The following is a 57,671-nucleotide window of genomic DNA, read 5'->3' on the forward strand; positions in this document are numbered from 1 at the left end:
AAAAGCGCTTAACGCGTTTGCGCAAGAAAGTGCATGAAATGCTAGACGAGAAAACCGCATCGTTACCGACTGCGCTTCCCGTCAGCGTCGATAATATGCTTTACGGCCCCATGACCACGATCATCTTGTATCACTGGCTGCGCCACGGCAGCAACAGCGCGCCCTTGCGTCGCAGCCTACAGCTTATTGACGATATTATTTGGTATATACAACCCCATTCAGACTGGTCTGAACTGCGTCGCGCTAAAGCGATGAGTAAAGACATCGAAACAGAGCTTAGCGATGGCTTACAGCGCATCAACTACAGCTACCAAGCCTCACAAGCATTAATCGACGAGCTCCATCAGCTGCGCTTAATTGCATCCGGCCGCAGCGTCAGCATTAACAAGCCCGACGCCATGCGCTAAGCCTCGTTGCGCACAGTAAATGTGCAGTGGCGGGTGTCGATAGCAATAAAAAGCAGATATAATTTCCCGCCCGCATGTTTGGCCATCACGGCCTAACGCGACCCAATTTCTACACGTTCAATCGCTTCGTATGGCGATCACGCATTAAGGTGATGACTTTGCAACTCGATCAAGCAACTACCGAACAACTGCGCGACTGGGAATCTACGCTTACCCAGGAATACCAACAGTTTAAAGCCTCTGGTTTAAATCTTGACCTAACCCGAGGCAAGCCCAGCGCAGAACAGCTTTCACTCTCTGACGCCATCAATGAGATTCTGGGCGGCGATCTAAGCAATGAAAGCAACACAGATTTGCGCAACTATGGCGGCCTCGATGGTATTCCAGAGTGCAAACGTCTATTTGCCAATGTGCTAGGCGTCAGCGCCGAAGAAATGCTCATCGGCGGCAACAGCAGCTTAACCTTGATGTATATGGCCGCCCAGTTTGGTCTGCACCAAGGCTTTGGCGAGCTTGGCGCTAGTTGGAACAGTGAAGGAAGCACAGTCAAATTTATCGCTCCGGTTCCCGGCTACGATCGTCATTTCAGTGTCTGTGAGCATTTGGGTATCGAGCTAGTGACAGTGGCGTTAAACGACGACGGTCCAGATATGGACGCCGTTGAGCAGCTACTAAAAAGCGACCCATCAATCAAAGGTATCTGGTGCGTACCGCGCTTTAGTAACCCAACGGGTGCGGTGTATTCAGACGCCGTGGTTGACCGCATCGCGCAGCTTGGCAACATCGCCGGGGGTAATTTCCGTGTTTTCTGGGACAATGCCTACGCGGTTCACAGCCTCAGTGACGACGCCCCAGAATTGGCCAATTTAATGACCAGCTGCCGCAAATACGGCACTGAAAACAGCGCCTATTTATTCGGCTCAACCTCAAAAATTACCTATGCCGGCGCTGGCGTCGCGTTTGCGGGAATGTCGAAAGCTAACTTAAAAGCATTCACCCACCACTTGGGCATGTCGCAAATTGGCCCAGACAAAATTAATCAGCTGCGTCACGTTCGCCTCTTAAAAGATGCCGACGGTATCAAAGAGCATATGCAGCAGCACGCCAAGGTTCTCAAACCGCGCTTTGATATTGTGCTTAAACACCTGCGTGACGGACTGGGCAATACCGGTATGGCGAGCTGGACCGAGCCACAAGGCGGCTATTTTGTGTCCTTTGATACCCTGCCCGGCCTCGCCAAAGAAGTGGTGAAATTGGCCGCTGAAGCCGGTGTAAAACTCACCCCAGCGGGCGCGACCTTTCCCTACGGCAAAGACCCCGCCAACAGCAATATCCGTATTGCCCCCAGCGTGCCGAGCCTGGATGAAATCGACCGCGCGATGGCGGTATTTGTCACCTGTGTGAAATTGGCTTCTGTAAAACAGCGACTAAGTTAATCGCTTAGTTGCCAATCGAAAAAAAGGGTGCCAATTGGCACCCTTTTTTATACACGGTTGCGCCAATTGGCGCAGTATGCGGCTTACTCGGGATCTGGCGTACGGGTAATCGGCCGGCCTGGCACACTGGGAAAATGACGCACATTGCTACTGCCGTCAGAGTCCACGATTTTACCGGTGCCCTCTTTCTCTACTTCATCAATCCGCACGATTGAATGCATCGGAATATAGCTGCGCGTCACACCACTGAATTCATTTTTCAGTTTTTCTTCACCCGGATTCACCACAATCTGGCTTTGCTCACCAAACACAATCTCTTCAATTTCTATAAAGCCGTACATATCGCTTTGATAAATAGCGCGCGCATAAAGCTCGTAAACCTTGCTGTTGTTGTGAAAAATGACTTTATAAATAGGGGCTTGGGCCATAGTCTTTCCATTGTCTCTGGGTACAGCTGTGGGGCACAGATAAAGATTAAAACACACCGTAAAACCGGGCCGCGGATCATAGCATAAATTTGCCAAATCCACCGCACTTCTGGGTTTTAGGCGACATTTTCGCTATAATGCCTGCCCAATTTTATTAGCAGCCTGTTTGCGCCTTATGCCTGAAGAACTTATGTCAAATGATGTCGCCCAAACCAACACCTCGGTGACAGAGACAGCCCTCGCCGCTGACAAGCCTAAGAAGCTGTTTATTAAAACCCATGGCTGCCAGATGAACGAATACGATTCTGCGCGCATCCAAGATCTGCTGGGTGCAAGTCACGGCTATGAACGCACCGACGACCCAAACGAAGCCGACGTGCTGCTGCTAAACACCTGCTCAATCCGCGAAAAAGCGCAGGAAAAAGTCTTTCATCAGCTCGGCCGCTGGAAAAAACTTAAAGATAAAAACCCGAATCTCAAAATTGGGGTCGGCGGTTGCGTTGCCAGTCAAGAAGGCAGCGATATTGGTAAGCGCGCGCCCTTCGTCGACTTAATCTTTGGACCGCAAACCCTGCACCGCGTGCCCGGCATGCTCGACGCCAAAAAAGTAGATGGCCCAATCATCGTCGATGTCACGTTTCCAGAAATCGAAAAATTCGATTCACTACCTGAGCCCAGCGTTGACGGCCCCAGTGCCTTCGTTTCCATTATGGAAGGCTGCTCTAAATACTGCACATTCTGCGTCGTGCCCTATACCCGCGGAGAGGAGGTTAGCCGACCCTTCGACGACGTCATTACCGAAGTCGCTCAACTCGCTGCCAAGGGTGTGCGTGAAGTGAATTTGCTCGGTCAAAACGTCAATGCTTATCGCGGTGAAAATCACGAGGGCGAGATCGTCGATTTTGCAGAGCTTATTCACTTTGTCGCGCAAGTCGACGGCATAGACCGAATTCGCTACACCACCTCGCACCCAGTTGAGTTTAGCGAGGCACTGATCCAAGCCTACGCCACCGTTCCTGAATTAGTAGACCACTTACACTTGCCGGTGCAAAACGGCAGCGACAGAATATTAGCGGCCATGAAGCGCGGCCACACCGCCGATGAATACCGTGCAAAAATTGCCAAGCTAAAAACCATACGCCCCAATATTAGTCTGTCGTCTGACTTTATCATCGGCTTCCCCGGCGAAACTGATGACGACTTCAATGACACCATGCAATTGATACGGGACATCGGCTTTGATCATTCCTTTAGCTTCATATACAGCGCTCGCCCCGGCACGCCGGCAGCACAGCTGCCAGACGAGACACCGGAAGAAGTTAAAAAAGAACGACTAGCTACCCTGCAGCACCATATTCTACAAAATGCTGCGCAAATCAGCCGCCAAATGGTCGGCAGCCAACAACGCATTTTGGTAACGGGCGTGTCCCGCAAAGATCCGGGCGAATTGCAGGGCCGTACTGAGAACAATAGGGTGGTCAATTTCCCCTGTTTAGATCAGACGGTAATAGGGCAATTTGCTGACGTTACTATTTTAGAGGCCTACGCCAATTCACTGCGCGGCGAATTGATCGCTTAAGCGATGGTTTGCTAAATAGCTTTCTACACTTTTTATTTGCGTCGCCACGGCGACAATCGGTGAACCATTGACTGCACAAGATATTCAACGCGTATTAACTCTTGAACCGAACGACAGCCGCCTGCTGGCAAACTTGTGCGGCCACCTGGACGCCAACCTCAAGTTAATAGAGCAACGCCTGCAAGTGCGTATTGCAGCGCGCGGGAATACCTTTCAAATAAACGGCCAAGCCAATGCGGTAGATGACGCCGTGCAGCTGCTTAAGCACCTTTACAATGAAAGCCAGAATGGCAGTGCACTGAATACCGAAACCGTGCACCTACACCTGCAAGAAGCCGGTATTGAGCAGCTCAGCAGCCCCACCGGCAGTGACGAGTTGCCGGTGCTTATTCAAACCAAAAAAGCCAGTATTAAACCCCGCGGCAAAAATCAGCAACTCTATGTGAAAGCCATCCAGAGCTGCGATATAAACTTCGGCATCGGCCCCGCCGGTACAGGCAAAACCTATTTAGCAGTAGCCTGCGCCGTCGAAGCCTTAATCGCCAATGAAGTGCAGCGCATTCTACTCGTTAGGCCCGCAGTGGAAGCGGGTGAAAAACTGGGATTCCTACCTGGCGATCTCGCCCAAAAAATCGACCCCTATTTGCGGCCACTATACGATGCCCTGTACGAAATGCTCGGCATAGAGACGGTAACAAAGCTGATTGAACGCAATATTATTGAGATTGCACCGCTGGCCTATATGCGCGGCCGGACCCTAAATGACTCCTATATCATTTTAGACGAGGCGCAAAACACCACCCGCGAACAAATGAAAATGTTTCTAACCCGCATTGGTTTTGGCTCAACCGCGGTCATTACCGGCGACGCAACTCAGATTGACCTACCCCGCGGCACACCGTCGGGACTCGTGCACGTAATGAACGTGCTGGGTGATATTGAAGGCATCAGCATGACCCATTTCGCCGCCAAAGACGTGGTGCGCCACCCGCTAGTACAGCGCATTGTAGAAGCCTATGCCGCCTTTGAAGCTGAATTCGGCGCGCCTCGATGAATCGCACAATAGATTTGGAGCTCGATCTACAAATCGCCTGCGAAGCCGCCAACCTGCCCAGCGAAGCCCAGTTTATACTGTGGGCAACAACCGCGCTGGCGGGGCTGCGGGACGAGGCTGAGTTGAGCATTCGCCTGATCGACGAAGTGGAAAGTGCCGACTTAAATGCCCAATACCGTCAGAAATCCGGCCCAACTAATGTATTATCGTTCCCAGCAGATCTACCTCCAGAACTTGAGTTACCCTTGCTTGGCGACCTCGCCATATGCAAAGAAGTAGTAGAACGCGAGGCCGGCGAGCAACACAAAGCCTGCCATGACCACTGGGCGCATATGGTAATTCACGGTACACTCCACCTGCTCGGCTTCGACCACATTGATGATGACGAAGCAGAAGAGATGGAAGCGCTGGAGATTGCGCTGCTAAAAACACTGGATATCAGTAACCCCTATACCCCTATTTCGTGAGGACAGCACCCAAAACCATGAGCGAAGATCGATCTAGCAACGATCCAAGTGATAAATCTTGGATCGAGAAAATTGCCCATGCTTTTTCATCTGAACCCAAAACACGGGAAGATCTGTTTGAACTGCTTGCTGTCGCCAAACAGAACGAAGTTATCGATGACGATGCAATAAGTATTGTTGAAGGCGCGATGCATATCAGTGATATGCAGGCCCGAGAAATTATGGTTCCGCGACCACAAATGGTGGTACTGAAGGCAGACCAGCCCCTCAGCGAACTCCTCCCCATCATTATTGACACCGGCCACTCCAGATATCCCGTTATCGGTGACACCCTCGATAATGTCTTGGGTATTTTGTTATCCAAGGATTTGTTGCCGCTGTTGTGGAAGTTTGAGAACAGCGCCGATATCGATATTCGCGACATTCTGCGCCCAGCCACCCTCGTACCAGAAAGCAAACGACTAAATGTCTTGCTGCGGGATTTCCGCGAAAAACGCCATCACATGGCTGTGGTAATTGACGAATACGGCGGCGCCGCCGGCCTCATCACCATCGAGGACATTCTCGAGCAAATCGTGGGTGAAATTGAAGACGAGTACGACGAAGACGACGACCTGCCAATCCGCAAAATTGCCGACAACGACTTTGTAGTGCAGGCGCTCACACCCATTGACGACTTCAACGATTATTTCAATGCGCGTCTTAGCGACGAAGAATTCGACACCATCGGCGGCCTGCTCCTCAAAGCCTTTGGCCACCTTCCCAGCCGCAATGAAATAACTCGCTTGGAAGAATTCGAATTCAAAGTGGTGAATGCCGATAATCGCCAGATTCATTTGTTGCGAATGCGCAAGCTCGAAGAAAGCTAGAGTCTGATCGCCCTAATCGGATTATCACTGCTGCGCGGGAGAGAAATCTCCCGCGCCTTGAACTTACCCCTCAATAAAGGTCTACAATGAGCTTACACATCGCTCATTTTTACCAGCGTAGAGGCCAGTATGTCCGACGATCAGACTTTAGACACCCTCAATAGAATCGCCAGCGGCGTCGTTGAATACAGCGCACTGCTTTTTTTGATCCTGCTAGGGCTCGGCGCTATCTATTTAGTCTACATCTACATCAGCGACATCACCCAAACCCAGCACGCCATTCGCCGCAACTACCCTGTTATCGGGCGTTTCCGCTATATTTTTGAACACCTTGGCGAATTCTTTAGGCAATACTTTTTCGCCATGGATCGCGAAGAGCTGCCGTTTAACCGCTCCCAGCGTTCTTGGGTCTATCGCGCTGCAAAAAATATCGACACCACCATCGCCTTTGGTTCAACGCGACCACTAAACCAGAGCAATGAAGTGTTATTTATGAATTGCCTGTTTCCCACCTTAAGCCAAGACGCCGCCCCCACCCACGCGGTGACCATCGGTGAGGGCTTCGCTAAACATCCCTACACCAGTTCAGCTATTTTCAATATCTCTGGCATGAGCTTTGGGGCGATATCCAAACCCGCCATCCGCGCCTTAAGCGCAGGTGCAAAAGAAGCCGGTATTTGGCTCAACACGGGGGAAGGTGGTCTATCGCCCTATCACCTCGAAGCGGGTTGCGACATCGTGTTTCAAATCGGCACCGCCAAATACGGGGTGCGCGACGCCGAGGGGCATCTCAGCGACGAAAAACTCAAGGCCATCGCAGCTCACCCCCAGGTGCGAATGATTGAAATAAAACTTAGCCAGGGTGCAAAACCCGGCAAAGGCGGCATCTTACCCGGCGGCAAAGTTACCGAAGAAGTCGCCAAAATTCGCGGCATCGAAATTGGCAAAGACTCCATCAGCCCCAACGGTCACACCGATATCCACAACATCGATGAACTGTTGGACATGGTGCTAAGAATTCGCAATGTCACCGGCAAACCCGTGGGCTTTAAAGCGGTGATCGGTTTTTCGGAGTGGCTAGACGAACTCGGCGAAACCATCCACAAGCGCGGCCTAGAATATGCGCCCGATTTTATTACCATCGACAGCGCCGACGGTGGCACCGGCGCAGCGCCGCAAAGCTTAATGGACTACGTGGGCTTGCCCATTCGCCGCAGCCTGCCCTTGGTGGTCGACAAATTAAATGAATATAATTTGCGCAAGCGCATTAAAGTCATCGCCTCCGGCAAAATGATCAACCCCGCCGAAGCGGCGTGGGCACTCTGTGTTGGCGCAGACTTCATCGTAAGTGCTCGCGGCTTTATGTTTGCGCTCGGCTGCATACAAGCGCTGCAATGCAATAAAAACACCTGTCCCACCGGCATTACCACCCACGACCCAGAACTGCAGCGCGGCTTGGTGCCAGAAAACAAAGCCACCCGCGTTAAGAATTACGCGCTAAACCTAATGCATGAAGTCGGTGTTATAGCCCACTCCTGCGGCGTAAAAGAAGCCCGCGCCTTAACCCGCAGACACGTTTACTTAATCGACAATAACGGCAGCCCAGAACCCTTGACCGACCGCTACCCAGAAAAAACACCAAAACCGGAATACTTAATTGCCAGCACCGCAGACAATGGCGTCGACATAGAGAGCCATACCCGCTCCGCCATTCCTATCACGGCGAACAAAGACGCCCGCCCACGCTAATTCACATCTTCCCCTAGCCCCCAACCGAGGCCGTCGCTACACTAGGCCTCCGTTTTTACATGAATGGCCGGAACAACCCCCTGTGAAAATTAGTCACTACGCTTTTGTTGCAGTCGCCGGCGCCAGCCTTACCCTCTCACTCGCCCCCTTTGATTGGTGGTGGACAGCCATCATCGCCATGGCCGCCCTCGCTGCCAGCTTGAACAGCGCAACAGCTAAACAAGGATTTATGCTCGGCTGGACCTTTGGCAGTGCCAGCTTTGCCACTGGCGTGTCCTGGGTTTACGTCGCCATGCACGATTTTGGTGGCACGTCCGTCGCGCTAGCCATACCTATGACGGCACTATTCTGCATAGGTTTGGGCCTAGTACCCGCACTATTTGCTTATATTTACTGCCGCTGGGTTCGCGATGGCATCGCCGGTAAAACCTTGGGCTTTGCCGCAATGTGGGTGCTAGCGGAATGGCTGCGCGGCTGGATATTTACCGGCTTTCCCTGGCTTTATCTGGGCTATGGCCACCTACATACCGCTATGGCGGGATGGTCGCCAGTCATCGGTGTTTACGGCCTAAGTTTTTGGGTCGCGCTAAGCGGCGCAGCCATCGCCTTTAGCATTACCGCGCCCGCCCAATTAAAACGCCACGGCTATGCCAGCATCGCCGCCTGCCTTGCCTTATTCGCCTTGGGATTCTCACTGCAAAATAACGAATGGACCACCGCCGACGCCAAGCCGCCACTGCGCATAGGCGCCGTGCAATCCAATATTTCGCAGGAAAAAAAATGGGCCTACACCCAGTATTGGGCAACCCTAGAACAATACGATCTCGCGTCTGAAGAACTGTGGCCAGATTCCGACTTAGTGATTTGGCCGGAAGCGGCTATTCCCACGCTTTATCACAACGCCCTGTCTTATTTCGAATACATCGCCGAACGCGCCGAGGCCAATAACAGCGCCCTTATTACCGGCGTACCCACCCGCACAAAAGAAGACATGCACAACTCGGTCATGGTCATTAGTGGCGGCGAAGGCATATACCACAAACAACGCCTTGTTCCCTTCGGCGAATACGTGCCGCTAGCGCACTATCTTCGCGGCCTCATTGCCTTCTTCGACCTCCCCATGTCGAGCTTTAACCGCGGCGACCCAGACCAAGGCCACCTGCAAGTTAAAGGGTGGCAACTGGCGCCCTCCATCTGCTACGAAATTGCGTATCCAGACTTAGTAGCCCAAAGCGCCCGCCACAGTGACCTGCTATTCACCATAAGCAACGACGCTTGGTTCGGTCACTCCATTGGACCGGACCAGCACATGCAAATGGCACAGATGCGCGCACTGGAAAACGGTCGCGAACTCATTCGCGTCACCAGCACGGGCATTACTGCCATTGTCGATCACCATGGCAATATCCGGACGCGTATTCCGTCGTTTACTGCCGGCAACTTAAAAGGCGTTGTTCACGCCCGGAGTGGCACTACGCCATATACGCGTTACGGCTCAACGCCGATTATTGTTTTGTGTTTTGGATTGGTGATCTCTGCTAGGTTTTTGCGCCGGTCGAATCCGGCGTGATTAAAACAAATATCTAACTTTCTCAGAACGCCAGATGAAAATAATCGGTTAAGAAGCGTATTTAACAACTTTATCGCAAGATTCAAGCAACATAAAATGAGTTGCGGGATTGAGCCAGAATGCTTTCGCTAGGTATTCAACAATGCATTACAAAGAAATCGACTTCCGTTCCACTCCATTACGTACACTGTGTACGGCAACAACAAATGTCGTTTCCGAACTTATTCATCTTTCCAAAAATGGCGTAATGGATGGGATTACTGCAATGGAATATGCAGAATATTTCTACGGAGCTGCATTGGTAGCTTGTCAGACCTACGCCGCGGGCACAGTTAGTGACATAAACGAAATTGAAAAGGCTAACTATAAGAAAATTGATTTATACAAATACCAGGAAACCAACTGCCACGAGTATACCTACGTGGAACTGATCAATTCTCTTGCTAACTACTTTAAGCACAACGAAGAGTGGTCTGTTTGGCCCGTTAACGAAACAACCAAGACTCTTCGCCACTACCACATAGACGAAAATACTGATTTTCCGCTGTATCAAGGAATTAAAACGATTATTGGCGAGTCACCTGATGTTCGTCGCTTATGTGAAGTACTAGAAGATTGGCGGTTTTCTTTGCTAAACACGCGACGCAAAAATATCTAGCTACATATCAAAGTCATTGCTTTCCTATATCACTTTTATCATATCCTGCTAGCTTGTGTTTCGCCCCGATGGGCGACTTACTTCTTTTACGAAAAAAGAAGTAAGCAAGAAATTCGCCCGCTATCACTCACCCTTCGGGTACCCTGCGCATCTCAAAATCCAATGGGATCGCTGCGGAACTCGCCTTCGGCTCAGACAGTCCTCGCTAAAAACATCCCATTGAATTTCTGCGATGCTCAGTGACTTCAAAAGCGGGACTAAGATTGGTGCCATCTTCAGGCACTAGACAAATAATTTCATATAACCTGGATACTCGCAGCTTGCGCCAACTTCCCTTCAGCGCCGCTGAGCACTGCAGTAAGTAACGGATTAGAGCGAGAAACTGTTTGAGCCGAAGGCGAGTTTTTCACGCGCCGTTACTTGCGAAGCGCGGGGAAAAAACGGCAGGATAGCCGTTTTGAACGCCCGAAGGGGCGGCCTTTAGGCCGAGGGGCAGGAGGCCCCGAGTTATATCGATGGCGTCTTTTTGCCATCGACGGTGATGCAGGGTGCCTTTTTTCTTTGCTTACTTTCTTTTTGGGCATGCAAAAAGACAAAGTTTTCTAATTGATCGCCGCTTTTTGGCGACCCGTAGGGTGAGGCACGTAGTGCCGAATAAAGTAAGTCGCCCAGCTGGGCGAAACAAGGGCTTGCAGCAACCCGACAAGTTGAAGATTAGGTTTCTTAATAAAGGCATTCACTTCGCTAATCTGGATCCCCGATCAGGGTCGGGTATGACCGGGAACTATAGAATCCTGACCCAATCAAGCCTGGTTTTTACCACCACACCCACGGCTCGCGTCGCAGGCGCGAAAATAGGCACTTATTCATAGCCCGCTTAGCTGCTAGAATAAGCGCCCTTAACTTATACACCCGCTGTACAGAGACCTGACACCGCCAATGGACCACCAATACGCCCCACGCGACATCGAAACCTGCGCTCAACAGTTCTGGCAGGAGCAAAACTGCTTCGCCGCCGTTGAAGATACCAGCCGCGAAAAATATTACTGCTTGGCGATGTTTCCCTACCCCAGCGGCAAGTTGCATATGGGTCATGTGCGCAATTACAGCATTGCCGATGTCATCTCGCGATACCAGCGCATGCTGGGCAAGAACGTGTTGCAGCCTATGGGTTGGGATGCCTTTGGTTTACCGGCTGAAAACGCGGCGGTCAAAAACAAAACCGCACCGGCTAAGTGGACGGTTGAAAACATCGCCTATATGCGCGATCAGCTTAAACAACTTGGTTTCGCCTACGACTGGCAGCGCGAGTTTGCCACGTGCAAGTCCGATTACTATCGCTGGGAACAGTGGTTCTTCACCCGTCTTTACGAAAAAGGCATGGTCTACAAAAAGACCTCCGCGGTGAACTGGTGCCCAGTCGACGAAACTGTGTTGGCCAACGAGCAGGTTATCGACGGCTGCTGCTGGCGCTGCGACACCCAGGTTCAGCGCAAAGAAATACCCCAGTGGTTTATTAAAATCACCAGCTACGCAGATCAATTAGTGAATGATTTGGATCAGCTCGACGGCTGGCCAGAGCAAGTTAAGACCATGCAGCGCAATTGGATTGGCCGTTCACAGGGCGTGCAAATGCGATTTGATCTGGACGCTCCTGTCGCGGGAATGGGCGGTTTTGAAGTCTACACAACCCGTCCAGATACCCTTATGGGTGTTACCTACGTGAGCCTAGCCGCAGAACACCCCATTGCTCTGGAGCTTGCCAAAAGTAATCCAGCGCTGGCCGCCTTCATCGACGAGTGCCGCAATAGCTCCGTCGCCGAGGCCGATATGGCGACCATGGAAAAGAAAGGCATGTTCACCGGCCTTGACGCTCGCCACCCCATCACCGGTGACGCCGTGCAGGTTTGGATCGCTAACTATGTGCTGATGGATTACGGCACCGGCGCGGTCATGGCGGTACCAGGCCACGATCAACGCGATTACGAGTTCGCGAAAAAATACGACCTCGCTATCAACCAAGTTATCGCCCCCGAAAATGGCGACACCGTCAATTTGGAAGACGGCGCCTTCACCGACAAAGGTATATTGGTTAATTCCGCTACCTTCGACGGACTAAATTTTGACGCGGCGTTTAAAGCGATTTCTGATGAACTCGTCGCGCAGGGTAAAGGCAAAGTCACGACCAATTACCGCCTTCGCGACTGGGGTGTTTCCCGCCAGCGTTACTGGGGCGCGCCAATCCCGATCTTTAATTTACCCGACGGCGGCGAAATTGCCGTGCCGGCTCACAAGCTCCCGATCCTGTTACCAGAAGACGTGGAAATGGACGGCGTGCAGTCGCCCATCAAGGCCGACCCAGAGTGGCGCAAAGACGAACTCGACGGCGTCGCGGTCGAGCGCGAAACCGATACCTTCGACACCTTTATGGAGTCCAGCTGGTACTACGCGCGCTTTACCTGCCCCGACTTTGAAGACGGCATGCTTGATCGCGACCGTGCGAACTACTGGCTGCCAGTAGACCAGTATGTCGGCGGTATTGAACACGCCATTCTTCATCTTTTGTATGCGCGCTTCTTTCACAAATTAATGCGCGACGAAGGCCTGCTGGATTCTGACGAACCGTTTAAGCAGTTACTTTGCCAAGGCATGGTTTTGAAAGACGGCAGCAAAATGTCCAAATCCAAGGGCAATACCGTCGATCCGCAAGCCTTAATTGAGCAATACGGCGCAGACACCGTGCGCCTTTTCATTATGTTTGCCGCACCACCGGAGCAAAGCCTTGAGTGGTCTGACAGTGCTGTTGAAGGTTCACACCGGTTCTTGAAGCGGCTGTGGAAACTGGCCGCAACGCATCTTGAAGCCGGTTCAGCGCCAGCGCTAACACCAGAAAATCTGAGTGGCCCGCAGCAGGATTTACGCCGCAAAACTCATGAAACCATCGCTAAAGTCAGCGATGATTTCGGCCGCCGCCTGACCTTCAACACCGCAATTGCAGCAGTGATGGAACTGGTAAATGACGTCAGCCGCTTCCAGCGCCAAAGTGAGCAATGCCTGGCTGTTGAGCGCGAGGCCATTGAAGCCACTGTGCGCCTGCTCGCCCCCATTGTGCCGCATATCAGTCACCAACTTTGGCTAAACCTGGGCCACAGCGATGCGGTTATTAATGCGCCTTGGCCGCAGGTAGATGAGTCTGCCTTAGTGCGTAACACCATTGAAATGGCGGTACAGGTCAATGGTAAACTGCGTGCTACCATTGAAGTCGCGGCCGATGCCGATGGCGAGAGCATCAAAAAATTAGCCCGTGAGCAAGAGAATGTGCAGCGCTTTCTGACGGACTTAACCATCCGCAAAGAAATTTTGGTCCCCAAAAAACTGGTGAATATCGTTGCAAACTAAGCTGACACGTTTTTCGTTTATCGCTGCAGCCTGCTTAATACTGGCGGGCTGTGGCTTTGCTCTGCGCGGTGACAGCAGTATCGACGCCAAGCTACAGCCAATTTACGTTGCCAGTGATCGCGAAAGCCAAGAGCTCAGCTCGTCGCTTAAACGCCAATTCGCCATAAACGATGTCGCAGTTAGCAAGCGCCGCAAAGAAGCAAAATTAATAGTTATTGTTAAATTATTAGACGAAGAAAAGCGCAGTGTCGCCCTTGATCGCGAGGCCCGCGACGCCGAGTATGCGCTGTTTGAATCGGCCAGTATTGAACTGCAAAGCCCCGACGGCACGAATCTGCGCGGCCCACACACACTGCAGCAACGTCGTCTGATTGTGAATGACCCCGACAACCCCGTCGGCGAAGAAACTGAGTCCACTATCGTGCGCGCCGAAATGCGCGAGCAGCTGAGTATTCGTCTCGCACGACAGGTCGAGTTCTGGTCTCATCAACTCCAAGACCAACCCTGATGCGAATTCGTTCGGAACAACTCACCGGACACCTCAGCAAGCAATTGCTGCCTGCCTATTTGATCACTGGCGACGAGCTACTTATTACCCAAGAGTGTTGCGACACCATTCGCCAGCACTGTCGCAAAGAAGGTATTAGCGAACGCGAAGTACTCAATGTTGACCGCAGCTTCGACTGGGGCCAACTACTAGACTCCGGCCAATCCATGTCTTTATTTGGCGACCGCAAACTCATTGAGCTGCGAATTGGCGATAGCAAGATGGACCAGAAAAGTTCAGCGGCCCTGCAGGAATACCTAGGGCATGTAGACGGCAGTAATATTTTGCTAGTGAGTTGCGGCAAACTCGACAGCCGGAGCATGAACAGCAAATGGGTGAAAGCCCTCGACGCGGCTGGCGCAGTCATTCAAGTGTGGCCAATAGAGCGCCAACACTTAGATAACTGGATCATGCAGCGCATGCGCAAGATCGGCCTCAACGCCGACAGCGACGCAGTGCAACTGTTAGCTGATCGGGTTGAAGGCAATTTACTCGCCGCTGACCAAGAAATTGCTAAACTCAAAATACTGGCGGGCGAGCGCAGCATCACCGCCGACGTCGTCGCCAATGCGGTGGCGAGCAGCGCGCGCTACGATGTGTTTAAACTAATCGACACCGCACTGGCAGGCAATGCTGGTAACGCTCTGCAAATGCTCAATAGCTTGCAGGCCGAAGGGGGCGAAGACATCGCCATGCTCGGCGCAGTAACGCGGGAAATTCGCACCCTGTATCAGTGCGCGCAGCAATTAGAACAGGGGGGCGGCATAGATCGCGTGCTAGATGGCGCTCGGGTTTGGGACAAGCGCAAGAGTCTCTACAAAAATACCCTGCGCCGTTTGAAAAGCGCCCAGCTCGGCAAACTTCTGCAACTTGCCACCCGCATAGACGCCGCCCAAAAAGGGCAAAGCAAAGAGAACGCAAGCATCCTCTTTGCTAACTTGGTGTCGCTGTTAGCCGGTCAAAAGCTTGCAGAAAAGCTTTAACCGACAGGCCGGCTTCAGCCGCCGATTCCCTCCAACCCACCCGCCAAGCTACCAAATAAACCTTCCAAGGCCGACAGCGGCAAAGTACCCAAGCCCTGCAGTAGCGATGGCAACAGCAGCGTGTCTAGGTCATAAGTCACTTCGCGAACAACTGCCAGCAACGCCGCGCTAATGAACTTTGGACCAAGACCAATTGCATCACTTACTTCTGCGGGAGCGAATTCTTCAATTGGAATAACTTTCAAAAGTAGATTCGCTAATAAATCGTCGTTGGTAGATACCACAACTTGACCCACCTCGCTGGTACTCACATTGCCCGTTGCATCAATCACGCGGGTAACATCAAATAATAGCTCCGACAGTAAGCTCAGCGATCCGCCCACCACCGGCACGCTGCCGCCCTCTTCCTCGATGCTGTCAACGATGCCCTGTATATTGGCTGCCAGCCTGTTCAAAGGATCTGTGAGGCCGCGCAGATCTGCACTAGCGGGATCGTCATCGCTACCCGTTTCACCAGTAAACTGCTCCAGTGCGGCGGCAAGCTGATCAAATGGCGCGGGTAAACCCTCGCTGCCAGCGTCGGGAATCGCATCCTGCAAACTTTGCAATGCATACAGCAAAGCCTGGCTCGCCCGCTCACCCCCGGCCAGGGCCAACTCGGGATTTTGCTCAGTCGCCGCGCCCTGCAAGCCACTTAGCAGCGAATCGACCACTTCCAGCAGTGCATTGCCCGACTCACCTACCGCCGCGACTAGCCCCGCTAAATTTTCCTCTGGAATCGCCCCAGCCAAACTTGCAAAGCCATCGGCAAACTGGCTTTGCACCGGATCGAGATTGCCCTCTTGATCATTAATATCAAAATCTGACCCGCCATCTAAGGGGTTGGTAAAACCGTCGGTCTCCGGCAACCCCACCGCAGCTTGCTGGCTTTGCTCACGGCGAAACGCAGGCTCGGGAGCGCTTAGCGAACCCAAGCCGAGGGCCGCGTCGTCGGGGTCAACTTGATAGACTTCACCGACCATTTTGTCGCCCTTAATCTCGACCCAAACGAAACCGTAGCTATCGCCCTTTTCATAGTAAACAGCATTGTCGTCACGGTTTTCCAAGCTTCGGGTTTTACTGGCCGCACCAGAGACAATAAAGCCGGTTTTTCCGCAAGACGCGACAGGCAGCAACCATTGTAAATCGTGGTCGTGGCCAGCAAAAAAGAAATCCGCCTTATCGCATAAGGTTTCTTCTAAAAATGATTTATAGCGGCTACCCGCCAACACCGGCGCAATAAAACCGGGGATGCCGTCGTAGTTGCCTGCATTGCCGTGGCTACCATTAGAAAGGTAAGGATGATGGGCAAAGGCGATTTTCCATTTTGCCTTGCTGCTGGCCATAGCGGCCTTCAACCACTGCGCCTGAACCAATCCGTAGTTGTTATACGAGTAATTTTCATCGCTGTCAGGAAAGCCGCCCGCAATTTGATTCGAATCGACACCGAACAATTCCACTAATGGCGCGGACGCATCACCGCCTTGGGTAAACCGGTAATAGCGCGCCGGCATTTTCCAGCGCGACGTCTGCCGAGGCTGCTCTGGGTGCAAGGCATCGCGGTAGTGATAATCGACTTGGAAGTCACCATTGGAGTTATTAGCACCATCGCCACCAAAGAAACCACTGTTGTCATGGTTTCCCAACACCATATAAAAAGGTAGATCGATGGGAGCAAACGGCAATTCAAATTTCTCTTCAAACTGCGGATCAAGCTCAGAACTCACACCCGATTCGTAAATATTATCACCGAGCCCCAGCACTAAATCACAGCCCTTAGCCGCGCACACCTTGGCAACGGCCTCGCCCACCGCATAAGCGCCAGCACTGCCGCTACCGCTATCGCCGAGTAGCACTATTCGCACCACCGGCTCGGCGGCCTCATCGGGGGTTTCATCGGGAGTTTCATCCACCACACCATCGTCTACTGGCGCTGATCGACTTGAAGACGAACCACCGCAAGCAGCCAAGGTCATGATCAAGGCAATTAGCAGGGGCGTGGCTAGTAATTTATCTCGATTGTTCATTACTTCTCTCTCAACTACTTATATGCGCCGTTAGTGTATAAGTGGCGCCATGTTAATCGCTATTCGCTCGGTCACACTTTGGGATATGACACCGGCGTATCTTCGACGAGCCGACTGCTACCGCTGTTCACCGCCAAGCGCTTCACCTTGCTAGATTCAACACCAGATTGCTCAGCCGAATCTATATTCTCCGCGTAATAAAACTCAGCCTGTGCACGCTGATGGGTAACGTCCATCAAAATAAAACCGTGATTCTTTAAGTCGGTATATTTCATATGGGGATTAACCACCGGCAATACCGCAGAAACCAACTCCGCTGCACCATCAGGAAAGCCCGGCGACGTTACGCTAGGCGCCACAAATTCAACCCCCAAGGGTTCATCAAGCACACCACCGGTCAGCACCGCGCTACTTTTGTAAAGCTCGCTCGCCCAACTGGTGTGAATATCACCGGTGAGTACGACCATATTGCTGATAGCGTTGTCTTCAACAAAGTCGAGAATCTCTTCACGCTCTACCGGGTAGCCGTCCCACTGATCCATATTCACTGCTACCAAAGGACTAAAATCATTGGTCGGCACACCCGGCAATAAACGCTGAATTTCCAGTAACTGTAACTGGGCAAACATGACTTGCTGGCCAACAAACTTCCACTGCCCCTGCGCGGTCGCTAGCTTATTTTTGAACCATTCCTTCTGAGTTTGACCGAGTAAATCACGCGCATCACTGCGGGCCGGGTCAACTGGATTCTCCAACTGCTTTACGCGTCCCTCCAAGCGGGTATCCAGCATGATGAAATCCGCTAAATCGCCGTAGCGAAAGGCACGATAAATACGGTCTTCGCTCTCCGTTGGCGGGCGAATGGGCATCCATTCAAAGTAGGCCTGAATCGCCTGTGTTTTACGCGCCAACCACTCGCCTTCACCTTCGCTATGATTTTCTGCACCGTCTTTATAAGAATCATTGGCAGACTCATGATCATCCCAAATCGTAATAAAAGGATGGATTAAATGCGCTGCCTGCAAGTCGGCATCTTTACGATAATGGGCGTAGCGACGACGATAATCGTCCAACACCAAAATCTCGTGGGGAGGATCGAGCAAGCGTGCCGGATTATCGCCGTATTCACCGTCGCCGTACTCGTATATGTAATCGCCCAAATGCAGAACAAAATCGAGATCAGAGCGATTGGCGATCATACGGTATACAGAAAAATAGCCATGGGGATAACTGCTACAAGAACACACTGCATAACGCAGACGTTCAGCGTATTGACCCGGCATGGGTAATGTTTGCGCACGGCCTACCGGCGACTGCTGACTACCAACGGAAAAGCGATACCAATAGCGCTGCTCGGACAACAAACCCGCCGCATCAAACTTAACCGTGTAATCGCGCTCGGCATTTGTCGTAAAGACTTCTGACAGCACAATCATGTCGAACTCTGGGTCTTCTGCCACTTCGCACAACACATTGATAGCACCAGCAAATTCAGGCTCTGGCGTAACGCGGGTCCACAGTATCACCCGGTCGTCTAAAGGGTCGCCGCTGGCAACGCCATGAATAAATGACACCTCGGTATCCGCTACCGGGGGATTAGACGAACCGCGAGCTCCAGAGTTGCTGCTACCACCACAGGCTGTCAGAATTGGCACCGCAATAGACGCTGTGGTCATGGCGCGTAGAAAATGTCGTCGTTTCACGTAGAGCTCACTGCTGCCGTCATCAAAAAGTAACAGTATGATAACTTTTCGGTGTTACAAATACATTTCAATTACAATTCATCAACATCGAGGGAGAAACACCCCAGCAATGAAAAAGCTTTGTATTATAGTGACATGCGTCCTATTAGCGGCCTGCAGCAGCAAGCCAATTCCGTTTACGGATTATCTGGTCAAAAATTTACTGCGCGACAACCTCGAAGGAATGGCAAAACCGCCAATTTTCTCGGTCGAAGACATCACCGTAAAAACCCTCGAAAGCACTGAAACCACGGGTATAGCGACCGCCGATGTCAGACTGCGATTCCCAGAAGACTTCGATACGGTTGTGAGTCTGCGCAGACTGGAACCCTTCAACGTAGCCTATCTGCAATACAAAAGCAGCTTTGGCAAATTCACCGCTGGCGAAAGCCAAGTGCACCACGCTGAATACCAATTTGAACGTCGCGACGGTAAGTGGTTTATCGTTGGCAGTCGCGCGATTGCCGCTCCAGAGATTTTTCACGCGGCGGGTAGTCCAGCGACAAAAGAATAAATAACTACTGAGATAAGCGGCGCGAGAACGCCAGGTCAGGCACCAAATACCGGAGCGGCCATTCAAATACTGACGAAACGTCACCGATCAGGACGCGCCCCTTGTCGATACTCAGCTATCTTGGCTCTTGCACAATAGCAGTCAGTCGGCACCCCGCAAAACAGGCCGAATCACGCCAAAAGCTAACGTACAAATCAGTTTGACAGCCACCTGCCGAGCGCGATTTGCAGTCACCCATAGTACATAAGTACGAATAGTTCTCGCTTTCTCCCATTTTCAGTAGACCGTGGCTCCTTAATTCGATCAGACTGGGGCTAAACCATTGATTTGTAGAAAGTCAGGTCTATGATAGGGGGAAGGGAGCTTTTCGCGAGATAGTGGGAGCGAGTCTTGATATCATCTCAAGTCGAATTGACGCCACATCATCAACCTACTGAATTTTATGTTATTTCTGGGGAAGCTGAATGAGCTCTCTCCAGAGATAGGGTGCCAAGGTGATATAAGGCCCTAGTCTTCATAACAAAACTGTTGGGCTTCACCGAAAACAAGCGTATGGTGGGGACTCTCAACCGCAGGAGATGTGCCATGGTCACAGTAGCGTTGTTCGTCCGCTTGGAAGCGAAGCCCGGGAAAGAGAAAGAAGTAGAGCAGTTTCTGCTTGGCGGGCTTCCGCTAGTCCAAGCGGAGCCTGCCACTACCGCATGGTTCGGTATTCGTTTGGGGCCATCCACGTTCGGCATTTTTGACGCCTTTCCCGATGAGGCGGGCCGTCAGGCGCATCTTGCTGGCAAGGTCGCTGCTGCCCTCATGGCGCAGGCAAGCGACCTTTTTTCCTCACCGCCGTCCATCGAGAAGGTTGACGTTCTAGCGGCCAAGCTGCCGGGTTAGTAAAGCCCAACAAGACACTCCAGCCGCCGTTTTGCCTTTGCTTCGCTAAGGCAAAACGGCGGCTGAGTTTGGGCGTTAAATGCTCATGAGTACTAAAGAAGAAATATTCAAGTATCACGAGTTGGCAAAGGATGCGGGTAATAGACTCCGCTCGTACATTTTGTCGGTTTCGTCAGGGGCTACAGGCGTGTTCTTTCTAGCACTTACGACAACTTCTGAAAATACGGTCTCTGATACTCAGAAGTGGCTGCTTGGTATGGCGCTCGTTTCGTTTGTTGCAACTGTAGGCTTGTGCTTATATGAGCTTCGAATAGATGCACAACGGTTTTTCTTTTTGGCTAAGGAATTAGAGAAGCCTGCTGAAAATAGAAACTGGGATAAGAACGAGTACTTCAAATCAAAACGATTTTGGCTAATCCATGCATCGTACGTAACCCTTGGGGCTGGCATATTGGCCACAAGCATTTATTTGGTTCTGGCAATTGTTGGCATTTAACAAGGTGTTGTAGTCGCAGCGCGAAAAAGCTCGCGCTGCTGGGACGCCTTCGCTGGCGCTCCGGCGCCCCAAAACACGGCGTTAGGCGGCCGGGTTCGGCCCTATTATCACGGGATGTCCTGTATCGGGCGCCCCCATCCAGGGGCAAAATCAGACGATGAGCTGAAAGCAAATCCAGAAAATCATGCCGACCTGGGCAAGGAAGAACGTAGCACGTGATAGCACAAACGCCGAGGCAGTGCTTATGAGATGTGACAGGCTCTGCCCCACGCGCGCAAGCAGGATGAACATCGCAAGACTATCTACCACAGGGCTCTTGCCCATGAGCGCGGCAACCACCACCACGCCTGCGAAAAGCGGAAAGTTTTCCACGCAGTTCAGGTGCGCGCCCTTGGCGCGAACCATGAAGGCCGGGTCGCGGTTGACCTCAGCGCGCTCCCAGTCTGAGAACTTGCGGCCTCCGAAAAGCGCCATTGGCACGCGAGGGAATGCGTAAGACAGCGTGAGAAGTTGTATCCACACCACGTAAAGCACCACTGCAATGAATCCGGTCATAATCTTTCCTAGTATTTGAATTTGCATTTATTGTACGTACACAGCCTCCGAACAGATGCAACGCATCGCACGGCGCTGGACACAGTTGATGACAAGGGTACGGTGGCAGAACAATACGTCCGCGTCGGCAGTTTCGGGAGAGCTCCAGGGGTCGTGGAGGACTTCCGCCTAACAATTCGCTGTACTCGGACATATTTTTCGTTGCCTGCGGCAATCCAAAATATGCCGGTAAGCTCAGGCGTTGAGGCTGTAGAAAAACTAAAACTGAATTATGGCGAATTTGTTTGATCGTATTTTAAGCTAAAATAGGCGTGTTTTTCGAAATCTGGCCGATTTGACATGCGAATAACCTCCAGATTTCGAGTAGGAACACGAATGTATTTTAATTTTTGGAGTGGCTGGAGTTTTTCTACAGCCTCGTTATGTGCTTAGCTCAGTAGTGATACCGTAGTTGCGCAATAAGAATGGAGTCTTGATGAATTTTATAAACAATTCGATGCTCGTCGTTAATTCGCCGAGACCAATACCCAGAAAGGGCGTGCTTCAAAGGCTCAGGCTTGCCAATCCCCTCAAATGGTTCTCTCTGAATATCCTTGATAAGTACATTAATACGTTTAAGCATCTGCTTATCAGTCTTTTGCCAGTATAGGTAATCGTCCCATGCCTTCTCTGCAAAAATTAATTTCACTCAATCAATTCCTTTGGCTGACCTTTTCCATCTTCAAGTTCGGCAATAGACTCAATCAAGCGCCGTGTATTCTTAGGGCTTCGCAGCAAGTAGGCGGTTTCTTCCAAGGCCTGGTAGTCGTCCATCGAAATCATTACCACAGCGCCTTCGCCTTTGCGGGTGATAGCCACAGGGGCGTGGTCGTTACATACCTGCTCCATAGTCTTGGCAAGATTGCTTCGGGCGGCGGTATAGCTTATGCTTTCCATCATGATTTACCTGTACATGTACAAAAATATGTACATATGATATCAGCACATAACAAGTGGGTCAATACGACTCCAAAAACCTGCGGTTTTTTCCGCGTATTACCCAAGCGTTGAGGCTGTAGAATTACTAACGGGAATTTTCAAGGCCCGGTTCTGGTTGATTTTTGATCTGTAAATAGGCCGATTTTTTGAAATAGGAGGAGATTCAGATGCGTTATTTGCGGGGATTTCACGCAGGAGCGCGTAATTTTCAAAGAAGTGGATTGGCTGGAGTTTTTCTACAGCCTCGTTATGTTTCAGGATAGCTCGGAGTAAAAATGGATATCGACATCAAACCACCGGAAGGCATGAAAACAGTGATGTGTGACAACAAGCCTGTTGGCTATGTCAAAGATGTCGAAGACCTAGAAGAGGCCGCCAGGCTTGCTCAAGAACTACTCAAGCCTAAAGGGCTTTGGCGCGACATACCAAAGGCAGAGATGATCTATAGTCAGGCTCAGTCATTTGCTAATGCATCAGCACATATATATGAGAAAGATTTAAAGTCGTTACCAAGAAACCCGCAAGGCATCACTCCTTTTGTCGTTAATGCGGCCTTCAGCGCCGAGATGTATCTCAAGTCCCTTCAAGAAATTCATGGTGAGGTAACAGAATCTCATGTTTTAACTGCCTTGTTTAAGTCGCTGCCTAACAAAGTAAAAGACAGAATAAACAAAACCTGTAAAAGCTTTGAGAGCCAGTACGAGGTAGAAAAAGGCGTTCTGTTCAAAGACCACCTTAAAAGCATTAATCATGCTTTCGTGAATTGGCGGTACATCTATGAAAAGAGCACTGAGTACGTCAACATTCAACAAACCATCTTTGTTCTACAAGTGCTGCATGAAACTGCAGCCATAGAGCTAGGCATAAAAACATAACAAGGCCAGCCAGAGGGACCAAAAAACCGCCGCTTCGCTCTGGTTCTTCGGCCACTGCTGGTGGCGTTAAATGCCTCAGATAGCGCAACTTTGCTCAACTTGAAGTACCTGCATAAGCCTACCACTTGCCAACAATCCTGCAATTGTTGTAGTCATTTCAAAGATTTCTATTTCTGAAAATTTATTTTTAAGTTTTGTAAAAAAAGCATCATCGATTCTTAAATGATCTTGAATAAATAATTCTGCATATTCAATACCAAGCTTTTCACTAGCGTTTAATATTTCGCTTTGTTGCCAGTTAGTAACAGCCTCGTAAAACTCCTCATCAATGCCGGCGGATAACAGCTCCGGAAAACGAAATTGAAGGCATATTTGGCATTGATTAATTTGAGCGACTCGCATCCTTATTGCTTCACGTACTCGAACATTCAAACTTGACTTTGAGTATATTGCATCAGCCAACACGGCCATTGCGTTGCCCATACTAGGCTGCAACCCTAGCAAGCGGATACTCTCCGGATCATCACCTGTGGGTATATCTATACGTGCCATTATCTCACCCCACCCCTATAGTTACTTTAAGTTACCATTGTTTATCGTCTATGTTAACGTGTCAATAAGGCACTTTTTTGTTACTTAACTATAACTGGGAGACTCGTTGAGAATACGCTATGAAACCACAACAAAATGTTACGAAAAATAGTATTTTTCCTGATAACGAAAACTGTTCGGTCCGAGATGTTTTGTCCAAACTAACAAGTAAATGGCCGATGCTTATTTTATTTGCACTACTGGATGGGCCTGAAAGGTTTTCATCGTTACAACGCAGAATCGAGAATATATCGCGCCGCATGCTGACAGTATCACTTAGACAATTAGAGCGTGACGGCTATATACATCGTCAGGTATACCCTGAGGTTCCGCCACGAGTAGAATACACACTGACGAAAATGGGTAACACGGCTACGATTCCACTAATAGAATTGGTGGGTTGGGCTGAGAGAAATCACAATGAAATACGATCTTGTAGAGAAAAGTTTGATGCCGATAAATAGTTTTTCGGTATGTTAGTGTTTGTATTTAACAAGCCAAAGAAAAACGCTGTTAATAGACGCATTTAACCCCGTGACTACCAACATCCCAATACTGGTTTTAAGTTTTTACGCGCATACACAGATTAAGCTTTCCCACCAAAAACCCTAGTAATGGCTACCCAACTGCACCCACGGTGTTTTACCTTGCTGGTGATACACCGTAAAGCGCGTGAGTCCTGCATAGGGAACGCCCAATCGTGTCATCGCACCCATCGGCATGCCCAACCAATGGCAAATCATGACCCGTATCACCGCCCCGTGCGCAACCAGTAACAAAGATTGGCCTTGGTGATGTTCTGCAATGGTATCTAACTCGGCGGTAATGCGCTGACAAAAATCAGGCATAGGTTCACCGTTAGGCGGGCTTGCCTCTGCCGGTGATTCCCAAAAATCTGCCCACTCTTGGGGAAAGCGTTGACGAGCGACGTCGTGCGCTAAACCTTCCCAGTCACCAAAGTGCATTTCACGAAGTTCGTCACGTACGGTGAGTGGTGTATCGCGCTCTGCTGCCAGCATTTCTGCAAAGCGGTGGCAGCGCTTTAGTGGTGAACTTAGAATGCTGTCCCAGCGGGTATCGCCCATGCTCGCCACTTTATCTCGCATTTGCTGCCAGCCAAGCTCACTCAGCGCCACGTCGGTGCTACCCCGAAAAATTTCACCGCCCTCGCAGGCGCCGTGGCGAAGCAGATCGATACGCGTTGTGGTTACCTTAGCCATTGCGTTTGTCCCAACTTAATTATTGCCACGACTTACACCGGCTTGCTCAAAACTCGCCATTTCAATTTGCAGTCGACAGGCTGCTTGCATAATAGGTAAGGCCAAGGCGGCACCACTGCCTTCTCCAAGGCGCATATCTAATTGCAACAGCGGTTCTGCTTCCATTTTATTTAATAAGCGACTGTGACCTGGCTCTGCAGAGCAGTGGGAGAAAAACAACCAAGGCCGAATTGATGGGTTTATACGCACTGCCGACATGGCCGCCGCCGTGCAAATATAACCGTCGACCAAAACTGCTATGCCCTTTTGCGCGGCGTGAATATATGCCCCAGCCAAGGCGCTAATTTCGTAGCCACCGATGCGACGCAAAACTTCCATGCCGTTTTTCATGTGAGGCAAATGGCGTGACATGGCGCGGGTTACCACCGCTGATTTTTTGGCGAGCATTTGATCACTTATGCCGGTGCCGCGACCGACCATGGCTGTGGCTGATAATCGCGTGTGCGCAACCGCCAGAGCCGCCGCCGAGGTGCTGTTGCCAATCCCCATCTCACCGCCGATAAAAATATCGATATCGCCAGCTTGATCAATGATATCGCGGCCGACTGCCATAGCTTCTTCGCACTGTTCCATGGTCATGGCTTCGGTGACACACATATTTTGGGTGCCTGCCCCAACGCGCATATCCAGGACATTCGGCAAGTCTTCCAGTGCGTACACAGTACCTACATTTATGACTTTAAAATCTGCACCCAAGGCCTTGGCGAGTACGCTAATCGCGGCGCCACCTTTGGCGAAGTTACGTACCATTTCGGAGGTAACCGATTGCGGATAGGCAGATACGTCCTCGGTAGTCACGCCGTGGTCTCCGGCAAATACGGCGATCAACGCTTTGTTTACGTGGGGTTCCAAGGTGCGCTGAATAGACGACAGTTGAATAGCGACGTCTTCCAATCTTCCCAATGCACCTATCGGTTTCGTTAGGCTCGCTTGGCGCGCTTGCGCCGAAGCGCGAAATTCTTCGTCAGCTTCAGGCGCCGACTCCTCATACCAATGTGACATATTTTATCCCTTCAGAACCTGCTCTAAACCCGCCGTTACCAACACAACTCGATCTGCCATCGCGGCTAAGTCCTGATGCAAGCGCCCCGATTCATCGACAAACTGCCGACTCAATGTACCCAGTGGCACGATACCCTGCCCCACCTCGTTGCTAACCAATACTATGCGGCCCTCTGCGCGACGTAACACCTGATAAAACTCATCGCGCACAGCTTGCCAACTCTTCAGATCATCTTTCATTAGCCAGTTGCTCAACCAAAGCGTTAAGCAATCAACTAGAATAGCGGTATTTGGCGTCGCGTGACGCCGAATTGCCGACGCAAGCTCCTCGGGCGCTTCAATCGTCTGCCAGCCATCGTTGCGTCGCTGATACTGATGGTGAGCAATTCGCGCTGTCATTTCCTCATCGCCGGCCGTGGCAGTTGCGATATAGATACGCTGAGCATCGTCTGCACCGCCACTTATGCGTTGCTCTGCCAAGCGACTTTTGCCCGACCGCGCGCCACCAATATACAGTTCCAACACCTCAATGCCCCCGCTATATGGCCGCCAATACTGCCACCAAAAGGTGATCTGACGTATAGTAAACCGCTTATTCTACAAGACTGGTCGCAGCAGAGGGAAATATGGGACATCGATTATCGAAGATTTATACTCGCACCGGCGATGATGGTACCACCGGACTCGGCGATGGCTCGCGTATCGATAAAGATCACCACCGCATGGAAAGTATCGGCACAGTCGATGAGCTTAACTCCGTGATTGGACTATTAATGGCCGAACTCCCCAGCGACGATGCCTACATGGCACTTCTCGCGCGTATCCAACACGATTTATTTGATCTGGGTGGGGAGCTAGCCGTACCGGGTTACACCATGATTAGCGCCGAGCGTATTGGCGAGCTTGAGACGAGTTTAGACGAGTTAAATGAAGACCTACCGCCACTCAAAAATTTTATACTTCCCGGTGGCAGCAAAACTGCAGCACTCTGCCATATGGCTAGATCTGTCTGCCGTCGCGCCGAGCGCTGCTTGGTCGCGCTTAATAAAACCGATGAAGTTAATGCTACGGGCCGCCAATACTTAAACCGGCTGTCTGATTTTTTATTCGTGATGGCCAGGCTGCTGGCACGTCGCAATGGCGGGCAGGAAGTGCTGTGGCTGCAAGCGGATAAGCGTTAGGCCAGTCAAATATCGACCTTCCCGTTTTTGTCGCAATGCCGACAAAAACGGGAAGCTAATCACCACCTCACGCAAAAATTACCCCACTAAATAATCACCAAAGCCACGCAGCGCCCCTAACACCGCTACTATCGCCGTATTTCGCTTTAAGCAACTGGGTTTCACAACTGTCGCTAAAAACAAACTCGTGCCAATACTGCGGGACTTTTTGATAAATAATATCGATATTAGAGACCCCGCCACCCAAGACAATGGCCGCAGGGTCTAACAAATTAATGACCCCGGCGAGTGCCTGAGCTAACTGCCGACAATAAGTGTCGAGCACGGTTTCTGCCAAGCCCTCTCCAGCGGCCGCTCGACGGGCAATTTCAGGCGCCTTAATCGGCTCCCCGCCCGCAACAAGATAGCTCTTCGCCAAACCAGCACCACACAGATAAGTTTCTATGCAGTTTGTGCGGCCACAGTAACAAAGACGCTCTTCGCTCACGCCGGGCATCGGATTGTGGCCCCACTCGCCAGCAATACTGTTCACACCAGCCAGCACTTTTTTATCAATGACAACGCCGCCACCGGTGCCAGTGCCAATAATGACACCAAACACGGAAGAGTATTCTGCGCCAGCACCGTCAACCGCCTCCGACAAGGCAAAGCAATTGGCGTCGTTACTAAAGCGCACTTCGCAGCCAAGTCGTTTACCCAAATCTGCTGGCAGCGCACGACCGCTTATGGCGAGGGTATTACTATTTTTAATTAAGCCGGTGAGGGCAGACACCGCACCCGGCCCACCCAAGCCAACGGTGGCTCGACCGCCCGCTTTGCACTGCAAGTCCTCAACCAATTCGGCAATAGACTCAACGACCTGCTCATAACTATGGGCAGGGGTAGCGACCCGCTCGCGCGCGATCTGCTGGCCATTTTCATCTAGTAATACGCCTTCTATTTTTGTTCCGCCAAGATCAACGCCTATTCGCAAACCGCATTCCTCAAACAATAAGTAAGGGACTCATCCCTAGATCAACTGCACTACCGCTACCACACAAACCCACACCAGCAAGCTACGTGATAACAAGTGCTGCACCGCTAACAATTCTTCCGTCGCTAATTTTACAAATTGCTCGCCATCTACCTGCCCTTCCGGCAAATACACCGGCAGTGCTTTCATGCCGACGTCATCAAGAATTTCCGCAGAAGGCTGTTGACTTTCAACATGCTCACGCCACGCAGAAATACACGTATCAAAGTTACCTATAATGGCAAAGGCAAAACCCAGCAAGCGAACCGGCAGCCACTCCATATAAAATAAGGCGACCGCCGCCCGATCGCGATCCTCTTGCCTTAGCTGATCATCATTCGCCAACAGAAACAGCAGGCGGTAAGCCAATGCCGCAGCGGGACCGGCCAATACAAACCAAAACACTACCGCAAACCAGCGCTCAAAGCCTTGATAAAACATCGCTTTGCGCACACTTAAATGCAGTTGCAGGGCATTTTCCGCACCGGTTTCGCACAGCTCTGTGCTAAAACCACGACCATGCTGGTAGGCGCCTTCTAAATCTCCGCGCTGCCAGCTATTCAGATAGAGCTTTAGTTGTATCTGAAAATCGCCGCGGCCCAAGCTGTAGAGCAATAGTGCGACGCTAAGCAAAAATACCGGCAGACCAAACAGCAAAGGCCCGAGCAACCACAGCACGGCAAACACCGACAACACTGGCAAGGCTACCAGCATTAGCAACCGAAGAGTGGAGCTGCCCATATCAGATGTCATTGCGCGGTAGCGCGCAAACCACTGATCTTCTTGGATAACGCCACCGCTACCCCAAAACTGCACAGCCGCCCAAGCGATTAGAATGGCAAAGAATTCCATGATTTATCCCAATGCGTTTTTATAATAGGCCCAATCAAAGGCCGACCCAGGGTCAGTTTTCCGGCCCGGCGCTATATCGCAGTGGCCAACTATACGTGCTGTGAGGATAGCAGGATAGTAGCGCTGTAGGCTTTGCGTTACCGCAATTAGCTCTCGATATTGCTCATCGGTGTAAGGGATATCATCGCTACCTTCCAGCTCGATACCAATACTGAAATCATTGCAATTATCCCGCCCCTCAAACTGTGATACACCGGCATGCCAAGCCCGATCGTTGAACGACACAAACTGGTTTATTTTACCATCACGCTCGATAAACAAGTGCGCAGAGACCGTCAAGCCCTGCAGATCGGCAAAGCTGTTGTGAGCACTGCAATCTAGACAATTAGTGAACAGCTCATGCACATGAGCCCCGCCAAAGTGACCCGCAGGCAGACTGATATTGTGAATCACTAGCAAGCTAATTTCAGCGCTATTTGGACGTTGATTATAATTTGGCGATGGATGCTTATCTGCATTAGCCAGCCAACCCGAAGCTTCAATCAGGTACATACGCTGCCGCCATAATACACCCCACTATGTTTGCCGCCGCCATGGCATGAATACGCTGAGATTACCCTGCCGGATTGTGTCTTGCAAAACCTCATCACCAAATCGCGCAGCGAACCGAGCACTCCTTCAACATGATATTGAAGGAGTGCTAGGCATTCTCACTAAATACAGCACCCGCGTCGTCATCAATCAATCGCAATAGGCCCTCCTGCACCATGGTTGCGACCAGCTCGCCGCTTTGCGCATACATATGACCAATCACCAATGAGCGCTCGCCAAAGCTATTTACACTGTGGATATCGTAAAGATGCCAATTGTTTAAATTAATAGGGCGATGCATCCACATTGAATGATTTAGCGTGGCCATTTGCGATGGCTGCGACGAAATTAGCTCCCGAAAAGGCAGCGATGCCGTGCGAATGAAATTGTTGTCACAGATATAAGCCAGTATCGAGCGCTGCAAGGCTTGCTCATTAGGCAAGGTATGCTTCGCTCTCATCCACATACGTTGCACCGCTGGACGGTTATTAAGCTCTATATAAGAAGGCTGATCAATGCATCGGAAGTCAAAAACATTGTTCGTTACCAAAAAATGGTATAGACCATTCAAGCCCAGCTGCTCAAATTTTTCACGGTAGGACGCCAGCGAGGGGAGTGACTCTGGCTCAGCAACGGCGGGCATTATCGGTTGCTGATCAAAGCCCTGGGCGTCGATGTGAAAAGAGGCATCCAAGGTCAGTAATTCCCGACCTGCCTGCACGGCGGACACGCGACGAACGCTAAAATTTCGACCATCTCGAAGCGTCGCGACTGCGTAATGAATAGGCTCTTGTAAATTACCAGCGCGCAAAAACTGTGCACTCAAGGAATGGCACTGACGCCCCTCAACCAGTTGGCAAGCGGCGGATAGTGCCTGCCCCATAACCTGACCACCAAAAACACTATTTTTTGTCGCGGAATAAAGGCTGTGGCCAATAAACTCCTTATCGGCTATACGCTCCATTCGCAAATGCCCGCAAAAGTCCTCGAGCAAACTCATAACACCATCTCTAACATCATATGTGAACCACGGCCTTTAAAAATTGATCATAGGATACATCAGCTACTTCGCTAATTTGCAGTCTGGTGTTTTAGAACACGGGGTTATTTCACTTGCGCCCACAGCGACATTAAGTTTGTTATGATCGAGCGATGCCCTAAGTAACAATACGTTCGGAGATATTAATGCGCGTTATCACGGTAAATAAACCAGCCTCTCTAGATAACTTGCCTGTCACTGAAACGGCCGATCCAGCCCCTGGCAACGGCGAAATTCTCGTTCAGTGGCGGGCCAGTTCGCTAAACTACCATGACTATCTTGTCGCCAATGGCAGCCTGCCCGTGGTCGATGGGCGCATCCCACTTTCCGACGGCGCTGGTGACATTATTGCAGTTGGCGACGGCGTGACAAAGTGGCAAGTCGGCGACAAAGTCATGTCAGCGTTTTTCCCCAATTGGATAGAAGGTCACGCTAATAAAGCTAAGACCCTAGCCCTTTTAGGTGACACCGTCGACGGCTGCGCCGTAGAAAAATCCTGCTTATCGCAAAACTCTGTCACTGCCATTCCCAAAGATTACAGTTACGCAGAAGCCGCTACACTCCCCTGCGCGGCATTAACCGCATGGCGCGCTCTTATTGTTGAAGGCGGCCTACAAGCAGGCGAAACGGTATTGGTAGAAGGCTCGGGTGGCATGTCGGTTTTTGCTTTGCAAATAGCTAAAGCAGCGGGCGCCTACGTATACGCTACCACCTCGACCGATGACAAGCTTGAACAGCTTAAATCACTAGTACTCCTTCAGCATGATATTGACGGGTACAGTCAGTCCTACGGCGGTTCAGTGCGAGACGTTTTCTCGAAAGCATAGCGGGCCTATGGTGAGAGGAAATAACGAAGCAATGGACTGCCGTAGGGCTGACCCGCAGGGCGCCAAGCAGGCCGCCCCCTGCGGCGTTGCACTGGCTTGACGTAGGCCCACTATGCCTGCGCCAGTGCGTCTTGCAGGGAACGGCCTGCTTGGCGCTGAACCAGTCAATATCGTGTTGAAGGAGTACTAGGTGCAGACGTCGTTATTAATTACAAAACTGACCCTGAGTGGGGAGTCACCATAAACAAACTTTCCGGCGGTGGTGTAGACCATGTATTGGATATCGGCGGTGGCACCACCCTCGCCAACTCCGTTGACGCAGCCCGCATCGGTGGCCATATTTCACTGATAGGTATTCTCGGCGGCTTCACCGCAGAATTGATGTTACCCAAACTGTTTACCAAACAAATACGAATGACCGGTTTATCAGTCGGCAGTGTCGAAATGCAAAATGCCATGGTGAGATCCATTAACATATCCGGCATTCGCCCGGTTATTGACCGCAGTTTTAGTTTAGAAGAACTTGGGGCCGCGTTTCGATACCAGGAAACGGGTAAGCATTTTGGCAAGATAGTGATTGCGTATTAATAGCCCGCAAGCACAAGACTTGATAACTCATCGAAATGGCGGATAGTCATATCCGCCTGATCTGAAAATGTCGCACTGCGCTTGGGGTCATATAAGCAACTGCGCATCCCCGCCGCTTTCGCAGCCTGTAAATCGTACAGGTAATCACCCACGTAAATGGTATTCGCTGGTGATACTGAAAACCTTGCCGCTAACATCAATAAGCCTTCAGGGTCTGGTTTCGCGGGAGCATCTTCACGACTGATGACCTCAAGCGCCGGAATCGCCAAACGATTTTTGCAAAGCTCAAAAGCAGCTCGGGTATTTCTCGTGACAATTCCCGTTGCAAGGCCCCGCTCAACCAATAACTCCAGCAGAGCCTTTGCCCCAGGCATCCACACCGAGCTCGCTGCGCCAGCCATTTCAAATTCATGAATAACTTGCTCTGCCGCAGCTCGCTCATCTGGGCATGGCAAATTAGCGAGATACGTCAATAAATCTACGTTAGTGGGCCACCCCAACTTGGCGCGCAATGCTTGAAAATTTAAGCCAGAATCAACCAGCGTACCATCTAAATCGAACAGAACTGCGGAAATATGTTTTAACATCGCCGTTAAGTTTTAAGCCGATAGCCGGTGCGGAATATCCAATAGATCCCAGTCAAACAGAGGCCGAGGAACACCAGTATCATCGCCACACTAAGCCCGACATTAACGTCAGCTACGCCGTAAAAACTCCAGCGAAAGGCGCTGATCAAATATACCACTGGGTTGGCTAAAGTAATCGACTGCCACAAAGGCGGCAGCATACTGATTGAGTAAAAACTACCGCCGAGAAACGTCAACGGCGTGACAATTAACATGGGCACCACCTGCAGTTTTTCAAAACCATCAGCCCAAATGCCGATGATAAAGCCAAACAAGCTAAAGGTGGCCGCTGTTAAAATTAAAAACGTCACCATCCAAAATGGATGGGCAACGTGATAGTCCACAAACAAGTTTGCGGTGAGCAATATAATACTGCCGACAATGACCGACTTGGTGGTCGCCGCGCCGACATAGCCCAATACAATTTCTCGCATCGAAATGGGCGCAGACAAAATTTCATAAATAGTGCCGTTGTATTTGGGGAAATAAATACCAAACGAGGCATTAGAAATACTTTCTGTCAGCAGGGCCAACATCACCAAACCTGGAATGATAAACGCCGCATAACTCACTCCATCGATCTCAACCATACGCGAGCCGATAGCGGAACCAAACACCACAAAATACAGAGAGGTCGATATCACTGGCGATGCAATACTTTGCATAATGGTCCGCCACGTGCGATGCAACTCAAATTTATAGATTGCCTTTATTGCATGGAAGTTCATCGGGCGGCCTCCGTGTCTGCGGATGCTCGCTCTGTTACTAAGCTCACAAATATTTCCTCTAGGGAGCGCTGCTTGGAGCGCAGGTCTTTGTAGTCGATACCGTGCTCATCGAGACGCCTAAATAGATCGGCTATACCGGTTTGATCGCCCTGGGTATCAAAATGGTAGATCAACTCAAGACCGTCATCGGTTAGCGACAGGGGGTAATCTTTCAATTCCGCGGGTAGCGCGAGCAGCGGCTTTTGCAATTGCAGGCGCAATTGCTTTTGTCCCAGTTTATCCATCAAGGCACTTTTTTCTTCTACAAGAATAAGCTCGCCACGGCTAATAACTCCGATGCGATCTGCCATTTCTTCCGCTTCTTCGATGTAGTGCGTGGTCAAAATAATGGTGACGCCGCGCTCGCGAAGACCGCGAACCATTTCCCACATATCTCGACGCAGCTCAACATCGACACCCGCCGTCGGCTCATCGAGAAACAGGATTTCTGGCTCATGCGATAAGGCCTTGGCAATCATCACCCGTCGCTTCATACCACCCGACAATTCCATAATGCGGGAATCGCGCTTATCCCACAGCGACAACTGCCGCAATATTTGTTCTATATATGCTTTATTCGGCGCGCGGCCAAATAATCCGCGACTAAAATTGACCGTCGATATCACACTCTCAAAACCGTCTGTACAAAGTTCCTGCGGCACTAAACCAATTTTGCTACGCGCTGCGCGAAAATCGCGAATGATATCGTGACCGTCGGCGGTAATAACGCCGGAACTTGGGTTCACAATGCCGCAAATAATACTGATCATGGTGGTTTTGCCGGCGCCATTTGGCCCGAGCAAGGCAAAAATTTCGCCGCGCTGTATCTCTAGTGAAACGTCGCGTAGAGCTTGAAATCCAGAATCGTAAGTCTTGCTCAAATTTTGAACATTGATAATCGCTGACACGAACACTCCTCAAGACTGCGGCCAATGGTTGCCCGCAAGTGAAAATAAATCGCCCACGAGTGTCGGCGATGTGGGGAAGCTTGGCAAGTACAAGCGCGGTGAAACTAAGGACTAATCGCCAAACCTTAGCAACTAGCTAGCTACCTGTGACGGCGGGCAAAGCTGCTGCCAAAACATTTTCGCGGCGGTATCACTCATCACATTGATTGCGGTCGCATCGAGGTAAATACCGTCAATCAAGAGTCGACTCATGCCGTGCAGTGTCGACCAACTGACCTGTGCAAAACGAAGGGGATCAATATTTGGATTGCGTATCGATTGCTGCCAAACCCGAATCTGCTCGATATAGACTTTGAAGGCGTTGTGGGCCTCAACCGTTAATGATTCGGTTAGCTGTTGTGACTTCCACAAGCGAGCACCAAACATCAGCTCATAATATTCCGCATTATCAATTGAGAACTGCACATAACGCCGCACAAACACGCGCACGGCCGCCTCGCTTATCTCAGCTCCTTCAATATAAGGCGGCGTGCGCACGACCTCGCGCAAGTGGCGAAATCCTTCTTCGGCTATGCCGCACAGCAAGGCCTGCTTATCAGCGAAGTGATGATAGGGCGCTGTTCGAGACACACCAAGGTTTTGCGCCAATTTCCTCATGGACAAGCCGGCCTCGCCCTCCTCTCTTAGCAGACGAGCGGCTTCGTCTAAAATTTGACGCCGCAAATCACCGTGATGATATGGCTTTTCGCTAGTTGGGCAGGAGGCGCTTTCAGGATGACTTGTCATAGCCGCAATTTACCAAGCAATCTTGACACTGTCTATATTGAACTGTAATCTCGACAAACTTGACACCGTCTAGTTTGAGGTTTTTTGATAAATGTCATCTCAGCACTAGCGCGAATAAGCCTAAAACCCAGAGCGAAGAGAATTCAACTATGAGCAACTACCCCAATATGCTGAAGCCCTTAGACCTCGGCTTCACCGTACTCAAGAACCGCGTCATCATGGGCTCGATGCACACTGGCCTAGAAGAGGCAGAAAATGGCTTTGAACGTATGGCAGCTTTTTTTGCCGAGCGCGCTCGCGGCGGCGTTTCGCTAATTGTAACCGGCGGTTTTGGCCCTAATAAGCGGGCAGCCACACATGAGCACACCAAAATGCTCCGCACCGAAGAAGACTGCGTCGGCCACCGCATAGTGACTGACGCTGTTCACGCTGAAGATGGCAAAATCTGTATGCAGATCCTGCACACTGGTCGCTATGCGTTTAATGAGAACCCCATCGCACCGTCCGCGATCCGCGCGCCAATCAATGCCTTCACTCCGGAAGCTGCGACCGTTGATCAAATTGAAGAGCAGATTCAGGACTTTGTGCTCTCAGCTGTGCTCGCCCAAAAAGCGGGATACGATGGCGTGGAAATCATGGGATCTGAAGGCTATTTCATCAATCAGTTCTTAGCCAACCGCACCAACCATCGCGACGACGAATGGGGTGGCGACTATGAAAATCGCATGCGCTTACCAGTAGAAATCGTGCGCCGAGTACGTGAGGCAACCGGTGAAAACTTTATTATTATCTACCGTCTTTCCATGCTTGATCTGGTTGAAGGCGGCAGTAGCTTCGACGAAATACTGAGTCTCGGACAAGCCGTTGAGAAAGCGGGTGCCACCTTAATTAATACCGGCATAGGCTGGCACGAAGCGCGCATTCCAACCATCGCGACCAAGGTTCCCCGCGCTGCCTTTACTTGGGTAACCGCCAAGTTCCGCGCAGGTTTAAGCGTGCCGGTTATTACGTCAAACCGCATCAACACCCCAGAAGTTGCCGAGGAAGTACTCGCTCGCGGTGATGCCGATATGGTGTCTATGGCAAGACCCTTCCTAGCAGATTCTGACTTTATCGTGAAGGCTGCTGCTGGACGAGGGGATGAGATCAATACCTGCATAGGCTGCAATCAAGCCTGTTTAGACCATATATTTAGCGGCCAGCTAACCAGCTGCCTTGTTAACCCCCGCGCCTGCCATGAAACTGAATTGAATATATCGGCAGCGACAAAACGTAAAACCATTGCCGTCGTTGGCGCCGGCCCCGCCGGACTCGCTTTCGCCACTACCGCCGCTGAACGGGGTCACACGGTGACCTTATTTGACGGGGCGACTGCTATTGGCGGCCAATTTAATATCGCCAAGAAAGTGCCCGGCAAAGAAGAGTTTAACGAAACAATCCGCTATTTTGACCGCCGCTTACAGATCACTGGCGTACAAACAAAACTCGGCACCACCGTCAATCAGCAAATATTAAATGACGGTGATTTTGACGAGGTAGTATTGGCCACCGGCATCAAGCCGCGCACGCCGCCCATCGACGGCATCGATCACCCCAAAGTCATGAGCTACCTCGATGTGATACGCGACGGTAAGGCCGTTGGCAAAAAAGTCGCCATCATTGGCGCTGGTGGTATCGGCTTTGACGTCGCTGAATTCCTAACTCACAACAGCGATTCAAGCACCAATATTCCCACCTTTATGCGCGAATGGGGTGTAGACATGAGCCTGCAAGCGCGCGGCGGTATTGAAGGTATAACCGCCGAACCAGGTGAGTCACCGCGTGAGGTTTATTTACTACAGCGCAAAGTATCTAAGGTTGGCAATAAGCTAGGCAAAACCACCGGCTGGATTCACCGCGCAGGCTTGCAGAAAAAAGGCGTCAATATGGTGCCGGGCTGCGAGTATATAAAAATAGATGATGCCGGCCTACATATCCGTGTCGGCAGCGAGGAGCGCATTCTCGACGTCGATAATGTCATTATTTGCGCGGGCCAAGAATCACTTACCGAGCTAAGCGTGGGCTTAAATGCGCCGGTCCATTTAATTGGTGGTGCACACTTGGCCACGGAGTTAGATGCCAAACGCGCGATTGACCAGGGCACGCGACTCGCCGCGGCAATCTAAAAAAATTGCGGGGCATGGAATCTGCCGCCCCGCAATCACCGTATTGAAGCTGTGTTTCTAAACAGAGGCCGTCATTTGCTATGCGCTAAAACCATGGCATATGACGCAGCACTTCAAACAATGCAACTTCGCAAGCCCTACCGTTTTTTAGCAATTATCTGCGTGCTTATCTGTCTTACGGCGTGCAGCAGCACATCGTCAAGTAGTAATACAAACGACGCCACCAGAGTCAGCAACCATTACGATGGTGAAAAATTTCACAACCCCTATTGGCTGGATTTTGATAAAAGTATTTGGGATATCATTCGACTGCGCTACTTTTCCGATCTAAAAATAGCCGACAACCAAGCCAACGCCCATCTCGTTCCCGTAGTCGACCGCATCGCTGATCTTCGCTCCGCTGAGCCAGATGAGTTTCAGCTTACCTGGCTGGGGCACGCGAGTTTTTTAATCCAGTATCGCGGCATTGCTATTCTAACCGACCCCATACTATCGCCACGCGTGTCACCACTTCCGCTTGGCGGCTATCCCCGTTTGGTTCCTATGCCCATCGGCATCGATGACTTACCGGCTATCGATTACGTGCTTATCTCTCACAATCACTATGACCATCTTGATGCAAATACTATAGAAGCGCTGGGGAAATCACCCCATTATTTAGTGCCCGCAAAACTTGGTACTTGGTTTACCAAATTGGGAATTCCACCTGATCACATCCACGAATTTGATTGGTGGGAAAGCCGTGAAGATGCCAATATCATCGCCACCGCAACCCCATCACAACATTGGTCTGGGCGCGGCTTATTCGACCGCTTTGACACTTTGTGGGCATCTTGGCATGTGAAAATTGCCAACCGAAGTATTTGGTTTGCGGGCGATACCGGATACAACCCTCATCAATTTGTTGAGATTGGAAAACGCCTCGGCGGCGTTGATTTAGCGTTAATCCCAATTGGCGCCTACCATCCACGTAGCTTTCTCAATGAGCAACACGTCGACCCTGAGCAAGCTATTCAAATTCACAAAGATATACGGGCTAAACGCAGTATTGGCATGCACTGGGGGACCTTTCAGCTTAGCGCTGAAGCCATAGATGAACCGGTAAAACTCATTGCGCAAGCGCAACGACAAGGCCGCATAAATGAAGGCGAGTTCACCACCATGTCTATAGGAGAAACTCGAAAGCTCCCTTAATATTCAGCTCATTTAAACGGATCGTAAAACTCGCTCGTAAGTATAAGCCACCGCATTTGGGTGGAACAAAAGGTAAAACAACGCCTCCAAGTCCTCGCGACGCGATACAATCTCGTTGGCTATCCAATTGCACGCCGCATTCCGCAACCCTCGCAAAAAGGACATGCATGCCCCATCACGGCCAGATACTACGTTCGCTCCTAATCGCTGCAGTCACGGTACTGCATTTTATTCAGGCGGCGCACGCAGCGGAGCCCGACACACTGAATCGACAACGTTTTGCGGTTCACAATAAGTGGCTGACCGAAATGAGCGGTGTCGCCGCCAGTAATATTTATAAGAATCATTTTTGGGCACACAATGACAGCGGCGACAGAGGCCGCCTATTTTCATTTGATAGTACTGGCAAAGCGCAAACCGAATTGAGGATCAACGGCAGCAGCGCCTTTGACTGGGAGGACATGAGCAGCTTTAAAGACAGCAGCGGCTCCTACCTACTGATCGGCGACATTGGCGACAATATGATGCTTCGCCCCTTCGCTGACGTGTATTTAGTAAGTGAACCCAAAGACCTGCGCAAACCCATCATTCACGCGAATATTAAACGTCGCTATTCGCTGATCTACGAAGATGGCCCCCACGACGCCGAAGCAATGGCCGTCGATGCCACCGAGCGGTTTGTTTACATTCTAACCAAACGCGACGCGCACCCGCGCCTATATCGCTTTTCGTTAGACGCGATATCAGGAAAGCCCATACCCCTTAATTATCTTGGCGAGATACGCAGTATCCCAAGTATCGAAAAACACAAAGCGCAGCGCCAGGGTGGTATTAGCGGCGGCTCGCCAACGGCGATGGAAATTAATCCCAGCGGTGATATCGCTATGATAGTCACATTGCGAAACACGTATTTTTTCAAACGGGAACGAAATCAAAGTTGGCTGGACGCGCTAAATAAAAGCCCGTATGCGCGAATTAATAATCGCCTGCGTCAGGCTGAGTCCGGTACATTTACTCAGGATGGCAAGAAAGTATTAATTGGTTCGGAAGGACAACCCGCGATATTAGAATTTAGCGACACGCCGCTGTATCCCAATCGCAAAAATTGATACCGGCGCACTAACGTGCGCCGGCAAAACACACTAAGCCGTCACTGCCGGCGTGATACAAAATAGCGTCAAAATCACGCCAATACCGGCAAACCATACTAAACTGCGCACGGTTGCCCAATTTTGCAGGTAGCAGATAGTAAAAACGACGCGGATACCTATATAGGACATCGCCAGCAGATTCACACAGTCCTGAGCCGCACCGCCAAATTGCGCGATAATAACCGCCGCCGCAAACAAGGGAAATCCTTCAAAACCGTTTTGCATAGCAGCCACCGCACGGGCGCGTCGACCATCTAGTTTTGCCATCCACTCCCGCGGATGATTATTGTCGAACTGACCAATTTCCGTTTTTCCTAATTTTGCAATCAAGGCGGTAAGCCCTGGCATAAGACCCGCAACAAAAATACACCAAAATGCGATACTCATTTTTCATCCCCTCGTTTTATGTTATTAAAATAATTTTTTCTAATTATTAATACGTAATCGATCGTCGCACCCAATAAAAAAAGTCGAACTATTTTGTGATCTCTATATAACGACTAAATTAATCAGTGCAATTGGGTTTGATTAGCGTACGCAACCAATTTAAAAACCCATTTTCTTGTAAGACCATTTTATCTACGCCATCAAAAAACACCTCAAGTCCTGCTGGATCAGCAAAAAAATCAGCGCGGGTTTTCATTTCGATTTCTGGATCAAGGGCTTTCACAACAACAGCGGGATTGCCAGCCACAATGACGTTGGCCGGCACATCTTTACTGACGACCGCACCCGCCGCCACCACACTGTTCTCACCGATTGAAACGCCCTTCAAAACAGTGCAGTGATCGCCAAGCCAAACATTGTTAGCAATATGCACCGGCGTCACTTTGTCACTACGACGGCCGCGATCATACAGCTCATGCCAATCGCTATCGGTAATATAGACACCGTTTGCCATCATGACACTGTCACCAATAATAATTTCATTGGCGGCAGAAATACGGGTGCCCGGACTAATCATGGCGTAGTCACCAATTTTGATCCGGCCACTTGTCTCGTCTGCGCCCCACACCCCAATTTTTACGCGGCCGTCAGGTTCACCAACTATTGTCGCGCAACGACCAATCTCGATATTCGGTCCCGAAATGGAGATATACCACGGCTTCATAAAAGTGGGATAATCGCCAAGATAATCACAAGCAGGCTTCAAAAAATGCTGGGTATACCAGCTGCGAAAACGCAAATATATTTTCTTCACCCAATAGGGTCGTCTGTCCTGCCGCATTAGCTCGCCATCATTATTGTGGTGCGCTAGTGTCGCAAGGGCGGCCCCGCAGAGCAATCGATACAATATTACCAATTCATGAAAAAACGCAGCGACAACACACCCCCTAGGGAGGTGACAAGTAATCAGCGCGGTATTCACCCGAACCTGGCATCGACGGTGACGAAGCACCTGCACCATCTATTTAAGAAACCCTATGCTCAACATAATGTAGATGCTTTCAATAGCGCGAACGCATGGCTCGATGGCAGAGGCCGACCGCTAATTCTCGACTCTTTTTGCGGTACCGGTGAAAGCAGTCGCCAAATTGCCCGCCAATATCCAGACTCACTTGTGATCGGCGTCGACAAATCGGCGGCACGACTGCAGCGGCATCAGATAGATCAACACGAAGATCTAGAAAACTATCTCCTCGTCCGTGCGGATGTCGATGATTTCTGGCGCCTGGCAGTGGATGCCAATTGGCAGCTACAGAGACACTTTTTGCTGTACCCCAACCCCTGGCCCAAAAGCGCGCAGTTACAATATCGCGTGCACGGCTCAGCGGTTTTCCCCGCACTGATAAAACTTGGTGGCAACATTACACTGAGAAGTAATTGGAAGTTATACGTTGATGAGTTTGCAGCGGCGCTCTCCATGACAGGCAATACCGCAAAAGCCACCGCCTACCACCCCGCCGCAACGATCACCGCGTTTGAACGCAAATACCATCTCGCCGGCCAGCCTTTGTGGGACTGCAGCTGCACGATTACCTCATCGATATAGTCCGGTTTAGCACGCCACTGTTATCTGAGCCGCCGGCGGCGTTATACTAGGGTCACATTCACCAATACTGTAATAGCGATGACCAAACCCGCGACCAATTCAGCGCCTCACCCAGATCCTGTATGGCAGACTATCCGCAAGGAAACTGCCTGCGAGGTTGAGCGCGAGCCCGTTCTAGCGAGCTTTCTGCACGCCACCATTCTCAATCACGACAGCCTTGAAACGGCGCTGAGTTTCCACCTTGCGCATATATTAAATAGCCCTGCTGCCTCAGCGCTATTGGTGCGTGAAGTGATAGAAAAGGCCTTTGCCGCCGACCCCAATATTGGCCGCGCAATTCGCGCCGATATATGCGCAGTATTTGAACGCGACTCTGCATGCTCCGGCCTGTCTGTGCCATTTCTGTATTTTAAAGGCTTCCATGCACTGCAGTCCTATCGCATTGCCCACTGGCTTTGGAATCAGGGCAGAACCTCATTGGCACTGTTCTTCCAGAACCGAATTTCCTGCGAGTTCGGCGTTGATATTCATCCAGCGGCAAAAATTGGACGCGGCATCTTAATGGATCACGCAACCGGTATTGTCATTGGTGAAACCGCCGTGGTCGGCAACAATGTGTCAATCATGCAGTCGGTTACACTGGGCGGAACGGGCAAAGAGGAAGGTGATCGCCACCCCAAAGTAGCCGATGGCGTGTTGCTCAGTGCGGGAGCGAAAATTCTTGGCAATATCCATATCGGAGAAGGCGCACAGGTCGTGGCTGGTAGTGTGGTGTTACGAGATGTTCCCCCGCATACCGTCGTAGCCGGCGTACCCGCAAAAGTCATCGGCAAACCCGATTGCCCTTCGCCGGCACTTTCTATGAATCATCGCGCCTGTTGCGACGAGTAATTACGAAAAACCAGAACCATTTGCAGCAGTGCCAACAGAATTGTCGCTGCTGCAAATCGTCTAACTAAAAATCTACTTAACGCTTACAAGCGGGCCTAATGCCGTTTGCCTTAGCCTTTTCGTAGAGCGGCATCGCCGTCACCATTTGCTTTTGTAAATCCTTGATACGCGATGTGTGAGATGGGTGAGTAGACATAAACTCCGGCGGCTGCCCCCCGCTCACGGCACTCATATTCTGCCACAGGGCAACGCTAGCTTGTGGATTGAATCCCGACTTGGCCATTAGGTCTAAACCGACAATATCGGCCTCAGACTCTTGCGCCCGCCCGTAGGGAAGAACTAAACCGTATTGCGTGCCCAGTCCGAGCAAACCCATCACAGTTTCTTTTCCTGCCCCCTCGCCCAGCAGAACGCCAATGAGCTGACTACCGGTACCAGCGACACTCTGAACAGACATACGCTCAGCGCTGTGATGCGCCAATACATGCCCCACTTCGTGGCCCATTACCGTGGCTAACTGATCAGCATTTTTAGCTACTTGGAATATACCGGTGTGCACACCAATTTTCTTACCTGGCAGGGCAAACGCGTTAGCCGATTTTTCTTCAAAGACGACTACTTCCCAGCTTCCGCGCCACTCAGCGGGTAGAGAGGCGGTAATCGCATCAGCAATACAACTTACGTACTTGTTCGTCGCACCGTCTTTATTGATGGTCATTTTCTTTTTCATTTCTTCAAACGCAGTGCCGCCCATTTGCGACATTTCTCCGTCTGAAAATAGCAATACCTGACGCCGTCCCGTTGGCGACTCAGCGCAAGATGCCAGTAAACCTGCTAGAACTATTGCCAACACCGGCTTTAACTTTGTCATAAAATTCCCCGCGTTAATCTGCTATTGTGCGGCTATTATGGCATAGCCTTCGAGTTGATGAACGATGAAGTCTGCCAGATTTTTATATGGGAGTGTACACAGTGAAAGAACCTTGCCCATGGTGCACCGCCACGCCAGAATACGTTAAGTACCATGACGAAGAGTGGGGGGTACCGACCGATGACGACCGGATTCACTTTGAATTCTTGGTGCTTGAGTCAGCGCAAGCCGGCTTAAGCTGGCTGACGATATTAAAAAAACGCGAGGGCTACCGCAAAGCCTTCGCCAATTTTAACCCCATCAAAGTTGCCAACTTTGACAATAAGATGGTCGAGATTTTAAAAGCCAATCCTGACATTGTCAGAAACCGGCTGAAAATTGAGAGCACCATCACGAATGCGCGTCATTTTTTAGCCATTCAACAGGAGTTCGGGAGCTTTGCCCGCTATATGTGGTCGTACTTTGACGATAAGCCGATACAAAACAAATGGAAAACCATGGCGGAAGTTCCTGCGACGAGCAAAGAATCTGACCAAATCAGCAAAGATCTCAAAAAGCGCGGCTTTAAATTTTTTGGCAGCACCATCTGTTACGCGAATTTACAAGCATTGGGCTTTGTTAATGATCACTTGCTAAGCTGTCCACGTAATAAGACGTGTGCAGACTTAGGCAAACAATTTCGGCCACATTGGTTATAACGACAAAAAAGGTAACCACCATGAGATTACTCGCATTATTCACTCCACTTTTGCTACTCGTGCTAAGCGGTTGTAGTAGCACCGACGTTGTAACTGACTACAACCCCCGCGCCGACTTCAGCCGCTATGAGCGCTACATCATTGCAGACACCAGTGGCGCAGATAAGACCGTATCACCCTTCGTTGTCGATAACGTGAAAGAGTCACTGCAGCGCCAACTAAAAGCCGGCTTATACACGCTAGCCGACACCCCTGCCAATGCGAATTTTCTGGTGCGCTACTATGTAGCTGAGGCTGCCGAAACCATCGACAGAAGCCCGCGCTTAGGACTTGGGTTTGGGAGTTTCGGCGGCAATTTTGGGATCGGCACCTCAGTTGGCGTGCCGCTGGGCAAAGATAAAATTAATCGAAATATTCAAATCATTATCGACTTGCTAAACCCCGCCGATAACAAATTAACTTGGCGTGGCTCCCTGGTTGTCGAGCTAAACGATCGCGACCCTAAAGTAAACGCAAACACCATCGAACGTGCCGTGACAGAAATCTGGAGTCAGTTCCCGCCAGCCTAATGGTAGCGACGCAGACTTTTTACGCCCTACTTAAAGCAGTAGGGGAAAAGTAATTTAAGCGCTGCTGCGTCCATCTCACGCAGCAGCGCGATGTTTCTATCGGGGATGCCATCTGGGTCTGAGTGCGCAGCAATCGCCTGCTCAAGACTATCTTCGCGAAGGAGGTGAAATATAGGATAAGGTGACCGGTTGGTGAAATTCTCAGGGTCAGCTTTTTCAGTGCCACCAAACTGATAGCCGGGATGAAAACTCGCTATTTGAATTTCTCCCTCCCAATCGCCCTCCTGCAATACTGCGTCAGCTATATCTAGAAAATCATTGTAATCGTAAAAATCCTGCAGCATATCGGGCACAACGAGTAAGCTGGTTTCTAAAACACTCACTGCGGTCTCTTCAATCCGGCACAGCGCCCGATGTAAATCATTCACTAAGTCCTCCGCAGTAGCGGCACGACTAACCTCAATAGCGACTCGTTTTTCCTGCAGCGGTTTAGCTGCAAAGGGGCACAAACCCAATCCCACCACGGCCTCGGTCAACCACTGCCGCACTTCTCGCTCGACTACGTCACTATCTACTGTCATTTCAGTACTCATTACATGGCGCCTCGAGAAGCAGGATCTCGACCACACCATTATAGGATTATGGTATTACAGCTACGCTGCTTAGGAATAAATACAATAATACAGCCTCAAAGAGGTCATGGCAGCAGTAACTTAGGCTGCTACACTGGGTAAGTGAACTAGCTTGCTGCACATCGTTGAATCATATCAGCAAGACTAGCAACGCCGGACACAGCTAGGAGCATAATATGAAACGCTATTATTTTTTGACGGATAGCCTCGACAAGCTCACCGCCGTAGAACACGACCTCGCCGACAACGGCATTTCTAAACCGCAAATTCATGTACTGAGCCGTGATGACTCCGGAGTCAGCAATCGTAAATTAAACGGCGTTGAAGCTGTTTTGCGTAAAGATGTTGTGCAGGCCATGGAACGCGGAGCCCTAATTGGCTTAGCCGCCGCTGCTTTAGTCCTTGCCGTAGGCCATTACTCCGGCGCGACGACAAGCGTTGGCTGGGTACCGTTTATTTTTCTATCCATTGTCATGCTCGGCTTTTTTACTTGGGAAGGCGGACTCTTTGGTATTCAAGAGCCCCATCATGATTTCAAACGCTTTGATCAAGCGCTGTCATCTGGACGCCATTTACTATTGATCGATATCGATGAAAAAGACCACGGCATTCTTAATCGCGTCACTGCGTACTACCCGGAACTGGAGTTTTCTGGAACGGGGAATGGGTCCCCAAATTGGTTTATCGGACTGCAAAACAAGTGGCGCAACTTTATTGAAGTCATGCCATAGAGAACACGTTTTAAGGTGCGGGAGAAATCTCGCAGTTAAAAAATAGCCCAGCGTTAAAACGCTGGGCTATTTTTTTAAAGGATACTGAGCTTGATTAGCGGCGTTAGATTATTTCTGATGATACTGCGCAGATAGCTCACGCACACACTCTATAAACGCACCGGCATGAGCGGGGTCCACTTCTGGCGTAATCCCATGACCAAGGTTAAAAATATGACCAGGTCCACTACCAAAACGAGCCAAAATAGTCGCCACTTCCTCGCTAATGCGCTTGGGAGAAGCCCGCAACATCGAGGGATCCATATTACCTTGGAGCGCCACTCGGTCACCGACCCGTGCCTTCGCCAAACCAATGTCGGTTGTCCAATCTAAACCTAGTGCACTGGCGCCAGCATCAGCCATCAGCTCTAACCACTGACCGCCGTTTTTAGTGAACAAAATAACCGGTACAACACGGCCATCGTTCTCCTTAATTAAGCCGTCAATAATCCGCTTCATATAACGCAAACTAAATTCTTGATAAGCGTTGTGACTTAGTGCGCCGCCCCAGGTATCAAAAATCTGTACGGCTTGCGCGCCAGCGCGAATCTGGTCGTTTAAATACGCCGTCACGCTCTGCGCCAGCTTATCTAGCAAGGCATGCATTAGCTCAGGCTGATCAAACGCCAAGGCTTTAGCGCGGGCGTGATCCTTGGAACCACCGCCCTCAACCATATAGGTCGCCAAGGTCCACGGACTGCCAGAAAAGCCGATAAGCGGCACCCGGCCATTTAACTCACGACGGATTGTACGCACCGCATCGCAGACATAAGTCAGGTGCTTTTCGCCATCGACTATCGGCAGAGCGTCGACGTCGGCCATGGTACGCACGGTTTTCTTAAAGCGCGGACCTTCGCCAGTTTCAAAATACAAGCCCAAGCCCATGGCATCGGGAATAGTTAAAATATCGGAAAATAAAATAGCGGCGTCTAGCGGATAACGCGCCAGTGGTTGGAGTGTTACCTCGCAAGCCAATTCAGGGTTCATACAAAGCGACATAAAATCGCCCGCGACCGCCCGTGTTGCACGATACTCAGGTAGGTAACGACCCGCTTGGCGCATCATCCACACAGGGGTGTAATCGACAGGCTGACGTTGCAGCGCGCGAAGGAAGGTATCGTTTTTTAGTTCAGTCATATATCGCTCAAAGCTAGACGGTAAACGGGAGAGGCTGGCATGAAACGTCACACAGCTTTTGCGTTTTCCGTCTCCCGTCCAGCGTCTGCAATTTAAACTTTCAAGTAATCCAAAATCCCTTCAGCGGCCTGACGACCTTCCCATACAGCGGTAACAACCAAGTCCGAGCCGCGCACCATATCGCCACCAGCAAACACCTTGGCATTGCTAGTTTGAAATTTATAGCTCTGCTCTTCCGGTGCAACAATACCGCCCCAGCTATTGATATCAACACCCGCGTCGCTCAACCACGACGGCGGATTAGGCTGAAAACCAAATGCGACAAGTACAACATCAGCGGGAATAACTTCTTCACTACCTTCTATTGGCTCAGGGCGACGACGGCCATTTTCATCGGGCTCGCCTAGCTGTGTTGTCACAACCTTTATACCTTCAACCTTGCCATCGCCAACAATGGCAATCGGCTGGCGATTGAAGAAAAACTGGACGCCTTCTTCGCCCGCGTTTTGTACTTCCTTGCGCGAGCCAGGCATGTTTTCCTGGTCGCGGCGATAAGCGCACACAACGCTCTCTGCGCCTTGACGAATAGAGGTTCGGTTGCAGTCCATCGCGGTATCGCCACCGCCCAACACGACAACACGCTTGCCTTTCACATCTATAAAGTCTGCGGCGTTCTCTTCCCAGCCCATGTTCCGATTTACATTTGAAACCAGGAACGGCAAGGCGTCGTAGACTCCTGGCAGATCTTCACCGGGAAATCCGCCCTTCATATATTTGTAGGTCCCCATACCAAGAAATACAGCATCGTATTCCTCAAGCAATGAATCCATGGTGATGTCTACGCCAACATCAACGTTGCAACGGAATTCAACACCCATCTCTTCCAGCACTTTACGGCGGCGCTGAATAACTGACTTTTCTAATTTGAATTCGGGGATACCGAAGGTCAGCAAACCACCGATCTCTGGGTAGCGGTCAAATACCACCGGTTTAACACCAGCGCGCACAAGTACGTCGGCACAGCCTATACCGGCGGGCCCAGAACCAATCACCGCGACTTTTTTATCTGTCCACACCCGCTTAGACATATCTGGGCGCCAGCCCATAGCTAACGCTGTATCAGTAATATACTTTTCTGTAGAACCGATGGTTACCGCGCCGAAACCGTCGTTTAGGGTGCATGCACCTTCACACAAACGATCCTGCGGGCACACTCGACCACAGACTTCTGGCAGGCTATTTGTTTGATGGCTAAGTTCAGCAGCCTCAAACAAATTCCCCTCGCTAACTAGCTTTAGCCAATTAGGAATGTAGTTGTGCACCGGACATTTCCACTCGCAATAAGGGTTACCACAACCCAAGCAGCGATGTGACTGGTGCTTCACTTCCTCTTCTTTATACGGCTCGTAAATTTCTACGAAGGCGGTACGACGCTGAACAAGATCTTTCTTGCCTGGATCCTGACGACCCACATCGAGAAACTGGAATGAATTCTGTAAACGCTCTGCCATTTTCAAATTACCTCATTGCTACTCGGCGGGCTTATTCCGGACGTCTTCTGGTGGAGTCAAGCAAGCGGCTGAGGCTCGCCGCCTTCGGCTTGATCATCCAGAATTTACCGATGTAGTCGTCAAAATTGTCGAGGATATGCTGCCCCCATGCGGAGCCTGTTTCAGCAACGTATTCAACGATGTTGCCGCGCAAATGCGCTCGGTATGCTTCCATTGACTCGGAGTTAATACGGCACATTTCGACTAGCTCGCTGTTATACCGATCAACGAAGCGATTTGCCTCATCTAAGACATAGGCGAAACCACCGGTCATACCTGCACCAAAATTGACCCCAGTAGGCCCCAAAACAGTGACAATACCGCCAGTCATATATTCGCAGCAATGGTCACCCGCGCCTTCCACAACCGCGTGAGCACCGGAATTACGAACCCCAAAGCGCTCACCTGCAATGCCTGCAGCAAATAGCTTGCCGCCGGTGGCACCGTAAAGACAGGTATTGCCGATAATCGCGGTATCTTGGCTGTTAAACACACTACCCTTAGGCGGATAAATAACTAACTTACCACCGGCCATGCCCTTACCGACGTAGTCATTGGCATCGCCTTCAAGGTACATATTTAGGCCGCCAGCATTCCAGACACCGAAACTCTGACCTGCGGTACCCTTCATACGAAGCGTAACCGGTGCGCCTTCCATACCAAGATTGCCATGGCGCTTAGCTATTTCACCGGACAAGCGAGCGCCAATGGAACGATCACAGTTGGTTACCGCAAACTCGAGATCCGCGCCAGACATGGATTCGATCGCAGGCAAAGCCGCAGCAACCATCGCCTCCGCTTTCTCGCCCTTATCAAAGGGGGCGTTTAGCTCAACCTGACAAAATTCAGGCTGATCTTTTGCGGCTGGGTCTTTAAATAGAATAGGCGATAAATCCAGCAGTTCTTGCTTCTCTGTTTCTCCAACCTTCTGCTTGAGCAAATCAGTGCGGCCAATGAGCTCTTCCATAGTACGAATGCCGATACTCGCCATCCACTCACGGGTTTCCGTTGCGATAAAGGTGAAGAAATTCATCACCATTTCAACGGTGCCGATGAAATGCTCGTCGCGCAGACGCTCGTCCTGGGTCGCAACACCAGTCGCACAGTTATTGAGATGGCAAATCCGCAGGTATTTACAGCCCAGCGCCACCATTGGTGTTGTACCGAAACCAAAACTCTCCGCACCCAACATTGCCGCTTTCACGACATCTAGACCGGTTTTTAAACCGCCGTCTGTTTGTACGCGCACTTTGCCACGCAAACCATTGCCGCGCAGGGTTTGTTGCGCTTCCGATAGCCCCAGCTCCCACGGTGAACCGGCATAGCGAATCGAGGTAATGGGGCTCGCTGCAGTGCCACCGTCATAACCAGAAATCGTAATTAGGTCTGCGTAAGCCTTGGCAACACCAGCGGCGATAGTCCCGACACCGGGCTCAGATACCAGTTTCACCGAAACCAGCGCTGAAGGATTAACTTGCTTAAGATCGAAAATTAGCTGGGCTAAATCTTCAATCGAATAAATATCGTGATGCGGCGGTGGCGAAATCAAGGTCACACCAGGCACCGAGTAGCGCAATCTGGCGATCAAGGCATTCACTTTACCGCCGGGCAATTGCCCGCCTTCACCGGGCTTAGCGCCCTGCGCTACTTTTATTTGCAGTACTTCGGCATTAACCAAATAGTGCGGCGTTACACCGAAACGGCCAGATGCAACCTGCTTGATTTTTGACACCCGCTCAGTGCCATAGCGAGCAGGGTCTTCACCACCCTCACCAGAATTTGAGCGACCGCCCAGGCGGTTCATGGCAGTCGCCAGGGCTTCATGAGCCTCTGGGCTTAAGGCACCCAATGACATACCCGCGGAGTCAAAGCGACGCAATAAGCTTTCTATTGGCTCAACTTCATCAAGCGGTATTGGCTTAATATCATCTTTAAAGCCAAGCAAATCGCGAATAGTCGCCACTGGGCGAGTGTTCACCAACTCGGCGTATTTTTTCCACTGTGCGTAATCACCACTTTTTACCGCTTCTTGCAGCGTCATTACGACATCGGGGTTAAACGCGTGATATTCCTTACCGTGCACATATTTGAGTAAACCACCTTGATCGATGGTTTTACGCGGCAACCACGCCAACGTCGCCAACGCTTCTTGATCGCGCTGCAACTCGGGAAATCCCGCGCCGGCAATGCGACTCGCCACACCTTTGAAGCAGGTTTCAACCACGTCAGTCGACAAACCAATGGCTTCAAATAGCTGCGCACCGCGATAGGATGCAATGGTTGATATGCCCATTTTGGACATGATTTTAAGCAGGCCTTTATTAATGCCTTTGATGTAGTTGGTGTGGGCAGTTTGCTCGTCACCCAGCACTTCACCACAGCGCAACATATCGCTAATAACCGCAAAGGCCATATACGGATACACAGCGGTAGCGCCAAACCCAAACAAACAGGCCATTTGATGCGAGTCGCGGGCACTGCCGCTCTCCACAACAATATTAGCGTCGCAACGCAAACCTTGTTTAATCAAATGGTGATGCACGGCACCAGTCGCCAATAAACTATGCACAGCAAGCATACCAGGCTCGATAGCCCGGTCACTGAGCAACAAAATAACCTTGCCGCTACGCACTGCGTTTTCCGCCGCCAACGTCACTGCAGCAACAGCATCCTTTAACGATGTCAGCGCGGGGTCGTAGGCCAATTCAATGCGCGCCAGTGGATAACGCGGAGAGTCTACCGTCATCAAGCGATCAAACTTGTCTGGCGACAAAACCGGACTGGTTAAAATTAAACGATCGGCGTGATCAGCGGTCTGCTCAAACACATTTTGTTCGGCGCCCAACAGGGTTTCCAAACTCATAACGATAGTTTCACGCAGCGGATCTATCGGCGGGTTGGTAACCTGTGCAAATTTTTGACGGAAGTAGTCATATAGAGAACGCTTTTGACGCGACAATACCGCCATCGGGGTATCGTCACCCATTGAGCCTACGGCTTCATTGCCGCTGTCAGCCAGTGCGGATAACACTTGCTCACGCTCTTCAAAGCTAACTTGGAAGTATTTTTGGAACGCCGCTAGGGTTTCTGCCTCTGGCAGCGCTGGACGATTACCCTGCCCGAGCTGATCCTGAAGACGGTTGCCGTTCTCACGCAACCACTGCTTATAGGGATGCGCAGATTTGAGACGATTATCGACTTCCTCGGTATGCAGTACTTCACCCAATTCAGTGTCGACTACAAGTATCTGACCAGGCCCAACACGGCCCTTAGACACAACATCTTCCGGTGTATAACCGTAGGTGCCGATTTCCGACGCAACGGTAATAAATCCATCCTTGGTAATAACCCAGCGTGAAGGGCGAAGTCCATTGCGGTCTAACATACAGACAGCGTAGCGTCCGTCAGTTAGAACTAAGCCCGCAGGACCGTCCCAAGGCTCCATATGCATGGAGTTGTATTCATAGAATGCTTTTAAATCAGCATCCATATGCTCAATATTTTGCCAAGCTGGTGGTACTAACATCCTCACAGCGCGGAATAAATCCATGCCGCCGGCAACCAATACCTCCAGCATATTATCGAGGCTTGAAGAATCCGAACCCGTGCGATTTACCAGCGGTGAGAGCTCTGCAACGTCTGGCAATAAAGGACTGCTAAAATTGCGTGTACGTGCCTCTGCCCAATTACGGTTACCCTCAATCGTATTAATTTCACCATTGTGAGCCAACATGCGAAACGGCTGAGCCAAAGGCCAACGGGGCATGGTATTGGTGGAAAAGCGCTGATGGAATACGCAAATTGCGGTCTCTAGCGCTGGGTTTGCTAAGTCTAGATAGAAGCGCGGTAAATCTACCGGCATCACCAAGCCTTTGTAAGAAATAACATCGGCAGACAAACTAGAGATATAAAAATCCGGGTCTGAAACTAAGGCCATTTCCGCTTGGCGACGAACAACAAACAGGCAGGTCCGCAATTGTTGCGCATCCATACCGTCAACATTGATAAATACCTGCTCAATTCTTGGCAAGCTTGAAAGTGCAATCTCACCACAGACTGACTCATCAATGGGCACAACTCGCCAACCAGCGGGCTGGAGACCATTTTTAAGCAATACCGCTTCAAAGTCAGCACGAGCTGACGCAGCCAGTTGTTCATCCCGGCTGAGAAAGATCTGTCCCACACCGTATATTTCGCTTAACTCGCTGCCACAAGATTCTTTCGCTACGGTGCGCAAAAAACCATCTGGCTTTTTGAGTAACAAGCCACAGCCATCACCTGTTTTACCGTCGGCGGCAATCCCGCCGCGGTGTGTCATGCAGGTCAACGATTCGATGGCTGTCTGCAACAATTTATGGCTCGCATCACCCTGCATATGGGCAATTAGGCCGAATCCACAGTTGTCACGCACATCTTCAGGTCTGTACAGGCCTGTACTCATAAAACGACTCTCGCAAAATTACTAAGAAAAACAAAAAGATAGTCGAAAAGAATGTTCGGGGATTTTACACATACCCGAAAAAAGGAGTGACATTCTACACGGATGCAGCAAAAGCAACAAACGCCGTCACCTGATCGTTCGATTTTTAACCAACTCGGTGTAACTAAGCACGAACTCCGGCATCGCGCAATACTTGTGCGATTACATCTTCTGGCGCCTGACTGCTGACCACCGCCTCTCCGAGCCCCGTCAAAAGCACTAAACGCAATCGCCCATCGAGAACTTTTTTGTCACGCCCCATCAACTGCAAAAATTGATCCACATCCATATTATTGGGTGGCGCAACTGGCAACCCGGCCTGCTGCAGCAAGGATTTCGCTCTCGTCAGAATTTCCGAGTTTAACCACTCCAACTCTACCGACAGGGACAGGGCAAGCACCATCCCCGCTGACACGGCCTCACCATGCAGCCAGTTGCCGTAGCCTTCTGCGGTCTCTATCGCGTGCCCAAAGGTATGACCAAGATTTAAAATTGCGCGACGACCACCTTCGCGCTCATCTTCAGCAACGACCAAGGCTTTGTTTGCGCATGAACGGTAAACAGCCTCTTCCAGCAAATCGGTATCACGCCGCATTAGACCTGCAATATTTGCTTCCAGCCATTCAAAAAATGGCGCATCGCAGATTAAACCGTACTTAATGACCTCAGCCATACCTGCCGAAAACTCTCGCTCTGGCAAGGTATCGAGCAAACTCAAATCAGCGAGCACACAATTAGGCTGATGAAATGCACCGATCATATTTTTACCCAGCGGATGATTAACGCCGGTTTTGCCACCCACCGATGAATCTACCATCGATAGCAGGGTGCTAGGAATTTGAATGAATTGCACACCGCGCTGATAGCAAGCCGCCGCAAAGCCACACATATCACCAACAACACCGCCACCTAATGCTATCAACGTGGTGCCGCGATTGTGATTTTTTTCTAACAAGGTATCGAAAATTTGCTCAAGCGTAGCCAAATTTTTATGGGCCTCACCGTCAGGTAAAACTACCTCACACACTGACTTATCGCTAAGCTGCGCTTTTAGTGCTGCCAAATACAAGGGAGCGACCGTACTGTTGGTAACAATACAAACTTGTCGGCCTGCAATATATTGCGCCCACAAATTTGGCTGACCAAGCACGTCACGCGCGATAAAGATGGGATAGCTACGCTCTCCCAAATCGAGTTCGAGGTTTTTCATCTAGATGTATCCGGGAAAAGATTAATATACCGACCAAGCTGGCTAGTATATCAATATTGCGCACTCAGGTCGTCAGCCCCGAGCTGGGAACACAGCTCCTGCACAACTGACTTAGGCGTCCGATTATCGGTTAAGACCGTAAAGTCGGCAATTTCTTCATAAAGAGGTTCGCGCAGCGCCATTAGATTGCGCAGGGTTGTGGCAGGATCACCTGTTTGTAACAGCGGTCGCTTTCGATCGCGCGCGGTGCGACGTATTTGCTCATCAACGGAGGTTTTGAGATAGATAACAGTGCCTTTGGCAACCATCAACTTTCGGCTATCACCGCGTAAAACTGCGCCACCGCCAGTTGAAATGACAACTTGAGCAGCATCACTCAATTCGGCCAACATGGATTCTTCACGGTCGCGAAACCCCTCTTCGCCTTCCATATCAAAAATCCAAGGAATATCAACGCCGCTGCGCTCCTCAATTTCGCGATCGACATCGCGGAAATCAAAACGCAGCGTGTCAGCGAGCAATCGCCCTATCGTACTCTTACCCGCTCCCATTGGGCCAACCAAAAATACCGCCCCAGACTTCATCATCACAACATTAATCTACCAAGCTGTCCGCTAAAATACGCGGCGTGATAAAGATCAATGTTTCCTGCTTTTCGCGAGACACAGTAGTACTTTTGAACAAACGACCTAGAAACGGGATATCGCCAAGGAAAGGTACTTTGGTTTCAGAAGAAATATCTAACTGATCGTAAACTCCGCCCAAAACCACAGTCTCCCCGTTGCTCACCAAGACCCGCGTTGTTAGCTCAGTGGTATCGATTGTCGGAACCTGACCACCGAGACCCGTGGCTATGACCAATGAACCTATGGTGTCCTGATTGATCGTCAAATCCATAATGATACGATCGTCGGGCGTAATAATAGGCGTGACATCTAATTTCAACACGGCCTCTTTAAACGCAATAGTGGTCTCACCATTGGCCGAGGACTGCGGGTAAGGAATTTCAGTACCAGATTTGATAACGGCAGGCTCTTTATCCCCTGTCACAATACGTGGCTGCGACACTATTTCGCCGCGCCCCTTAGATTCTAGTGCAGACAATTCCAAGTTAAGAAGCACATCAGAACTAATGAAACCCAATGCGAATGAACCCGCAGCGCCCGACACACCCAAGTCGGTCACCAAACCCGGCACAGCCGTGTAGGTCGGCGAACCAGCCGCCAAAGCATTTAAAAAGTTATTTTGGGTAGCCTGATCACTTTCAAGATCGCCATTTGCTGAGTACACCTTGTCGCCGTCGGCTTTAACATAAGCACCACCCCAGCGAACACCAAGCGCGCGGTCAAAGTCAGAACTTGCGCGTACAATGCGCGCCTCAATCTGAACCTGTCGAACCGGCACATCTATCAGGGCGATCAAGCGACGGAACTCGTCCAAACGCTCGGCGGTTTCAGTAATTAATAGCGAGTTAGTGCGCTCATCAACAATTACCTTACCCCGCGGCGACAAAATACTGCCGGTAGAATTTTCATCGTCCTCGCCATCTCTACCTGGCTTAAATAATTTAAATAGCTCAGCCGCATCCGCGTAACGCACGCGAATAAACTCACTTTGCAGTGGCGCCAATTCTTCGACCTGCTTCTGAGCAGCGATCTCCTGACGCTCGCGCTCCGCAATTTCAGCTGCGGGCGCTACCATCAATACATTTCCAACTTGGCGCTTATCCAGGCCCTTGGTTTTTAAGACTAACTCTAAGGCCTGATCCCAGGGCACGTTCTGTAAGCGCAATGTAATATTGCCCTTTACCGTATCACTGGCAACTAGGTTCAACTCGGTGAAATCAGCAATAAGCTGGAGCACTGACCGCACTTCTATATCCTGGAAGTTCAGCGAAAGCTTTTCGCCAACAAAGGCAAATTCACGACGACGATCATCGACTTCTTTTTTAGTCAGAGGCTTAACGCTAACAACATATTCGGTATCAGTCTGATAGGCTAAATAATCATATTCGCCCGTTGCCTCCAGAGACAATTTGGCGCCTTTATCACCCATGCGGGCATCGATACTTTTTACCGGTGTGGCAAAATCGGCGACATCAAAACGACGTTGCAAATTCTGCGGCAAATTTACGCCACCAAAATCGACTTTGATTTTCGCGCCTTCTACAAATACATTCACATCCGCCTTGGCATCAGCAAGCTGAATAACGAGACGGCCTTCGCCCTTCTCGCCGCGACGAAAGTCCAAATCGGTAATACTGTTACCCGTCGTCACCGCAGGCGTTGCAGAGGAGGTCAACGGGCTATTATATTTTTCTTTTAAGTACGCTTGGCTGCCGCCGCCGCCAACCTCAACGATTAATACATTTCCCTCCTGACGGGTTTGATAAGACGCCAGTTTAATCAGGTTAAGCACAACCCGAGTTCGATCTCGCCCTTCTAGTACAACCGCGCTGCTAGCATTGTCGTAGGATAGCGGGAATTTCTTTTGGTTTAGCATATTCCCTGAGCCCACCAAATCCAGAGCGATACGCGCCGGCTTTTCGATGGTATAACCCTTTACCTCAGGTGCGGGGCCATCAAAGGTTAACCGAGCTTCAAAGCTACCGCCTTGCAGAGAGTTAAACTCAATATTTTTTAAATTAGACGCCATGACGGCAACTGATGCCAAGAGCAAACATATTCCGGAGAGGAGCTGTCGCCCCAGACCTGCTCGGTCATAAGGTCTTTTGCACTGCATCTGTACTCGGGTATTCATGTACGTCTCCGCCTTTCGAATTCTTACTTACGGACTTTCAATTCAAGGGAGCGAGGTCGCTCAACCCAACCATCCCCGCCGGTAGAAACAATCTCTACCACTGTCAGGTAATTTTCAGCTACATCTATGATCTTGCCGAAATTTCGGCCAAGATAATTATTCCTGCGCACTCTATGCACTCCACCATCCGGATCTTTAATCAGCGCCCAAAGCACTCCTTCAAGACGCACAGTGCCAACCACAGTGATAGAATCCAACGAGAACTGCTCTAAAAATTCTTTCTCGCGCTT

General features: G+C 50.6%; 56 protein-coding genes and 1 pseudogene (2 of these 57 only partly in view). 28 read left to right on the forward strand and 29 right to left on the reverse strand.

Annotated features, from left to right (window positions below; genetic code table 11):
- Window positions 1–407: the 3' portion of a DUF1631 family protein gene (locus KXJ70_RS05835; protein ID WP_219042489.1), read on the forward strand. Its footprint begins 1,084 nt before the window's first position; the window shows 407 of its 1,491 coding nt (coding positions 1,085–1,491); its start codon lies beyond the left edge, outside the window; its stop codon occupies window positions 405–407.
- A gap of 158 nt (window positions 408–565) precedes the next feature.
- On the forward strand, window positions 566–1,843 hold the full coding sequence (locus KXJ70_RS05840; RefSeq protein ID WP_219042490.1) for an aspartate aminotransferase type Ic: 1,278 nt from the start codon (window positions 566–568) through the stop codon (window positions 1,841–1,843).
- 83 nt (window positions 1,844–1,926) lie between these two features.
- Here the strand turns inward: KXJ70_RS05840 and KXJ70_RS05845 are convergent, their stop codons facing one another.
- Window positions 1,927–2,271 carry a DUF1820 family protein gene (locus KXJ70_RS05845; RefSeq protein ID WP_219042491.1) on the reverse strand — a complete coding sequence of 115 codons (345 nt, stop codon included), beginning with the start codon at window positions 2,269–2,271 and terminating at the stop codon, window positions 1,927–1,929.
- 190 nt (window positions 2,272–2,461) lie between these two features.
- On the opposite strand from KXJ70_RS05845, the gene miaB reads away from it, so the two are divergent.
- From miaB to holA, 10 genes are all read left to right on the forward strand, one after another.
- Entirely contained in the window at window positions 2,462–3,850 is a 1,389-nt protein-coding gene (gene miaB, locus KXJ70_RS05850) for a tRNA (N6-isopentenyl adenosine(37)-C2)-methylthiotransferase MiaB (protein WP_219042492.1), read from the forward strand.
- Window positions 3,851–3,917: 67 nt separating this feature from the next.
- Complete coding sequence (locus tag KXJ70_RS05855) at window positions 3,918–4,904, forward strand: PhoH family protein (protein ID WP_219042493.1); 987 nt, start codon at window positions 3,918–3,920, stop codon at window positions 4,902–4,904.
- Window positions 4,901–5,371 (forward strand): rRNA maturation RNase YbeY, encoded by a 471-nt coding sequence (ybeY, locus tag KXJ70_RS05860; protein ID WP_219042494.1) that lies wholly within the window; start codon window positions 4,901–4,903, stop codon window positions 5,369–5,371. The genes KXJ70_RS05855 and ybeY overlap by 4 nt, the downstream gene beginning before the upstream one ends.
- Before the next feature lie 17 nt (window positions 5,372–5,388).
- Window positions 5,389–6,240, forward strand: coding sequence for a CorC family transporter (locus KXJ70_RS05865; RefSeq protein ID WP_219042495.1), 852 nt, complete (start codon window positions 5,389–5,391; stop codon window positions 6,238–6,240).
- A 129-nt stretch (window positions 6,241–6,369) separates the two neighbouring features.
- Window positions 6,370–7,989 (forward strand): FMN-binding glutamate synthase family protein, encoded by a 1,620-nt coding sequence (locus tag KXJ70_RS05870; protein WP_219042496.1) that lies wholly within the window; start codon window positions 6,370–6,372, stop codon window positions 7,987–7,989.
- Window positions 7,990–8,071: 82 nt separating this feature from the next.
- Window positions 8,072–9,559 (forward strand): apolipoprotein N-acyltransferase, encoded by a 1,488-nt coding sequence (gene lnt, locus KXJ70_RS05875; protein WP_219042497.1) that lies wholly within the window; start codon window positions 8,072–8,074, stop codon window positions 9,557–9,559.
- A 142-nt stretch (window positions 9,560–9,701) separates the two neighbouring features.
- Entirely contained in the window at window positions 9,702–10,217 is a 516-nt protein-coding gene (locus KXJ70_RS05880) for a hypothetical protein (protein ID WP_219042498.1), read from the forward strand.
- Between the two features lie 939 nt (window positions 10,218–11,156).
- Window positions 11,157–13,616, forward strand: a complete 2,460-nt coding sequence (gene leuS, locus KXJ70_RS05885; protein ID WP_219042499.1) for a leucine--tRNA ligase — start codon at window positions 11,157–11,159, stop codon at window positions 13,614–13,616.
- Window positions 13,606–14,124 (forward strand): LPS-assembly lipoprotein LptE, encoded by a 519-nt coding sequence (locus KXJ70_RS05890; protein WP_219042500.1) that lies wholly within the window; start codon window positions 13,606–13,608, stop codon window positions 14,122–14,124. The genes leuS and KXJ70_RS05890 overlap by 11 nt, the downstream gene beginning before the upstream one ends.
- The gene (gene holA, locus KXJ70_RS05895) at window positions 14,124–15,146 is read left to right on the forward strand and encodes a DNA polymerase III subunit delta (protein WP_219042501.1); all 1,023 of its coding nucleotides are present in this window, start codon (window positions 14,124–14,126) and stop codon (window positions 15,144–15,146) included. The genes KXJ70_RS05890 and holA overlap by 1 nt, the downstream gene beginning before the upstream one ends.
- Window positions 15,147–15,160: 14 nt before the next feature.
- Here the strand turns inward: holA and KXJ70_RS05900 are convergent, their stop codons facing one another.
- On the reverse strand, window positions 15,161–17,212 hold the full coding sequence (locus tag KXJ70_RS05900) for a metallophosphoesterase (protein ID WP_219042502.1): 2,052 nt from the start codon (window positions 17,210–17,212) through the stop codon (window positions 15,161–15,163).
- Between the two features lie 71 nt (window positions 17,213–17,283).
- The gene (locus KXJ70_RS05905; RefSeq protein ID WP_369409751.1) at window positions 17,284–18,915 is read right to left on the reverse strand and encodes an alkaline phosphatase D family protein; all 1,632 of its coding nucleotides are present in this window, start codon (window positions 18,913–18,915) and stop codon (window positions 17,284–17,286) included.
- A gap of 109 nt (window positions 18,916–19,024) precedes the next feature.
- On the opposite strand from KXJ70_RS05905, the gene KXJ70_RS05910 reads away from it, so the two are divergent.
- The 3 genes from KXJ70_RS05910 (at window position 19,025) to KXJ70_RS05920 (ending at window position 20,852) form a co-directional block, all read left to right on the forward strand.
- Window positions 19,025–19,468 (forward strand): hypothetical protein, encoded by a 444-nt coding sequence (locus tag KXJ70_RS05910; RefSeq protein WP_219042503.1) that lies wholly within the window; start codon window positions 19,025–19,027, stop codon window positions 19,466–19,468.
- Window positions 19,469–20,053: 585 nt separating this feature from the next.
- A complete protein-coding gene (locus KXJ70_RS05915; protein ID WP_219042504.1) occupies window positions 20,054–20,356 on the forward strand; it encodes a putative quinol monooxygenase in 303 nt (100 codons plus the stop codon).
- Between the two features lie 85 nt (window positions 20,357–20,441).
- Complete coding sequence (locus KXJ70_RS05920) at window positions 20,442–20,852, forward strand: hypothetical protein (protein ID WP_219042505.1); 411 nt, start codon at window positions 20,442–20,444, stop codon at window positions 20,850–20,852.
- Window positions 20,853–21,002: 150 nt separating this feature from the next.
- Here KXJ70_RS05920 and KXJ70_RS05925 read toward each other — a convergent pair whose 3' ends face one another.
- From KXJ70_RS05925 to KXJ70_RS05935, 3 genes are all read right to left on the reverse strand, one after another.
- Window positions 21,003–21,407, reverse strand: coding sequence for an MAPEG family protein (locus KXJ70_RS05925; protein WP_219042506.1), 405 nt, complete (start codon window positions 21,405–21,407; stop codon window positions 21,003–21,005).
- Between the two features lie 433 nt (window positions 21,408–21,840).
- Entirely contained in the window at window positions 21,841–22,095 is a 255-nt protein-coding gene (locus tag KXJ70_RS05930; RefSeq protein ID WP_219042507.1) for a Txe/YoeB family addiction module toxin, read from the reverse strand.
- Window positions 22,092–22,346 carry a type II toxin-antitoxin system Phd/YefM family antitoxin gene (locus KXJ70_RS05935; protein WP_255558205.1) on the reverse strand — a complete coding sequence of 85 codons (255 nt, stop codon included), beginning with the start codon at window positions 22,344–22,346 and terminating at the stop codon, window positions 22,092–22,094. Before KXJ70_RS05935 ends, KXJ70_RS05930 begins: the two co-directional genes overlap by 4 nt.
- A 314-nt stretch (window positions 22,347–22,660) precedes the next feature.
- Between KXJ70_RS05935 and KXJ70_RS05940 the strand changes: the two genes are divergently transcribed.
- The gene (locus KXJ70_RS05940; protein WP_219042508.1) at window positions 22,661–23,260 is read left to right on the forward strand and encodes a hypothetical protein; all 600 of its coding nucleotides are present in this window, start codon (window positions 22,661–22,663) and stop codon (window positions 23,258–23,260) included.
- A gap of 75 nt (window positions 23,261–23,335) precedes the next feature.
- Here the strand turns inward: KXJ70_RS05940 and KXJ70_RS05945 are convergent, their stop codons facing one another.
- Window positions 23,336–23,812: a carboxymuconolactone decarboxylase family protein gene (locus KXJ70_RS05945; protein WP_219042509.1), complete on the reverse strand. Its 477-nt coding sequence runs from the start codon at window positions 23,810–23,812 to the stop codon at window positions 23,336–23,338.
- A gap of 119 nt (window positions 23,813–23,931) precedes the next feature.
- Between KXJ70_RS05945 and KXJ70_RS19535 the strand changes: the two genes are divergently transcribed.
- Window positions 23,932–24,315, forward strand: coding sequence for a winged helix-turn-helix transcriptional regulator (locus KXJ70_RS19535; RefSeq protein WP_219042510.1), 384 nt, complete (start codon window positions 23,932–23,934; stop codon window positions 24,313–24,315).
- 144 nt (window positions 24,316–24,459) lie between these two features.
- On the opposite strand, the gene cobC is transcribed toward KXJ70_RS19535, so the two are convergent.
- The 3 genes from cobC to cobU are packed head-to-tail and all read right to left on the reverse strand — an operon-like array spanning window position 24,460 to window position 26,658.
- A complete protein-coding gene (gene cobC / locus KXJ70_RS05955) occupies window positions 24,460–25,071 on the reverse strand; it encodes an alpha-ribazole phosphatase (protein WP_219042511.1) in 612 nt (203 codons plus the stop codon).
- A 15-nt stretch (window positions 25,072–25,086) separates the two neighbouring features.
- Entirely contained in the window at window positions 25,087–26,133 is a 1,047-nt protein-coding gene (gene cobT / locus KXJ70_RS05960) for a nicotinate-nucleotide--dimethylbenzimidazole phosphoribosyltransferase (protein ID WP_219042512.1), read from the reverse strand.
- Between the two features lie 3 nt (window positions 26,134–26,136).
- Complete coding sequence (gene cobU, locus KXJ70_RS05965; protein WP_219042513.1) at window positions 26,137–26,658, reverse strand: bifunctional adenosylcobinamide kinase/adenosylcobinamide-phosphate guanylyltransferase; 522 nt, start codon at window positions 26,656–26,658, stop codon at window positions 26,137–26,139.
- 101 nt (window positions 26,659–26,759) lie between these two features.
- Here cobU and KXJ70_RS05970 point away from each other — a divergent pair, with 101 nt between their 5' ends.
- Window positions 26,760–27,314 carry a cob(I)yrinic acid a,c-diamide adenosyltransferase gene (locus KXJ70_RS05970; RefSeq protein ID WP_219042514.1) on the forward strand — a complete coding sequence of 185 codons (555 nt, stop codon included), beginning with the start codon at window positions 26,760–26,762 and terminating at the stop codon, window positions 27,312–27,314.
- A gap of 94 nt (window positions 27,315–27,408) precedes the next feature.
- Here KXJ70_RS05970 and KXJ70_RS05975 read toward each other — a convergent pair whose 3' ends face one another.
- The 4 genes from KXJ70_RS05975 to KXJ70_RS05990 all read right to left on the reverse strand — a co-directional run bounded on the left by KXJ70_RS05975 (window position 27,409) and on the right by KXJ70_RS05990 (window position 30,769).
- Complete coding sequence (locus KXJ70_RS05975; RefSeq protein ID WP_219042515.1) at window positions 27,409–28,287, reverse strand: ROK family protein; 879 nt, start codon at window positions 28,285–28,287, stop codon at window positions 27,409–27,411.
- A gap of 36 nt (window positions 28,288–28,323) precedes the next feature.
- Complete coding sequence (gene ampE / locus KXJ70_RS05980; protein WP_219042516.1) at window positions 28,324–29,178, reverse strand: regulatory signaling modulator protein AmpE; 855 nt, start codon at window positions 29,176–29,178, stop codon at window positions 28,324–28,326.
- Between the two features lie 3 nt (window positions 29,179–29,181).
- A complete protein-coding gene (ampD, locus tag KXJ70_RS05985; RefSeq protein WP_219042517.1) occupies window positions 29,182–29,730 on the reverse strand; it encodes a 1,6-anhydro-N-acetylmuramyl-L-alanine amidase AmpD in 549 nt (182 codons plus the stop codon).
- 148 nt (window positions 29,731–29,878) lie between these two features.
- Window positions 29,879–30,769 (reverse strand): acyl-CoA thioesterase, encoded by an 891-nt coding sequence (locus KXJ70_RS05990; RefSeq protein ID WP_219042518.1) that lies wholly within the window; start codon window positions 30,767–30,769, stop codon window positions 29,879–29,881.
- Between the two features lie 185 nt (window positions 30,770–30,954).
- Between KXJ70_RS05990 and KXJ70_RS05995 the strand changes: the two genes are divergently transcribed.
- Together KXJ70_RS05995 and KXJ70_RS06000 are read left to right on the forward strand one after the other, a co-directional pair.
- Complete coding sequence (locus tag KXJ70_RS05995) at window positions 30,955–31,635, forward strand: zinc-dependent alcohol dehydrogenase family protein (protein WP_219042519.1); 681 nt, start codon at window positions 30,955–30,957, stop codon at window positions 31,633–31,635.
- 198 nt (window positions 31,636–31,833) lie between these two features.
- A pseudogene (locus KXJ70_RS06000) lies at window positions 31,834–32,223 on the forward strand (zinc-binding dehydrogenase); the annotation flags it as partial.
- Here the strand turns inward: KXJ70_RS06000 and KXJ70_RS06005 are convergent.
- The 4 genes from KXJ70_RS06005 to KXJ70_RS06020 all read right to left on the reverse strand — a co-directional run bounded on the left by KXJ70_RS06005 (window position 32,220) and on the right by KXJ70_RS06020 (window position 35,310).
- Window positions 32,220–32,810 (reverse strand): HAD family hydrolase, encoded by a 591-nt coding sequence (locus KXJ70_RS06005; RefSeq protein WP_219042520.1) that lies wholly within the window; start codon window positions 32,808–32,810, stop codon window positions 32,220–32,222. The pseudogene KXJ70_RS06000 and the gene KXJ70_RS06005 overlap by 4 nt on opposite strands.
- A gap of 5 nt (window positions 32,811–32,815) precedes the next feature.
- Window positions 32,816–33,577: an ABC transporter permease gene (locus KXJ70_RS06010; RefSeq protein WP_219042521.1), complete on the reverse strand. Its 762-nt coding sequence runs from the start codon at window positions 33,575–33,577 to the stop codon at window positions 32,816–32,818.
- Window positions 33,574–34,524, reverse strand: coding sequence for an ABC transporter ATP-binding protein (locus KXJ70_RS06015; protein WP_219042522.1), 951 nt, complete (start codon window positions 34,522–34,524; stop codon window positions 33,574–33,576). Before KXJ70_RS06015 ends, KXJ70_RS06010 begins: the two co-directional genes overlap by 4 nt.
- Window positions 34,525–34,656: 132 nt before the next feature.
- A complete protein-coding gene (locus KXJ70_RS06020; RefSeq protein WP_219042523.1) occupies window positions 34,657–35,310 on the reverse strand; it encodes a TetR/AcrR family transcriptional regulator in 654 nt (217 codons plus the stop codon).
- Window positions 35,311–35,459: 149 nt separating this feature from the next.
- Between KXJ70_RS06020 and KXJ70_RS06025 the strand changes: the two genes are divergently transcribed.
- The 3 genes from KXJ70_RS06025 (at window position 35,460) to KXJ70_RS06035 (ending at window position 39,778) form a co-directional block, all read left to right on the forward strand.
- Window positions 35,460–37,475, forward strand: a complete 2,016-nt coding sequence (locus tag KXJ70_RS06025) for an NADPH-dependent 2,4-dienoyl-CoA reductase (RefSeq protein ID WP_219042524.1) — start codon at window positions 35,460–35,462, stop codon at window positions 37,473–37,475.
- A gap of 93 nt (window positions 37,476–37,568) precedes the next feature.
- Entirely contained in the window at window positions 37,569–38,669 is a 1,101-nt protein-coding gene (locus KXJ70_RS06030) for an MBL fold metallo-hydrolase (protein WP_219042525.1), read from the forward strand.
- A 167-nt stretch (window positions 38,670–38,836) separates the two neighbouring features.
- Complete coding sequence (locus KXJ70_RS06035; protein ID WP_219042526.1) at window positions 38,837–39,778, forward strand: hypothetical protein; 942 nt, start codon at window positions 38,837–38,839, stop codon at window positions 39,776–39,778.
- Between the two features lie 33 nt (window positions 39,779–39,811).
- Here the strand turns inward: KXJ70_RS06035 and KXJ70_RS06040 are convergent, their stop codons facing one another.
- Both KXJ70_RS06040 and KXJ70_RS06045 read right to left on the reverse strand, forming a co-directional pair.
- Entirely contained in the window at window positions 39,812–40,207 is a 396-nt protein-coding gene (locus tag KXJ70_RS06040) for an MAPEG family protein (RefSeq protein ID WP_219042527.1), read from the reverse strand.
- 118 nt (window positions 40,208–40,325) lie between these two features.
- Window positions 40,326–41,048 carry an acyltransferase gene (locus tag KXJ70_RS06045; protein WP_219042528.1) on the reverse strand — a complete coding sequence of 241 codons (723 nt, stop codon included), beginning with the start codon at window positions 41,046–41,048 and terminating at the stop codon, window positions 40,326–40,328.
- Window positions 41,049–41,126: 78 nt separating this feature from the next.
- Here KXJ70_RS06045 and trmB point away from each other — a divergent pair, with 78 nt between their 5' ends.
- Together trmB and cysE are read left to right on the forward strand one after the other, a co-directional pair.
- Window positions 41,127–41,813 carry a tRNA (guanine(46)-N(7))-methyltransferase TrmB gene (gene trmB, locus KXJ70_RS06050; RefSeq protein WP_219042529.1) on the forward strand — a complete coding sequence of 229 codons (687 nt, stop codon included), beginning with the start codon at window positions 41,127–41,129 and terminating at the stop codon, window positions 41,811–41,813.
- 78 nt (window positions 41,814–41,891) lie between these two features.
- Entirely contained in the window at window positions 41,892–42,704 is an 813-nt protein-coding gene (cysE, locus tag KXJ70_RS06055; RefSeq protein WP_219042530.1) for a serine O-acetyltransferase, read from the forward strand.
- A gap of 76 nt (window positions 42,705–42,780) precedes the next feature.
- Here cysE and KXJ70_RS06060 read toward each other — a convergent pair whose 3' ends face one another.
- A complete protein-coding gene (locus KXJ70_RS06060; RefSeq protein WP_219042531.1) occupies window positions 42,781–43,575 on the reverse strand; it encodes a M48 family metallopeptidase in 795 nt (264 codons plus the stop codon).
- 86 nt (window positions 43,576–43,661) lie between these two features.
- Between KXJ70_RS06060 and KXJ70_RS06065 the strand changes: the two genes are divergently transcribed.
- Both KXJ70_RS06065 and KXJ70_RS06070 read left to right on the forward strand, forming a co-directional pair.
- Window positions 43,662–44,273: a DNA-3-methyladenine glycosylase I gene (locus KXJ70_RS06065; protein WP_219042532.1), complete on the forward strand. Its 612-nt coding sequence runs from the start codon at window positions 43,662–43,664 to the stop codon at window positions 44,271–44,273.
- Between the two features lie 20 nt (window positions 44,274–44,293).
- Window positions 44,294–44,842 carry a DUF4136 domain-containing protein gene (locus KXJ70_RS06070; RefSeq protein WP_219042533.1) on the forward strand — a complete coding sequence of 183 codons (549 nt, stop codon included), beginning with the start codon at window positions 44,294–44,296 and terminating at the stop codon, window positions 44,840–44,842.
- Window positions 44,843–44,868: 26 nt separating this feature from the next.
- On the opposite strand, the gene KXJ70_RS06075 is transcribed toward KXJ70_RS06070, so the two are convergent.
- Window positions 44,869–45,435, reverse strand: coding sequence for a DUF1415 domain-containing protein (locus KXJ70_RS06075; protein WP_219042534.1), 567 nt, complete (start codon window positions 45,433–45,435; stop codon window positions 44,869–44,871).
- A gap of 215 nt (window positions 45,436–45,650) precedes the next feature.
- Here KXJ70_RS06075 and KXJ70_RS06080 point away from each other — a divergent pair, with 215 nt between their 5' ends.
- Window positions 45,651–46,205, forward strand: a complete 555-nt coding sequence (locus tag KXJ70_RS06080; protein WP_219042535.1) for an NAD/FAD-utilizing enzyme — start codon at window positions 45,651–45,653, stop codon at window positions 46,203–46,205.
- Between the two features lie 108 nt (window positions 46,206–46,313).
- Here KXJ70_RS06080 and hemE read toward each other — a convergent pair whose 3' ends face one another.
- The 7 genes from hemE to KXJ70_RS06115 all read right to left on the reverse strand — a co-directional run.
- A complete protein-coding gene (hemE, locus tag KXJ70_RS06085; protein WP_219042536.1) occupies window positions 46,314–47,381 on the reverse strand; it encodes a uroporphyrinogen decarboxylase in 1,068 nt (355 codons plus the stop codon).
- Window positions 47,382–47,473: 92 nt separating this feature from the next.
- Window positions 47,474–48,892 (reverse strand): FAD-dependent oxidoreductase, encoded by a 1,419-nt coding sequence (locus tag KXJ70_RS06090; protein WP_219042537.1) that lies wholly within the window; start codon window positions 48,890–48,892, stop codon window positions 47,474–47,476.
- Between the two features lie 31 nt (window positions 48,893–48,923).
- Entirely contained in the window at window positions 48,924–53,372 is a 4,449-nt protein-coding gene (gltB, locus tag KXJ70_RS06095; RefSeq protein ID WP_219042538.1) for a glutamate synthase large subunit, read from the reverse strand.
- Between the two features lie 163 nt (window positions 53,373–53,535).
- Window positions 53,536–54,621, reverse strand: a complete 1,086-nt coding sequence (gene aroB, locus KXJ70_RS06100) for a 3-dehydroquinate synthase (RefSeq protein WP_219042539.1) — start codon at window positions 54,619–54,621, stop codon at window positions 53,536–53,538.
- Window positions 54,622–54,671: 50 nt separating this feature from the next.
- On the reverse strand, window positions 54,672–55,208 hold the full coding sequence (gene aroK, locus KXJ70_RS06105; RefSeq protein ID WP_219042540.1) for a shikimate kinase AroK: 537 nt from the start codon (window positions 55,206–55,208) through the stop codon (window positions 54,672–54,674).
- A gap of 7 nt (window positions 55,209–55,215) precedes the next feature.
- On the reverse strand, window positions 55,216–57,381 hold the full coding sequence (locus KXJ70_RS06110) for a type IV pilus secretin PilQ (protein WP_219042541.1): 2,166 nt from the start codon (window positions 57,379–57,381) through the stop codon (window positions 55,216–55,218).
- Window positions 57,382–57,404: 23 nt separating this feature from the next.
- Window positions 57,405–57,671: the 3' portion of a pilus assembly protein PilP gene (locus KXJ70_RS06115; RefSeq protein ID WP_219042542.1), read on the reverse strand. It continues 261 nt past the right edge of the window; only the last 267 of its 528 coding nucleotides appear in the window; its start codon lies beyond the right edge, outside the window; the stop codon is at window positions 57,405–57,407.

The sequence above is a fragment of the Zhongshania aquimaris genome (assembly GCF_019312595.1).
Lineage (GTDB): Bacteria > Pseudomonadota > Gammaproteobacteria > Pseudomonadales > Spongiibacteraceae > Spongiibacter > Spongiibacter aquimaris.

What these genes read in the sequence shown, in the direction of transcription:
- KXJ70_RS05845 (WP_219042491.1), bottom strand. Translation starts at nt 2,271, where the DNA reads ATGGCCCAAGCCCCTATTTATAAAGTCATTTTTCACAACAACAGCAAG.
- miaB (WP_219042492.1), top strand. Translation starts at nt 2,462, where the DNA reads ATGTCAAATGATGTCGCCCAAACCAACACCTCGGTGACAGAGACAGCC.
- ybeY (WP_219042494.1), top strand. Translation starts at nt 4,901, where the DNA reads ATGAATCGCACAATAGATTTGGAGCTCGATCTACAAATCGCCTGCGAA.
- KXJ70_RS05865 (WP_219042495.1), top strand. Translation starts at nt 5,389, where the DNA reads ATGAGCGAAGATCGATCTAGCAACGATCCAAGTGATAAATCTTGGATC.
- KXJ70_RS05870 (WP_219042496.1), top strand. Translation starts at nt 6,370, where the DNA reads ATGTCCGACGATCAGACTTTAGACACCCTCAATAGAATCGCCAGCGGC.
- KXJ70_RS05880 (WP_219042498.1), top strand. Translation starts at nt 9,702, where the DNA reads ATGCATTACAAAGAAATCGACTTCCGTTCCACTCCATTACGTACACTG.
- leuS (WP_219042499.1), top strand. Translation starts at nt 11,157, where the DNA reads ATGGACCACCAATACGCCCCACGCGACATCGAAACCTGCGCTCAACAG.
- holA (WP_219042501.1), top strand. Translation starts at nt 14,124, where the DNA reads ATGCGAATTCGTTCGGAACAACTCACCGGACACCTCAGCAAGCAATTG.
- KXJ70_RS05900 (WP_219042502.1), bottom strand. Translation starts at nt 17,212, where the DNA reads ATGAACAATCGAGATAAATTACTAGCCACGCCCCTGCTAATTGCCTTG.
- KXJ70_RS05910 (WP_219042503.1), top strand. Translation starts at nt 19,025, where the DNA reads ATGAAAAAGCTTTGTATTATAGTGACATGCGTCCTATTAGCGGCCTGC.
- KXJ70_RS05915 (WP_219042504.1), top strand. Translation starts at nt 20,054, where the DNA reads ATGGTCACAGTAGCGTTGTTCGTCCGCTTGGAAGCGAAGCCCGGGAAA.
- KXJ70_RS05920 (WP_219042505.1), top strand. Translation starts at nt 20,442, where the DNA reads ATGAGTACTAAAGAAGAAATATTCAAGTATCACGAGTTGGCAAAGGAT.
- KXJ70_RS05925 (WP_219042506.1), bottom strand. Translation starts at nt 21,407, where the DNA reads ATGACCGGATTCATTGCAGTGGTGCTTTACGTGGTGTGGATACAACTT.
- KXJ70_RS05935 (WP_255558205.1), bottom strand. Translation starts at nt 22,346, where the DNA reads ATGATGGAAAGCATAAGCTATACCGCCGCCCGAAGCAATCTTGCCAAG.
- KXJ70_RS05940 (WP_219042508.1), top strand. Translation starts at nt 22,661, where the DNA reads ATGGATATCGACATCAAACCACCGGAAGGCATGAAAACAGTGATGTGT.
- KXJ70_RS05945 (WP_219042509.1), bottom strand. Translation starts at nt 23,812, where the DNA reads ATGGCACGTATAGATATACCCACAGGTGATGATCCGGAGAGTATCCGC.
- KXJ70_RS19535 (WP_219042510.1), top strand. Translation starts at nt 23,932, where the DNA reads ATGAAACCACAACAAAATGTTACGAAAAATAGTATTTTTCCTGATAAC.
- cobC (WP_219042511.1), bottom strand. Translation starts at nt 25,071, where the DNA reads ATGGCTAAGGTAACCACAACGCGTATCGATCTGCTTCGCCACGGCGCC.
- cobT (WP_219042512.1), bottom strand. Translation starts at nt 26,133, where the DNA reads ATGTCACATTGGTATGAGGAGTCGGCGCCTGAAGCTGACGAAGAATTT.
- KXJ70_RS05970 (WP_219042514.1), top strand. Translation starts at nt 26,760, where the DNA reads ATGGGACATCGATTATCGAAGATTTATACTCGCACCGGCGATGATGGT.
- ampE (WP_219042516.1), bottom strand. Translation starts at nt 29,178, where the DNA reads ATGGAATTCTTTGCCATTCTAATCGCTTGGGCGGCTGTGCAGTTTTGG.
- ampD (WP_219042517.1), bottom strand. Translation starts at nt 29,730, where the DNA reads ATGTACCTGATTGAAGCTTCGGGTTGGCTGGCTAATGCAGATAAGCAT.
- KXJ70_RS05990 (WP_219042518.1), bottom strand. Translation starts at nt 30,769, where the DNA reads ATGAGTTTGCTCGAGGACTTTTGCGGGCATTTGCGAATGGAGCGTATA.
- KXJ70_RS05995 (WP_219042519.1), top strand. Translation starts at nt 30,955, where the DNA reads ATGCGCGTTATCACGGTAAATAAACCAGCCTCTCTAGATAACTTGCCT.
- KXJ70_RS06005 (WP_219042520.1), bottom strand. Translation starts at nt 32,810, where the DNA reads ATGTTAAAACATATTTCCGCAGTTCTGTTCGATTTAGATGGTACGCTG.
- KXJ70_RS06010 (WP_219042521.1), bottom strand. Translation starts at nt 33,577, where the DNA reads ATGAACTTCCATGCAATAAAGGCAATCTATAAATTTGAGTTGCATCGC.
- KXJ70_RS06020 (WP_219042523.1), bottom strand. Translation starts at nt 35,310, where the DNA reads ATGACAAGTCATCCTGAAAGCGCCTCCTGCCCAACTAGCGAAAAGCCA.
- KXJ70_RS06025 (WP_219042524.1), top strand. Translation starts at nt 35,460, where the DNA reads ATGAGCAACTACCCCAATATGCTGAAGCCCTTAGACCTCGGCTTCACC.
- KXJ70_RS06030 (WP_219042525.1), top strand. Translation starts at nt 37,569, where the DNA reads ATGGCATATGACGCAGCACTTCAAACAATGCAACTTCGCAAGCCCTAC.
- KXJ70_RS06035 (WP_219042526.1), top strand. Translation starts at nt 38,837, where the DNA reads ATGCCCCATCACGGCCAGATACTACGTTCGCTCCTAATCGCTGCAGTC.
- KXJ70_RS06040 (WP_219042527.1), bottom strand. Translation starts at nt 40,207, where the DNA reads ATGAGTATCGCATTTTGGTGTATTTTTGTTGCGGGTCTTATGCCAGGG.
- KXJ70_RS06045 (WP_219042528.1), bottom strand. Translation starts at nt 41,048, where the DNA reads ATGCGGCAGGACAGACGACCCTATTGGGTGAAGAAAATATATTTGCGT.
- trmB (WP_219042529.1), top strand. Translation starts at nt 41,127, where the DNA reads ATGAAAAAACGCAGCGACAACACACCCCCTAGGGAGGTGACAAGTAAT.
- cysE (WP_219042530.1), top strand. Translation starts at nt 41,892, where the DNA reads ATGACCAAACCCGCGACCAATTCAGCGCCTCACCCAGATCCTGTATGG.
- KXJ70_RS06060 (WP_219042531.1), bottom strand. Translation starts at nt 43,575, where the DNA reads ATGACAAAGTTAAAGCCGGTGTTGGCAATAGTTCTAGCAGGTTTACTG.
- KXJ70_RS06065 (WP_219042532.1), top strand. Translation starts at nt 43,662, where the DNA reads ATGGGAGTGTACACAGTGAAAGAACCTTGCCCATGGTGCACCGCCACG.
- KXJ70_RS06070 (WP_219042533.1), top strand. Translation starts at nt 44,294, where the DNA reads ATGAGATTACTCGCATTATTCACTCCACTTTTGCTACTCGTGCTAAGC.
- KXJ70_RS06075 (WP_219042534.1), bottom strand. Translation starts at nt 45,435, where the DNA reads ATGAGTACTGAAATGACAGTAGATAGTGACGTAGTCGAGCGAGAAGTG.
- KXJ70_RS06080 (WP_219042535.1), top strand. Translation starts at nt 45,651, where the DNA reads ATGAAACGCTATTATTTTTTGACGGATAGCCTCGACAAGCTCACCGCC.
- hemE (WP_219042536.1), bottom strand. Translation starts at nt 47,381, where the DNA reads ATGACTGAACTAAAAAACGATACCTTCCTTCGCGCGCTGCAACGTCAG.
- KXJ70_RS06090 (WP_219042537.1), bottom strand. Translation starts at nt 48,892, where the DNA reads ATGGCAGAGCGTTTACAGAATTCATTCCAGTTTCTCGATGTGGGTCGT.
- gltB (WP_219042538.1), bottom strand. Translation starts at nt 53,372, where the DNA reads ATGAGTACAGGCCTGTACAGACCTGAAGATGTGCGTGACAACTGTGGA.
- aroB (WP_219042539.1), bottom strand. Translation starts at nt 54,621, where the DNA reads ATGAAAAACCTCGAACTCGATTTGGGAGAGCGTAGCTATCCCATCTTT.
- aroK (WP_219042540.1), bottom strand. Translation starts at nt 55,208, where the DNA reads ATGATGAAGTCTGGGGCGGTATTTTTGGTTGGCCCAATGGGAGCGGGT.
- KXJ70_RS06110 (WP_219042541.1), bottom strand. Translation starts at nt 57,381, where the DNA reads ATGAATACCCGAGTACAGATGCAGTGCAAAAGACCTTATGACCGAGCA.